The sequence below is a fragment of the Rhizobium sp. N324 genome (assembly GCF_001664485.1).
Lineage (GTDB): Bacteria > Pseudomonadota > Alphaproteobacteria > Rhizobiales > Rhizobiaceae > Rhizobium.
Genome location: NZ_CP013635.1, coordinates 514,979 through 572,649 on the forward strand (window position 1 = coordinate 514,979; position 57,671 = coordinate 572,649).

Annotated in this window: 48 protein-coding genes (2 of these 48 running past the window's edge); 25 read left to right on the forward strand and 23 right to left on the reverse strand. The window is 61.5% G+C overall.

Annotation, left to right across the window (positions count from 1 at the left end; translation table 11 throughout):
- From AMK05_RS32295 to AMK05_RS32315, 5 genes are all read left to right on the forward strand, one after another.
- Positions 1-600, forward strand: the 3' portion of a protein-coding gene (locus tag AMK05_RS32295; protein WP_064844702.1) for a pyrroline-5-carboxylate reductase family protein. Its footprint begins 195 nt before the window's first position; the window shows 600 of its 795 coding nt (coding positions 196-795); its start codon lies off the left edge, out of view; its stop codon occupies positions 598-600.
- A 68-nt stretch (positions 601-668) separates the two neighbouring features.
- Positions 669-1,670, forward strand: coding sequence for an ABC transporter substrate-binding protein (locus AMK05_RS32300; protein WP_064844706.1), 1,002 nt, complete (start codon positions 669-671; stop codon positions 1,668-1,670).
- A 91-nt stretch (positions 1,671-1,761) separates the two neighbouring features.
- Positions 1,762-2,649: an ABC transporter permease gene (locus tag AMK05_RS32305; protein ID WP_064844707.1), complete on the forward strand. Its 888-nt coding sequence runs from the start codon at positions 1,762-1,764 to the stop codon at positions 2,647-2,649.
- The gene (locus tag AMK05_RS32310) at positions 2,642-3,721 is read left to right on the forward strand and encodes a quaternary amine ABC transporter ATP-binding protein (protein WP_064844708.1); all 1,080 of its coding nucleotides are present in this window, start codon (positions 2,642-2,644) and stop codon (positions 3,719-3,721) included. Before AMK05_RS32305 ends, AMK05_RS32310 begins: the two co-directional genes overlap by 8 nt.
- A 1,294-nt stretch (positions 3,722-5,015) precedes the next feature.
- Positions 5,016-6,014, forward strand: coding sequence for an AraC family transcriptional regulator (locus AMK05_RS32315; RefSeq protein ID WP_064844709.1), 999 nt, complete (start codon positions 5,016-5,018; stop codon positions 6,012-6,014).
- A gap of 5 nt (positions 6,015-6,019) precedes the next feature.
- On the opposite strand, the gene AMK05_RS32320 is transcribed toward AMK05_RS32315, so the two are convergent.
- From AMK05_RS32320 to AMK05_RS32350, 7 genes are all read right to left on the reverse strand, one after another.
- Positions 6,020-6,304, reverse strand: a complete 285-nt coding sequence (locus AMK05_RS32320) for a hypothetical protein (RefSeq protein ID WP_064844711.1) — start codon at positions 6,302-6,304, stop codon at positions 6,020-6,022.
- On the reverse strand, positions 6,301-8,598 hold the full coding sequence (locus tag AMK05_RS32325) for an FdhF/YdeP family oxidoreductase (RefSeq protein WP_064844713.1): 2,298 nt from the start codon (positions 8,596-8,598) through the stop codon (positions 6,301-6,303). The genes AMK05_RS32320 and AMK05_RS32325 overlap by 4 nt, the downstream gene beginning before the upstream one ends.
- 86 nt (positions 8,599-8,684) lie before the next feature.
- Positions 8,685-10,616 carry a diguanylate cyclase gene (locus AMK05_RS32330; protein WP_064844715.1) on the reverse strand — a complete coding sequence of 644 codons (1,932 nt, stop codon included), beginning with the start codon at positions 10,614-10,616 and terminating at the stop codon, positions 8,685-8,687.
- A 306-nt stretch (positions 10,617-10,922) separates the two neighbouring features.
- Positions 10,923-12,362, reverse strand: coding sequence for a coniferyl aldehyde dehydrogenase (locus AMK05_RS32335; protein ID WP_064844717.1), 1,440 nt, complete (start codon positions 12,360-12,362; stop codon positions 10,923-10,925).
- A gap of 21 nt (positions 12,363-12,383) precedes the next feature.
- A complete protein-coding gene (locus AMK05_RS32340) occupies positions 12,384-13,490 on the reverse strand; it encodes an NAD(P)-dependent alcohol dehydrogenase (RefSeq protein ID WP_064844719.1) in 1,107 nt (368 codons plus the stop codon).
- 54 nt (positions 13,491-13,544) lie between these two features.
- The gene (locus tag AMK05_RS32345; RefSeq protein WP_064844721.1) at positions 13,545-14,369 is read right to left on the reverse strand and encodes a p-hydroxycinnamoyl CoA hydratase/lyase; all 825 of its coding nucleotides are present in this window, start codon (positions 14,367-14,369) and stop codon (positions 13,545-13,547) included.
- 45 nt (positions 14,370-14,414) lie between these two features.
- Complete coding sequence (locus AMK05_RS32350; protein ID WP_064844723.1) at positions 14,415-15,998, reverse strand: AMP-binding protein; 1,584 nt, start codon at positions 15,996-15,998, stop codon at positions 14,415-14,417.
- A gap of 216 nt (positions 15,999-16,214) precedes the next feature.
- Between AMK05_RS32350 and AMK05_RS32355 the strand changes: the two genes are divergently transcribed.
- From AMK05_RS32355 to AMK05_RS32380, 6 genes are all read left to right on the forward strand, one after another.
- Complete coding sequence (locus tag AMK05_RS32355; protein WP_064844725.1) at positions 16,215-16,700, forward strand: MarR family winged helix-turn-helix transcriptional regulator; 486 nt, start codon at positions 16,215-16,217, stop codon at positions 16,698-16,700.
- A gap of 122 nt (positions 16,701-16,822) precedes the next feature.
- Positions 16,823-18,229 carry an adenylate/guanylate cyclase domain-containing protein gene (locus AMK05_RS32360; protein WP_064844727.1) on the forward strand — a complete coding sequence of 469 codons (1,407 nt, stop codon included), beginning with the start codon at positions 16,823-16,825 and terminating at the stop codon, positions 18,227-18,229.
- A gap of 285 nt (positions 18,230-18,514) precedes the next feature.
- Positions 18,515-19,687, forward strand: coding sequence for an ABC-three component system protein (locus AMK05_RS32365; protein ID WP_143535786.1), 1,173 nt, complete (start codon positions 18,515-18,517; stop codon positions 19,685-19,687).
- A 1-nt stretch (position 19,688) separates the two neighbouring features.
- Positions 19,689-20,180 (forward strand): three component ABC system middle component, encoded by a 492-nt coding sequence (locus AMK05_RS36305; protein ID WP_064844731.1) that lies wholly within the window; start codon positions 19,689-19,691, stop codon positions 20,178-20,180.
- Positions 20,180-22,159, forward strand: coding sequence for a DUF3732 domain-containing protein (locus AMK05_RS32375; RefSeq protein WP_064844733.1), 1,980 nt, complete (start codon positions 20,180-20,182; stop codon positions 22,157-22,159). The genes AMK05_RS36305 and AMK05_RS32375 overlap by 1 nt, the downstream gene beginning before the upstream one ends.
- A 54-nt stretch (positions 22,160-22,213) precedes the next feature.
- Entirely contained in the window at positions 22,214-22,489 is a 276-nt protein-coding gene (locus AMK05_RS32380; RefSeq protein WP_171899885.1) for a hypothetical protein, read from the forward strand.
- Positions 22,490-22,895: 406 nt separating this feature from the next.
- Here AMK05_RS32380 and AMK05_RS32385 read toward each other — a convergent pair whose 3' ends face one another.
- Entirely contained in the window at positions 22,896-23,795 is a 900-nt protein-coding gene (locus AMK05_RS32385) for a helix-turn-helix transcriptional regulator (RefSeq protein ID WP_064844737.1), read from the reverse strand.
- A 222-nt stretch (positions 23,796-24,017) separates the two neighbouring features.
- Between AMK05_RS32385 and AMK05_RS32390 the strand changes: the two genes are divergently transcribed.
- From AMK05_RS32390 to AMK05_RS32425, 8 genes are all read left to right on the forward strand, one after another.
- On the forward strand, positions 24,018-25,481 hold the full coding sequence (locus tag AMK05_RS32390; RefSeq protein WP_064844739.1) for an aldehyde dehydrogenase: 1,464 nt from the start codon (positions 24,018-24,020) through the stop codon (positions 25,479-25,481).
- Between the two features lie 67 nt (positions 25,482-25,548).
- Positions 25,549-26,850, forward strand: coding sequence for an ABC transporter substrate-binding protein (locus AMK05_RS32395; protein WP_064844741.1), 1,302 nt, complete (start codon positions 25,549-25,551; stop codon positions 26,848-26,850).
- A gap of 6 nt (positions 26,851-26,856) precedes the next feature.
- Complete coding sequence (locus tag AMK05_RS32400) at positions 26,857-27,609, forward strand: ABC transporter ATP-binding protein (protein ID WP_012555840.1); 753 nt, start codon at positions 26,857-26,859, stop codon at positions 27,607-27,609.
- Positions 27,606-28,334, forward strand: a complete 729-nt coding sequence (locus tag AMK05_RS32405; RefSeq protein WP_064844743.1) for an ABC transporter ATP-binding protein — start codon at positions 27,606-27,608, stop codon at positions 28,332-28,334. Before AMK05_RS32400 ends, AMK05_RS32405 begins: the two co-directional genes overlap by 4 nt.
- Positions 28,331-29,245 carry a branched-chain amino acid ABC transporter permease gene (locus AMK05_RS32410; protein ID WP_064844745.1) on the forward strand — a complete coding sequence of 305 codons (915 nt, stop codon included), beginning with the start codon at positions 28,331-28,333 and terminating at the stop codon, positions 29,243-29,245. The genes AMK05_RS32405 and AMK05_RS32410 overlap by 4 nt, the downstream gene beginning before the upstream one ends.
- On the forward strand, positions 29,242-30,267 hold the full coding sequence (locus AMK05_RS32415) for a branched-chain amino acid ABC transporter permease (protein ID WP_064844747.1): 1,026 nt from the start codon (positions 29,242-29,244) through the stop codon (positions 30,265-30,267). Before AMK05_RS32410 ends, AMK05_RS32415 begins: the two co-directional genes overlap by 4 nt.
- 36 nt (positions 30,268-30,303) lie before the next feature.
- Positions 30,304-31,089 (forward strand): coniferyl-alcohol dehydrogenase, encoded by a 786-nt coding sequence (locus AMK05_RS32420; RefSeq protein WP_064844750.1) that lies wholly within the window; start codon positions 30,304-30,306, stop codon positions 31,087-31,089.
- Positions 31,090-31,111: 22 nt separating this feature from the next.
- Entirely contained in the window at positions 31,112-32,557 is a 1,446-nt protein-coding gene (locus tag AMK05_RS32425) for an aldehyde dehydrogenase (RefSeq protein WP_064844752.1), read from the forward strand.
- Here the strand turns inward: AMK05_RS32425 and AMK05_RS32430 are convergent.
- Together AMK05_RS32430 and AMK05_RS32435 are read right to left on the reverse strand one after the other, a co-directional pair.
- Entirely contained in the window at positions 32,520-33,215 is a 696-nt protein-coding gene (locus tag AMK05_RS32430; protein ID WP_064844754.1) for a hypothetical protein, read from the reverse strand. The two genes, AMK05_RS32425 and AMK05_RS32430, sit on opposite strands and share 38 nt — an antisense overlap.
- Before the next feature lie 329 nt (positions 33,216-33,544).
- Positions 33,545-34,384, reverse strand: coding sequence for a hypothetical protein (locus AMK05_RS32435; RefSeq protein WP_064844756.1), 840 nt, complete (start codon positions 34,382-34,384; stop codon positions 33,545-33,547).
- A gap of 353 nt (positions 34,385-34,737) precedes the next feature.
- Here AMK05_RS32435 and AMK05_RS32445 point away from each other — a divergent pair, with 353 nt between their 5' ends.
- From AMK05_RS32445 to AMK05_RS32455, 3 genes are read left to right on the forward strand one after another with little or no spacing between them, the layout of a single operon-like run.
- Positions 34,738-35,259 carry a DUF4142 domain-containing protein gene (locus AMK05_RS32445; protein ID WP_064844759.1) on the forward strand — a complete coding sequence of 174 codons (522 nt, stop codon included), beginning with the start codon at positions 34,738-34,740 and terminating at the stop codon, positions 35,257-35,259.
- A 5-nt stretch (positions 35,260-35,264) separates the two neighbouring features.
- Positions 35,265-35,576, forward strand: coding sequence for a cupredoxin domain-containing protein (locus AMK05_RS32450; RefSeq protein WP_064844761.1), 312 nt, complete (start codon positions 35,265-35,267; stop codon positions 35,574-35,576).
- A 38-nt stretch (positions 35,577-35,614) separates the two neighbouring features.
- Entirely contained in the window at positions 35,615-36,325 is a 711-nt protein-coding gene (locus AMK05_RS32455) for an RNA polymerase sigma factor (protein ID WP_064844763.1), read from the forward strand.
- Positions 36,326-36,370: 45 nt separating this feature from the next.
- Here the strand turns inward: AMK05_RS32455 and AMK05_RS32460 are convergent, their stop codons facing one another.
- The 13 genes from AMK05_RS32460 to AMK05_RS32520 all read right to left on the reverse strand — a co-directional run bounded on the left by AMK05_RS32460 (position 36,371) and on the right by AMK05_RS32520 (position 51,950).
- Entirely contained in the window at positions 36,371-37,072 is a 702-nt protein-coding gene (locus AMK05_RS32460) for an HpcH/HpaI aldolase family protein (RefSeq protein ID WP_064844764.1), read from the reverse strand.
- A 10-nt stretch (positions 37,073-37,082) separates the two neighbouring features.
- On the reverse strand, positions 37,083-37,892 hold the full coding sequence (locus AMK05_RS32465; protein WP_064844766.1) for an SDR family oxidoreductase: 810 nt from the start codon (positions 37,890-37,892) through the stop codon (positions 37,083-37,085).
- Between the two features lie 11 nt (positions 37,893-37,903).
- Complete coding sequence (locus tag AMK05_RS32470; RefSeq protein WP_004672027.1) at positions 37,904-39,580, reverse strand: hydantoinase B/oxoprolinase family protein; 1,677 nt, start codon at positions 39,578-39,580, stop codon at positions 37,904-37,906.
- An 11-nt stretch (positions 39,581-39,591) separates the two neighbouring features.
- Entirely contained in the window at positions 39,592-41,655 is a 2,064-nt protein-coding gene (locus AMK05_RS32475) for a hydantoinase/oxoprolinase family protein (protein WP_064844768.1), read from the reverse strand.
- Positions 41,656-41,809: 154 nt separating this feature from the next.
- Entirely contained in the window at positions 41,810-42,748 is a 939-nt protein-coding gene (nac, locus tag AMK05_RS32480; RefSeq protein WP_064844770.1) for a nitrogen assimilation transcriptional regulator NAC, read from the reverse strand.
- Between the two features lie 75 nt (positions 42,749-42,823).
- Positions 42,824-44,032 (reverse strand): aspartate transaminase, encoded by a 1,209-nt coding sequence (locus AMK05_RS32485; RefSeq protein WP_064844772.1) that lies wholly within the window; start codon positions 44,030-44,032, stop codon positions 42,824-42,826.
- A 27-nt stretch (positions 44,033-44,059) separates the two neighbouring features.
- Positions 44,060-44,800 (reverse strand): branched-chain amino acid ABC transporter ATP-binding protein, encoded by a 741-nt coding sequence (locus AMK05_RS32490; protein WP_064844773.1) that lies wholly within the window; start codon positions 44,798-44,800, stop codon positions 44,060-44,062.
- Positions 44,793-45,563: an ABC transporter ATP-binding protein gene (locus tag AMK05_RS32495; RefSeq protein ID WP_012490107.1), complete on the reverse strand. Its 771-nt coding sequence runs from the start codon at positions 45,561-45,563 to the stop codon at positions 44,793-44,795. Before AMK05_RS32495 ends, AMK05_RS32490 begins: the two co-directional genes overlap by 8 nt.
- Entirely contained in the window at positions 45,560-46,546 is a 987-nt protein-coding gene (locus tag AMK05_RS32500; protein ID WP_064844775.1) for a branched-chain amino acid ABC transporter permease, read from the reverse strand. Before AMK05_RS32500 ends, AMK05_RS32495 begins: the two co-directional genes overlap by 4 nt.
- 39 nt (positions 46,547-46,585) lie before the next feature.
- The gene (locus AMK05_RS32505) at positions 46,586-47,458 is read right to left on the reverse strand and encodes a branched-chain amino acid ABC transporter permease (protein ID WP_049732089.1); all 873 of its coding nucleotides are present in this window, start codon (positions 47,456-47,458) and stop codon (positions 46,586-46,588) included.
- Positions 47,459-47,479: 21 nt separating this feature from the next.
- Entirely contained in the window at positions 47,480-48,673 is a 1,194-nt protein-coding gene (locus tag AMK05_RS32510) for an ABC transporter substrate-binding protein (RefSeq protein ID WP_064844777.1), read from the reverse strand.
- Between the two features lie 491 nt (positions 48,674-49,164).
- On the reverse strand, positions 49,165-49,371 hold the full coding sequence (locus AMK05_RS32515) for a hypothetical protein (protein ID WP_237352281.1): 207 nt from the start codon (positions 49,369-49,371) through the stop codon (positions 49,165-49,167).
- Between the two features lie 401 nt (positions 49,372-49,772).
- Positions 49,773-51,950 carry a putative bifunctional diguanylate cyclase/phosphodiesterase gene (locus tag AMK05_RS32520; protein WP_064844781.1) on the reverse strand — a complete coding sequence of 726 codons (2,178 nt, stop codon included), beginning with the start codon at positions 51,948-51,950 and terminating at the stop codon, positions 49,773-49,775.
- Between the two features lie 911 nt (positions 51,951-52,861).
- Between AMK05_RS32520 and AMK05_RS32525 the strand changes: the two genes are divergently transcribed.
- The 3 genes from AMK05_RS32525 to AMK05_RS32535 form a co-directional block, all read left to right on the forward strand.
- The gene (locus AMK05_RS32525; RefSeq protein ID WP_064844783.1) at positions 52,862-54,973 is read left to right on the forward strand and encodes a putative bifunctional diguanylate cyclase/phosphodiesterase; all 2,112 of its coding nucleotides are present in this window, start codon (positions 52,862-52,864) and stop codon (positions 54,971-54,973) included.
- A 53-nt stretch (positions 54,974-55,026) separates the two neighbouring features.
- Positions 55,027-56,292, forward strand: a complete 1,266-nt coding sequence (locus tag AMK05_RS32530; protein ID WP_064844785.1) for an ABC transporter substrate-binding protein — start codon at positions 55,027-55,029, stop codon at positions 56,290-56,292.
- A gap of 199 nt (positions 56,293-56,491) precedes the next feature.
- Positions 56,492-57,671, forward strand: the 5' portion of a protein-coding gene (locus AMK05_RS32535) for a TadE/TadG family type IV pilus assembly protein (RefSeq protein WP_082935810.1). The gene runs 197 nt beyond the window's last position; only the first 1,180 of its 1,377 coding nucleotides appear in the window; the start codon lies at positions 56,492-56,494; its stop codon lies beyond the right edge, outside the window.

The window sequence follows — 57,671 nt, forward strand, 5'->3', positions numbered from 1 at the left end:
ATTCTTCTCTCCGTCCGGCCCGATGACTGGCCCACCCTTGATGTCGATGCCGGCGGCAAGCTCGTCATTTCGGTCATGGCGGGCATCGGTCTTGCCGCCCTTTCGCGACGCCACAAGACCGGCCGTGTCGTCCGCGCCCTGCCGAATGCCGGCGCCGAAGTGGCCAGGTCCTATACGCCCTGGATTGCTGCGGGCGACTTCACGGAAGGCGACCGCGCCGTCGTCCGCGCCATTTTCGAGGCATGCGGATCGCAGGACGAGGTCGCAACAGAAAGCGACATCGATTACCTCACCGGCCTTTCCGGTTCCGGACCGGCGTTCCCGGCGCTGCTTGCGGCCGCCATGATGCGCGACGCGGTCGCCCGCGGCCTGCCGGCCGCGATTGCGCGACGCGCCGTCAATACGGTGATATCGGGCGCCGGCCGCCTTTTGGAGCGTCGCGACGAGAGCCCTGAGGAGGTCGTGCAAACCTTTCTCGACTATCGCGGCACCACTGCGGCGGCCATCGACAGCATGCGGGCGGCGGGGTTCGACGCTTCGGTCGCCAAGGGATTATCGGCAGCATTTCAGAAATCGGTGAGTATGGGAAAGGTTTCCTGACGACCGTTGGGGCGGGTACTGCGGCACCCCGCTCGGCAAGACAAGCCGCTAAACAGAGGGAACGAGAAATGAAAAAATTACTTGCAACGACGTGTTTGACGTTCGGCCTGATCGGCGGCGCGTCATTCGCCAGCGCTGCCGAATGCGGCAGCGTGACCATCGCCAGCATGAACTGGCAGAGCGCCGAAGTTCTCTCCAACCTGGACAAGTTCATCCTGAACGAAGGCTATGGCTGCAGCGCTGACATCACCGTCGGCGACACCGTCCCGACGATCACCTCCATGGCCGAAAAGGGCCAGCCGGATATCGCGCCGGAAGCCTGGATCGACCTTCTGCCCGACGTCGTCAAGAAGGGCACGGAAGAAGGCCGCATCGTTCAGGTCGGCTCGCCGCTGCCGGACGGCGGCGTGCAGGGCTGGTGGATTCCGAAATATCTCGCCGATGCTCATCCCGATATCAAGACGATCGGCGACGTGCTGAAGCATCCGGAACTCTTCCCCGATCCCGAGGATCCGAAGAAGGGCGCCATCGTCAACGGCCCGCAGGGCTGGGGCGGCACGGTCGTCACTTCGCAGCTTTACAAGGCGTTTGAAGCCGAGAAGGCGGGCTTCACCCTCGTCGATACCGGCTCCGCCGCCGGCCTCGACGGTTCGATCGCCAAGGCCTACGAACGCAAGGAAGGCTGGGCCGGCTACTACTGGGCGCCGACCGCGCTGCTCGGCAAGTATCAGATGGTCAAGCTCGAAGCCGGCGTGCCGGAGGATGCCGCCGAATGGAAGCGCTGCATCACCGTTGCCGACTGCCCCGATCCGAAGCCCGCTTCGTGGCCGGTCGATCACGTCGTCACCCTGGTTGCCAAGCCCTTCTCGGAAAAGGTCGGGCCTGAGGTCATGGACTACCTGGCGAAGCGCTCCTGGAGCAACGACACGGTCAACAAGCTGATGTCGTGGATGACCGACAACCAGGCGACCGGCGAAGACGGCGCCAAGCACTTCCTGAAAGAAAACAAGGACATCTGGTCCAAGTGGGTTTCGCCTGAGGCAGCCACGAAGATCGAAGCTGCCCTTTAACACTGACTATCGCGGTGCGCCAAAAGCGCACCGCCTCGCAGCCGACAAAAACAAAAAGACTGCCGCGGCTCATTGAAAAAAGGGGATCCGAATGGAATGGTTTTATAAGTTTCCGCATATGGATGACGACGCGCTTCGCAATCTGAAGAAGGCGATCGACGACGGCTTTCGCGGATTTACCCGCGCTTATGGCGACGGCATCGAAACCCTCTTCGTGCCGCTGCAGCATTTCCTCATCGCCGCCGAGCGTTTCATGACCCAGACGCCATGGCCGATCATCACCCTGATCGTCCTTGCCATCGCCTGGTTTGCTAGCCGCAGCCTGAAGATCGTCATCGGCTGTCTGGTGACGCTGATGCTGATCGGCTATTTCGACATGTGGGACGATACGATGCGGACGGTCTCGATGATCTTCGTCTGCACGATCCTGTCCATCGCCATCGGCATTCCGATGGGAATCCTGATGGCCCGCTCCGACCGGCTGCAGCGCGTCGTCAATCCGATCCTCGACGTCATGCAGACGATGCCGAGCTTCGTCTACCTCATTCCCGTCGTCATGCTGCTCGGCATCGGCAAGGTGCCCGGCCTGATCGCCGTCGTCATCTACGCCATCCCGCCGATGATCCGCCTGACCGATCTCGGCATCCGGCTCGTCGACAAGGACGTGCTCGAAGCCGCCGACGCCTTCGGGACGTCGCGATCGCAGAAGCTGTTCAAGGTGCAACTGCCGCTGGCGTTGCCGACCATCATGGCCGGCATCAACCAGACGATCATGATGGCGCTGGCCATGGTGGTCATCGCCTCGATGATCGGCGTCCAGGGCCTCGGCCAGCCGGTGCTCAAAGCAATCGCCAACCAGTATTTCACGCTGGGTATCTTCAATGGTCTTGCCATCGTCGGCATCGCCATCATCTTCGACCGAGTCAGCCAGGCTTATGGCAAAAGGCTCCAGAAGCATCGGGAGACCGTCCATGGCTGAGCAGCATTTCGGCGGCATCAAGATCCGCCACCTCTACAAGATCTTCGGCCCCAACCCCGCCGCCCATGTCGAGGCGGTTCAGAAAGGACTGTCGAAGACCGAGCTCAACGAAAAGCACGGTCATGTGCTTGGTCTCAGGGACATCAATGTCGAGATTCCCTCCGGCCGCATCCAGGTCGTGATGGGCCTGTCGGGTTCGGGCAAATCGACGCTGATCCGCCACATCAACCGGCTGATCGATCCGACCGCCGGCGAAGTGCTGGTCGACGGCGTCGATGTGGTGAAGATGAACGAGACCGAGTTGCGGGCGTTTCGCCGGCACCAGACGGCGATGGTGTTTCAGAAGTTCGCGCTGCTGCCGCATCGCAACGTGCTCGACAACACCATCTTCGGTCTCGAAGTGCAGGGCATGGAGCGGGCGAAAGCCGTCGACGTCGCCATGCGCTGGCTGGAGCGGGTCGGGCTGAAGGGCTTCGAGCAGCGCTATCCCAACCAGCTTTCCGGCGGCATGCAGCAGCGCGTCGGCCTGGCCAGGGCTCTCTCCAACGATGCGCCGGTCCTTTTGATGGACGAGGCCTATTCGGCGCTCGATCCTCTGATCCGCACGGACATGCAGACGGTGCTTCTCGACATCCAGAAAGAGATCAAGAAAACCATCGTCTTCATCACCCACGATCTCGACGAAGCACTGCGGCTCGGCTACCAGATCGCCATCCTGCGCGACGGCGAAGTCATCCAGCAGGGCACCAGCCAGGACATCGTCCTGCGTCCGGCCGACGAGTACATCGCCAACTTCGTCAAAGAAGTCAATCGCGGCCGGGTCATCCATGTCGAAGCCGTCATGACGCCGCTGCACTCCGGTGCGGCGCCGGTCGGACTGGCGATTGTGGCGGGAACGACCGTCGAAGAGGCCGTCCGCATGCTGTCATCGGCGCCGGACGGCGATGCCAGGGTGGTTTCGCCTGCCGGGGAAACCTTGGGTCTCGTCACCTTCCGCCAGCTCGCAAGTGCGATGGTGAACTCGCAGGAGACGGCTCCCCAGCGCGACAGCGCCCTGTCGGTCGCTCTCTGAAGCTCCTAGAGCATGATGTCGAAAAGTGTGAGCGGTTTTCTCATGACATCATGCTCTAACCCTTTAACTTGAAACAGGATTCAGATTTTAGGCCGACCGGGCCTAAAATCATCCTGTTCTAATGCGGCCGTCTTTCCATTCCGCTGGCGGCACCGAGCACCCCGGCTGCCGCCGAACCGCGAAGACGCTTGATTTCAGATGGCTTCGTGAGGCCTGCCCGGTCACAACATTGGCTGGGCAGGAATTGCGCTCGCAGCGTATCGATGCCATAGAGGTCGGAGACCGCGCCGCCCCCATGCCGAGCGCCCATACCTTCCATGAGGGAGACGGGCCGCATTGGCATTGCGTCCCGAGCAAGCTCTTCCTGCTTGCCAAAAGAGACATTCAAGATCTCTATCCACTTTGCGCAAGCTGCGGCGCGACCATGCCTCCAGCCAGCGCCTCCCTATACATTTTGCGCAAACCCAGTCCAGACTGCGTCGCGAAAAGCTCCTGGGCCGACTTTATCGGGGGCCGGCAATTGCTCGATGGCTACAGAGCAATAAGATGATTCTCGACCAAGGCCATGATGGTTTGCGGTCCTCAAGCCAAGCCCGTTCATCCATCACCCCCAAAAGGATGGAAGGGACCGTACATACGCACCCCATCCCGTGCGTGTGCCTGCATGCCTGTCTGCCTGCCGAAGGCTATAAGCGGTCCACTATAAACCTTCGGCAGGCGACTGCGCTGATGCTGGATCCGGATATTCTCCACAGCTTCAGATGATGACGCGTATCTCGGCAGGATCGCCGCGTGAGCCTTTCGTGGCATCACGGATACACCCCATAATTTTGCCCCTCTGCGTAATCGTTTTATCACCGATAGCCGGTGGCGCGAACGCTTGCCTATTGTTGCGAGTTCTGCCAGTTCCTGCCCTCAGGTTGCGAAAACCGATGGGATGGGGACTGTCGATAATGCATTCAATGGGTCGGTTTTTTTGACGCCTGCAACGCCCGAATTCGGCGGCCTTTATCGGCTTGCGCAAAGTGCTGATCCCACTGCCGATACCGCGCGGAGATCGACCTTCTCCGCCGCTGCCTGCTGCGCTCCAGGCCTCGATCGGCTAGCATATAGCCAAGTTTCGCCCATTAATCCTGCCCGCAAGCACTGACTGGCGGGGAGATGATGATCATGACTATCGGCAGGGCCGAAAGAGTTACGCACATCAATCTGGCAGCCCGGAGCGCGCGTCGCGACGGGAGCGAACAATTGAGAAGGGCAGGTCATCGCCGCCGCACTGAACAGGGGGAACAGCATGTCCGAAAATAGTCCTCAGCCATTCTCGTTCCGGTTTCGCGGTTCGTCCTTCGACAACATGGTCGAAACGCTCGGGGGCGCCTTCGGCGCATTCGATGCCGAGCCTGTCGGCCGCTCTCAGGACTTCCACTGGGGGCTGGATTTCTCCGCAAGTGACAGCGCTGTCCTGCTCACCGGTTATCACGAAGCGGAGTTTCAATTCAACATCGAGCCGACCACCGATACGGCGGAGTATCTGTCGATTGTCGTGCCGCGCAGCGGCGGCATGGGGGTGACCTATGGATCCCGCATCGCCGAGGCGGGGCAAGGGAAATTGCTTCTCTATAACAATTTCGAGCCAGACAGCGTCATCATGCACGGCCAGTCGAATGTCATCGACGAATTGCTGATCAACTGGTCGGTGATCCTCCAGACGATCGGCCAGACGTTCGAAATACCGTTCAGCGGGTCTCTCGATCTGCTGCCGGAACTGGATCTGTCGACGCCGGTCGGCCGGACGATCGGCAACCTGACGGAGACGATCGCCATCGGCATGCGCGACAACGGCCCCTTGCTGCAGTCGCCGATCGCCATGGCACATATGACCCAGGCGCTGGCCGATCTTGTCGTGCGCATGGTGCCGAACCGGCTGTCGCACTTCCTCGACAAGGGGCCTGCCCTCATCGCTCCCCGGCATGTCCGCAAGGCGATCGATTTCATGCAGGCCAATATCGATCAGCCGATCACCATGCCGAAAGTGGCCGAAGCGGCCGGCGTCTCCAGCCGGGCGCTCGAAACCGGTTTTCGCGCCTTCAGGGGCACTTCACCCGCCGCCTATCTGCTGACGCTCCGCTTGCGCTCGGCGCGGCAGGACCTTCTCGATCCCGAGAGCAAGGAGACCATGAAAGGCATCTGTCTCAAATGGGGCTTCTTTCATTTCGGACGATTCTCAGCGGTCTACAAATCGACCTATGGAGAATATCCTTCCGACACCAGGAAGCGCGTCTGCCGTATATAGCCGGGTTACCGCGAAGAACACGGCGGCAATGTGTAGTGCACTCTCATCGTCCTCGGATCCCGCCTGACGATCTCAAGCACGCCTCCGCGCTCCGCCAGCGCGTTGAGCTCCCGCAGCACAAGAGAATGCGCGATCCCGAGCGTGCGGCCAAAGGAGCGGCTGTCACGCGCAATGTCGAGTTTAGCGGCAACGAGGAGAGCGGCCTGCATGGCTGTCAGGCTGGCGTCCCCCTCTTGCGCTGCAGCGACAAGGGCGAGAAACCGATCGACCTCGGACGGCTCTTCGCTCACGCGGCGTTTCGCCCGCGCAACGACACCATGATCGATTTCGAGGTGGGCGTATCGCTTTCCTTGCCGGCGCTGCCGAGCGGCACCAGCACGTTCAGCTCCGGATAATAACCGGCGATGCTGCCCCTCGGAATGTCATAGGGCACCAGACGGAAATTCTCAGCGATGCGGTCGATGCCGTCGTCATGCTCGCCGACCACGTCGATGCGGTCACCGGCCGCGGCATTCATCGCCTTCAGATCGTCTGGATGAATGAAAATGACCTGCCGCTCTCCGTAGACACCGCGATATCGGTCATCGAGACCATAGACCGTCGTATTGTATTGATCGTGCGACCGGAATGTCTGCAGGGCGAAACGACGTCCCCCGCCCTTTCGCGCCCGCTGATGGACCGTCTCCTCGGGAAGCGCCTCGGACGAAAATGACGCTTTGCCTGCCGGTGTGTCCCACTCCCGATGGCTTGCTGCGTTGCGCAGGTGGAAACCGCGCGGCTTTCGCAGGCGCGCATTGTAGTTGTCGAAACCCGGAATGGTCGCCGCGATATGATCGCGGATAAGGTCGTAGTCGTCGGCGAGCGCCGCCCAACCGACCAGGGCGGAACCGACCGTCGCTTCCGCAATGCCGGCAATGATGGCGACTTCAGAAAGAAGATGCGGCGAGGCCGGGCGATTGATACCGGCGGAGCCATGCACCATGCTCATCGAATCCTCGACGCTGACAAGCTGGGAATTTCCCGCTTGGTTGAGGTCCATTTCGGTGCGTCCGAGGCAGGGCAGGATGAAGGCCGCCTCGCCGGGCATGAGATGCGAATGATTGGGTTTGGTCGCGATGTTGACTGTCAGCTTCAGCTGCCGAAGCGCCTTTTCGACGAGGGCACTATCGGGCGTGGCGCGGGCGAAATTGCCGCCGAGCCCGATGAAAGCCTCGGCCGAGCCGTCGAGCATCGCGCCGATCGCGGCCAGAACGTTGTGGCCATGGTCGCGGGGAACGGTGAAGCGGAAGTGTTTCTCCAGCGCATCGAGGAAATCGTCCTCCGGCTTTTCGTTGATGCCGACGGTACGGTCGCCCTGCACGTTGGAATGGCCGCGCACCGGGCAAAGGCCGGCGCCCGGTTTGCCGATATTGCCGCGCAGGAACATGAAGTTGGCGATCTCGCGGATCGTCGCGACCGAATGCAGATGCTGGGTGACGCCCATCGCCCAGGTGCAGATGACGCGCTCGGCGTTGATGTAGACATCGGCCGCCCGTTCGATCTCCTGCCGGCTCAGTCCCGACTGGTCCTCGATCTCAGCCCAGCCTGTGGCCTCGACCGCAGCCCGATACGCCTGAAAATCCGCGCAATGTTCGGTGAGAAATGCGTTGTCGAGAACGGCGGGCAGACCGGCGGCGACCGCTCTGTCTTCCCTAGCCAGCACGGCCTTGGCCATGCCCCGCACCGCGGCCATGTCGCCGCCGAGCTGCGGCTGCAGATAAAGGCTGGCGATATCGGTCGAGCCGCCGCGCAGCATCTCGATCTTGTCCTGCGGATCGGAGAAGCGCTCCAGGCCGCGCTCGCGGATCGGATTGAACACGACGACGCGCGCGCCGCGGATCGCCGCCCGGCGCAGGTCGCCGAGCATTCGCGGATGGTTGGTGCCCGGGTTCTGCCCGATCACGAAGATCGCGTCGGCCTCCTCGAAATCCTCCAGAAGCACGGTGCCCTTGCCGACGCCGATGGCCTGGCGCATGGCGATACCGCTTGCTTCATGGCACATGTTGGAGCAATCGGGGAAATTATTAGTGCCGTAGACGCGCACGAACAGCTGGTAGAGATAGGCGGCTTCGTTGCTGGCCCGGCCCGAGGTGTAGAATTCCGCCCGGTTGGGGGTGTCGAGGCCCTTCAGAATGCCGCCGATTTCGGCAAAGGCATTCTCCCACGAAACCGGCAGATAGCGATCGCTCGCCGCATCGTAACGCATCGGATGTGTCAGGCGGCCGTTGAGTTCGAGTTCATAATCCGTCAGCCGGCGAAGCTCAGACACCGTATTCTCGGCAAAGAAGGCGGGCGTTGCCCGCTTCTCCGTCGCTTCCCAGGCGACCGCCTTCACGCCGTTCTCGCAGAACTCGAACGACGATCCATGTTCCGGGTCACCCCAGGCGCAGCCCGGGCAATCGAAACCATCAGGCTGGTTCGCCTTCAGCATGGTGCGCGCGCCCGAGACGGGCATACCGCTTTGCAGCAATTGCTTGCCGCAGCTCTTCAAAGCGCCCCAGCCGCCGGCAGCCGCCGATTTCTTGCCAATGAATTTTGTGTCCATGCGCCCTTATTGTCGAAGCGCGGAAAACATCAAGGCCACAGGCGCGATGGTTTGATAGAAAAAACCTATCAAAGAAGGATCTCGATTTAACCGGCTTCCTTGATGGTGTGTCGGTCCCCGTTTGGCGAATGAGCCAGAATGCGATTGCGGCCCTGTGTCTTGGCGTCATAGAGCGCCGCGTCGGCCTCGGTCAGGAGGCGGTTCGGGTTGGTCCGCAGGACGGCGCCGGTGGCACAGGATACGCCGATGCTCGCCGTCACCCGGGCAAATTCGCTACCGGAATGCGTGATATTCTCCTGAGCCAGGCGCCGGGCGAATTGCTCGGCGACAATCATCGCCCCTTTGGCGCTGGTGTCGGGGAGGAACACCACGAATTCCTCGCCGCCGTAGCGCGCGACGATATCCGCCGGCCGGCTGACGGATTGGCGCAGACATGTGCTGACGACCCGCAGGCATTGGTCTCCGGCGGGATGACCATAGGTATCGTTATAGGCCTTGAAGCGATCGATATCGACCATCAGCAGGCTGAACGGCGTGTTTTTCCGGGCGCTGCCCGCGGTCTCGCGGGCGAAGGCTTCGTCGAAAGCGCGGCGGTTGACCATGCCGGTGAGCCCATCCGTCTCAGCAAGGCTTTTCAGCTGCTCCGCCGACAGTCTGAGCGCGATTTCGGCCTGTTTCGTCGCCGTGATGTCGGAGACGACGGCCATTGCCGTGCCGTCCTCCGCAAGCCTTGTCCGGATGCTGCGCCAGTCGCCGTTATGGAGCTGAACCTCTTCGTCCTTGTTGCTGTGCAGGGAAGCCGCGGCGGCCTTGATCCAACCTTCAATATCCCCTTCGGGGATACCGGGCCGCTCGCCGGTTTCGACGACGCGGCGCAGGATATCGCTGATATGGGCGCCGACCACGCGGGCATCGCCGGAGAGCGGGAACGCATCGCGATACTGATCGTTGCAAAAGAGGATAAAGCCCTTGCTGTCATACATGGCGATCCCATCGGACATACCGGCCATCGCATGCGAGAGCAGGTTCTTGCTTTCGCGCAATTCACGCTCCAGGGCAGTACGCTCCGTAACATCGCGCGTTACACCGGCAAGGCCGATCACTCGCCCCTGCTTGTCCCGCAGCGGAACCTTGGAGGCGAGCAGGAATCTTCCTTCGATATATTCGGTGGAATCGATCAGCGGTACGCCGGTGTCTATGACCTGCTGCTCGAGATAATATAATTCCTCGGCGAGCGGCCGCGACATCAGATTGAAATCCGACAATCCGGTCATCTCCGCCGTCGTCCTGAAACGGAAGAGGCGGGTCATGTTTTCATTGACGGTGATGAACCGGCTGTTTCGGTCCTTCACATAGAGATAATCGGGCGACTGCGAAAACGCGGTCACCAATATGCTTCGCTCCAGCTCCCATTGCTGGGTCTTCAGGAGAACGCAACCGCCGAGAACGGTCGCCAGGCAATTCAATGCGATCAAGGGAAAACCAACGCCGCTGAGTACATGGGCATTCACCAAGGTCGGCAGCACAGCCATCGACACGACCAATGCAACGCCAAGGGCGAGGCTCAGCAGCGCAACGTCCATGAACCCCGGCGATCTCTTGCGGGTCCAGATATGACCGGCCAAACCGATGCCTGTGGCGAGGGCCATGGTGATGATCCCGTCGACCATCGCCGTGCCGCCGACGGCGAAACGAAAGGCCATCGCCAGAACTGCGGCAAAGGCCGCGGCGATCGGCCCTCCGAACATGCCGGCCAATGCAAGCGGCGAAAAGCGCAGGTCGATATAGATGCCGGGATGAAATTCAACGGCCAGCAATATCGAGCCGATGGAGGCGCCGCCGGCTATGATCCCGAAGGCGATTTTTTCCTGCCGGAAGGACCGGCGTTGAAATTGGATCGAAAAAAGCGCCCAGAGCGAGATTGCCAGGCACACAAAGGAAAGGTTGCCACCGAATTGCGTCCAATTGCCATTCACCGCGCTGGATCCACCTTCCAATACATGTAACGAACTCATCATAGGCGAAACTGGTTTGGGCTTGGTTAAACCGAACTCATGGGGCGGCATGGAGTATCGACCAAGCCAGGCTGACATGCCTGTTATAAGGCATGCTTAACAACCGCCCTCCTCTTTGTCTGGACGCGTTTTGCGGCGGCGCAATAATGCGTTATTCGGATATGCCTGCGCAATCAGACTATTATTGCGCGATCAAAAGGCTCGCAGCTGCCGATAGTTGCAGTGCGTTCCGCTGCCGGTCCGCCGAAATTCGCGGACGCTTCGCGTTCGAACAAGGGGCCCGGCGTCGCCCGCCGGGCAGGTTCTCCGTTACTTGCAAATCGCCGCGGCCAGGAAGCCGCGCATCGCCTCGCCGAAGGGCGGCCGCATCATATATTCCGCTTCCACCATCCTGCTCTGGTGATAGACGGCGCGTGGATGCGAGAAGGTGAGGAAGCCGAACTTGCCGTGATAGGCGCCCATGCCGGAATGGCCGACGCCGCCGAACGGCAGGCCTTCGGCGGTGACATGGCTCATGCAGTCGTTGACCGTCACCCCGCCGGAGGTCGTATTGTCGAGCACGCGGCGTTCCTCTTCGCCATCCTGGCCGAAGTAATAGAGAGCGAGCGGGCGCGGCTTGGCGTTGATCCGATCGATGACGTCGGCGATATCGCGATAGGCAATGACCGGCAGCACCGGCCCGAAGATTTCCTCCCGCAACACGCGCATGTCTTCGGTGGGATCGAGGATCAGGGTTGGCGGCATGCGATGGGCCGATTGCTGGGAGAAATTCTCCGCCGCCGGGTTGATCTCGACGACGCGGGCGCCCTTGGCCCTGGCGTCGTCGATCAGGCCCTGGACGCGGGCATGATGGCGGGCATTGACGATCGAGGTGTAATCAGGATTTTCCTTCAGCTCCGGATACATCGAGCCGACCGCGGCGACCGCGTGTTCGGCAAAGGACTCGACACTTTCCTCGGGCACATAGACATAGTCCGGCGCTAGGCAGATCTGGCCCGCATTCAGCGTCTTGACGGTCATGACGCGGCGCGCGGCGTCCGCAAGGTCGGCCGAGCGGCCGATGACGACGGGCGATTTGCCGCCGAGCTCGAGTGTCAACGGCGTCAGGTTTTCCGCCGCCGCGCGCATGACGTGATGGGCGATCGCGGTGCCGCCGGTAAAGATCAGGTGGTCGAAGGCAAGCGATGTAAAGGCCGTCCCCGTGGCCGGCCCGCCCTGGACGACGGCGATTTCCGTCTCGTCGAAGGCGCCAGCGATCAGTCCCGCCATCAGTGCTGACGAAGCCGGCGTCACCTCCGACGGCTTGATCATGGCGCGGTTGCCGGCAGCCAGAATGCCGGCAAGCGGCGCCAAGGCGAGCTGATAGGGAAAATTCCAGGGGCTGAGAATGCCGACAACGCCCTTCGGCTGATAGACCACCTTGGCGACCGCATCCGGGAATAGCGCCTCGTGCTCTTCGGGCTTCAGCCATTCGGCGAGATGGGCCTTGGCGTATTTGAGCGAACCGACGCAGGTGAAGACGTCGAGCAGCAGGCTTGCCTCGACACTGCGGCTGCCGAAATCTTCCGACAATGCGTCGGCGATCGCGTCCTTGTGGTCGACGAGAAGGGCGATGACGCGGTCGATGCGATCGATGCGGGTGTCGATATCAGGCGGCCCCTCCTTCAGGAAGGACGCCCTTTGCCGATCGAGCAGCGCCTTCATGGCATCGGGGCTGATATCGGTGGCGATTGGGGTGACGGTGTTCATTCTTTCCTCCCTTGAACGATGTCAGACGGCCGGCTGGCGCACGACCGGCTTCAGCACGATGCCCCTTTCCGCATCCTCCACGGCCTGGTTGATGTCGGCGAAATCATAGAAGCTGACGAGCCTGTCGAAGGGGAAGCGGCCCTGCCGGTGAAGGTCGATCAGCAGAGGGATCAGCACATCGGGATTGGAATCGCCCTCGACGATGCCGCGCACCCGGCGTCCGCCGGAGAGGATATGGGTGAGATCGAGCGTCAGCGTCGCGCCATGCGGCGAGGCGCCGACGATGCCGCAGGTGCCGCGCGGCGCGAGCACCCGCACGCATTGATCGATGACGGCAGGCACGCCGGAAGCATCGATCGCATAATCGACGCCGGCGCCGGTGAGCGCCATGATCGTGGCAACGGCATCGTTCGCCTTGCCGTTGACAATATCGGTCGCGCCGAGTTCGGCGGCAAGCGACAGCCGCGCCTCGTTGACGTCGACGGCGATGATCCTGGAAGCGCCGACGATCCGCGCCGCCATCACGGCGGCAAGACCGACCGAACCCATGCCGAAAACCGCAAGCACTTTTCCGGGTTCGACCTTCAGCGCATTCATCACCGCGCCGGCGCCGGTCTGGATGCCGCAGGCGAGCGGCCCGAGCAGCGCCAGATCGGCATCTTCAGGCACTTTGACGATATTGCGCTCATGGCAGAGCGCGTGGCTGGCGAAAGAGGATTGCCCGAAAATATTGCCGTTCACCCGCTCCCCTCTATAGGAGAGCCCGCTCGAACCATCGGCGCGCGAACCGAAGAAATTGCGCGGGAAGAATTCGTGGCAATAGGTCTCTTCGTGCTCGTTGCAGCTCGGGCAATGACCGCAGGAATTGAAGGTCATCACCACGTGATCGCCGGGCGCCACCTTCGCAACGCCCGGCCCGACACGCTCGACGATGCCTGCACCTTCATGACCGAGCACGACCGGCTGCGGCACCGGCAGGTGCTGGTCGCGCATGACGATATCGGTGTGGCAAACCCCGGTCGCGACGACGCGAACCAGGATTTCCCCCTCGCGCGGCTCCTCCAGATCGAGGCTTTCCAGCGAAAACGGCATATGCGGCGCACGCGCCACTGCGGCATGAATCTTCATGGTTTCCTCCTCCCGATGATTGCCCACGAAACGGCCCGGTACGCCTGGCCTCCGTCAGCGGCCGCGCTTATAGGCGCCGAGCCCCGGCTGATAGGTCTTGTCGTCAAGGAACTGCTTCAGCCCCTCGTCGCGCCCCTTGGTTTTGTCGAGAAACAGCATCTGCTCCAGCTTGGCGTAGATGTAGTCGTCGGCGAGATCCCAGGGCAGGTTGCGCACGCGCTTATAAGTGTCCTTGGCCGCCTTCAGCGTCACCGGGTTCTTTTCGAGCAGGCTGGCGCAGATCTTGCGGACCCGGGTTTCAAGCTCGGCGAGCGGCACCGCTTCGTTGACGAGGCCCATTTCGGCGGCCTTGCGCCCACCGAACAATTCCCCGGTCATGATGTAATAGAGCGCGTCGCGATGGCGCATCACCTCGGCAACCGCGCGGGTGACGTTGCCGCCCGGCAGGATGCCCCAATTGATTTCGGAAAGGCCGAAATTCGCCTCCTCGGCGGCAATGGCGAGATCGCAGGAAACCAGCGGTGTAAAGGCGCCGCCGAAGCACCAGCCGTTGACCATGGCGATCGTCGGCTTTTCGAAATACATCAGCCGGCCCCACCAGCCGCCGGATTGGCGCCGCGCCTTCAGCGTCGCATCCCGCGGTTTGTCGTCATTGTCGCGGAAATATTCCTTCAGATCCATGCCGGCCGACCAGGACTCGCCGGCGCCGCGCAGGACGAGGACGCCGCAGCGCTCGTCGCCCTCGAGTTCATCGAGCACGTCCATCATCCGGGCGTTCAAAGCCGGGTTCATCGCATTGCGCTTTTCAGGACGGTTGAGGGTCACGAAAGCAATGCCATTGTCGAATTCGACCAGAACCGGCGATTTCATATCAGTCATGGGGCTACTCCATTGGTTTCGGCATTGAATGCCGGGGCCGCGTCATCAGGCCTGTCGTTGAAGGGTTTCGTCGGAATGCAGCTGGCGCAGAACATGCTTCTGCACCTTACCGGAGGCGGTGCGGGGAATGGTTTCGACGAAGAGGATACGCGCCGGGCGCTTGAAGGCGGCGAGCCTTGCGGCGCAATGGCCGGCGATCGCCTCACCCGTTACCGCAGCCCCGGGCCGCAGCACGATATAGGCAATGCCGCATTCGCCCCATTTGATGTCGGGAATGCCGACGACCGCCACGTCGAGAATATCGGGATGGCCTGCGAGCGCGGCTTCGACCTCGGCCGGGTAAACATTCTCGCCACCGCTGATATACATGTCCTTTAGCCGGTCGACGATGCGATAGAAGCCGTTTACCTCGCGCCGGCCGAGATCGCCGGTGCGGTACCAGCCGTCGGCGAAGGCGGCAGCGGTTTCCTCGGGCTTGTTCCAGTAACCGGCCGTCACCGCGGGGCCACGCAGCCAGAGTTCGCCGATCTCACCTTCCCCGACATCGCGACCATCTTCGCCGACGATGCGGATGTCGAGCAAGGGCGCCGGCAGACCGACGCTGCCGGGATTGTCCTGCACCGCGCGGCGGTCGATCGGCACATGCAGCACCGTTCCCGCCTCGCTCATGCCGTAGCCGTTGACCAGCGCCACGCCGTCGGCGAGATAGCTCTCGATCAAGGCCTGCGTCAGCGGCGCGCCGCCGACGAAGAGAGCATGCAGGCCGGAAAGAGCCGTGGCGCTATAGGAGGAGTCGCCACGCAAGGCGAGCGCGATCTGCGGCACGGCGAAATAATGGGTGATGGCGCGTTTGCGGTCGGCAAGGGCTGCGAGCGTTCGCGCCGGCGTGAACCGGTCCGAGATGACGAGCGTACCGCCCAGCATCAATGTGGTGCGCGCCACGGCGATCAGGCCGATCGTGTGGAAGAACGGTAGATCGCAGAGCGCGACCGAAGCCGGCCCGATCTCGCCGACGAAGGAAAAATTGACCGCGGCAAAGAAGGCGTTGCGGCGGGTGATGACGACGCCCTTCGGCTGTCCCGTCGTGCCCGACGTATAGAGAAGGACGCAAGGCTGATCCGCATCGACGGGCACGGGCTTCACCGCGTGGCTCGCCTCGATCCGGGCGGCAAGCCCGCCCGGGTCACCTGCCGTCGAGATCACCATCATCTCGGGATCGACGTCGGCAAGGCTCGTCACTGCCGCCGAAAACTCTTCGTCGTGGACCAGGAGCGCCGGCGCGCAATCGGCAAGAATCGGCCGAAGCTCGGCGGCGTTGAGGCGCCAGTTGAGCGGGACATAGATGGCGCCGGCGCGCTGGCAGGCAAAGGCAAGCACGATCGCGTCGATCGAGTTGCGCGCCAGCATGGCGACACGCGCTCCATCCCGCCCTACCCCGAGCATCGCGCTCAAAAGGCCGACGCAACGGGCGATCCGCGCATCGAGTTCGACATAGGTCAACTGCCGGCCGGTGGCGATCTCGAACAGAGCCTGACGGTCCGGCGCGACGCGGGCGCGGTAGAGGATCGGATCATCCGTCACCAGCCCGCAATCCGCCGACGATGCCATCCCGGCAAAGGAATGCGCCATTTTCTCCTCCCATGCCCGCCGCTCCTCCGCTGCAGGCATCAAATTTGTATGCAACACATACTAATATCTTTTTTCGACGAGATGCAAGAGGCTGTTTTCGACAAATCCGGGTCCTCGAAGGCGGCGCGGGAAATTTCCCGGCTGCCGGAAACACGAAGATATTGACTAACCCGCTGATTTTGATGGTTATGGCGCGTGAACGAAGCGAGACGAATGATGGCCGCAAAACCACCGCAGGACGAAATTGAGGCAGAGGCGGCTTCCGCAACGCCGCCGCTCGACGTCGGCCGGCTCGGCGATCTCCTAGGTTTTCACCTGCGCATGGCACATGTGGCGATCTATCGCGACTTCGCCGAAACCATGGAGGAGCTTGGGCTGACGCAGAAGCAGCTTGCGGTGATGGAACTTATCGCCGGCAATCCGGGCGCATCGCAGATCGATCTTGCCAATACGCTCGGCACCGACCGCGCAACGATGATGGCCCTCGTCAACCGGCTGGCGGCCCGCGATTTCATCGAGCGCCGCCCTTCCGCGGCCGACCGCCGGCGCCAGGAACTGCATCTGACGAAGACCGGACGTGCGATGCTGGCGCGGGCGCGCAAGCTGATCGACACGCATGAACAGCGTTTCATCGACCTGTTTTCGGCTGATGAAATGGATGGGCTGCTGGTGGCGCTGAAGCGGATTTACAAGGGCGGCTGAACCCACTTTCGCTTCGGAAAAAAACAGCGTCCAAGCCTGTAGATTTCTATTGGGAAACTCCCGTGTTATGATCCCGGTCCAGGCGTCGTCCGCCGTGGGTTCTGCACACGGAGACTTGTCTCATGAGCGAAATGGACGTGCTTTTTGCCACCCTGCGACAGGCGGCTGACCCGCAGACGGTCGAGTGTATCGAAAACGTGGTCATGCATGGCGCCGATCGCGATCTCAATCGCATCAATGCGCTCGCCTTCGCCGGCAAACATCATCTCGATGAAGAGAAAACCATCGCAGCGTTTCTGCATGCAGCCCGCATCGGCGCCTTCGAGATGACCTGGAACGTGCTATGCCCGGGATGCGGCGGCGTCCTCGATAGCGGTGCAACCCTCAAAGGCGTCGTCCAGGACACCTATCATTGCGCGCTCTGCGCGGCCGGATACGAGCCGACCCTCGACGAGATGGTCGAGGTCACCTTCACGGTCAGCCCGCGCGTGCGCAGGATTGCCGCCCACGACCCGGATCGCTTGCCGCCGCTCGAATATTACCGCCAGATCTTCTTCAGCTCCGGTGTCGATCTGCCGGAGGACCTGGAAGCAAAATTCGATCGCATCCTGCTGGAGATGATCGAGCTGGCTCCGGGCGAGAAGGCTTTCGTCTCCTTAAAACTGCCGGCGCAATTCGTCATCATCTTCGATGCGGTCACACACTCGGCGCAATTCATCGACGTGCAGGGTGGACCCACAGACGAACGCCAGAACCTGTCGATGGTCATCAGCCGGGGGCATGCGCTGAATGAAACCGTGACGCTGCGCCCCGGCCTGCTGCGGCTCACCCTCGAGAACCACACGGATCGCCGGGTGGTGCCGAATGTCTGCATAGCCGGCGATGAGCTGCACGATCTGCTGGGCCGCCGGCGAGCCTTTCTGACGGCCAAGCGCCTGCTGACCAACCAGAGCTTCCGCGACATCTATCGGACCGACACGCTCGACGTCGACCAGCGCCTGAAGATCACCAGCCTGACCTTCCTGTTCACTGACCTCAGGGGCTCGACCGCGCTTTACGAGCGCGTCGGAGATCTTGCCGCTTTCGATCTGGTGCGGGCCCATTTCAGGGTTCTGCACGAGATCGTCGCCACGGAGGCAGGCGCCGTCGTCAAGACCATCGGCGATGCCGTGATGGCGACCTTTCCGAGCCCGGACCGCGCGGTGGCGGCAGCCCTCAGGATGCGCGAGGCGATGCTTCGGCTCAATACCGAACACGGCAGCGATGACCTTCTGCTGAAGATCGGCATTCATGAGGGACCATGCTTGGCGGTCAACCTGAACGACCGGCAGGATTATTTCGGCCAGACCGTCAACATCGCCTCCCGCGTCCAGGGCCTCGCCGATCCCAATGTGATCATGACGACGGAGGCAATCGTCGGGGATGCCCATGTCTCGGAGATCCTGCGCGACAGCGGCATCAGCTCCGCCTCGCGGATGGCGGAACTTCAGGGTATCGGGAGGGAAGTCAGAATCTTCGCCCTGTCGTGAGGTTGTTCTGCTCTCGAGGTCAAGTGAACTTCAGCAGTTTCCGCTAACGGCCGGAAGCGATCATCAAATATCAGGTAGTTCAACGGCTGTTTCGCGCCCAGAAAACCGTGCGAAACTACCGAGTTACGATCGCTCTGGCCGCAACAATCCTATGGCTCAGGTAGGTGTCCACAGCTCCTAGAGTAAAACCACCAATATTTGTGGACCGGTGGACGGCACACTACAACTTTCTCGGAAAGTATAGATAATCGACACACGTGTTCGGAACGGGAGATATCGATCATCGTGGCAAAGCAATCCGCTCATTCTGCAGAACCGATGATCCAGGGCGTGTTCCTGCAATTGGAACGCGCCCTCGTCCATTTGAGCCATTGCGGTCATGGAGAGGCCGTGGCCGTGGAACTGGTAGATGACGTTTCGCGACACAAAAATGGCAAGGCCACTACGCGTGAGCAAGACAAGAACACGCTCGATGACGAGAAAGGGATGTTCGCCGATCGTAGCCTCGACCTATGGCGGACGCTTCAGATTTGGACGAACGATTTCCGGGCTTCAGGTGTCTTTTGTTCCCACTATCTGCTCGTGACGAACACCCAAGCAACCGGCACGATCGCGGACGCGCTGCGTGCAGCTGTTGGCTTACCCGATCGTGCAACTGCGATCGTAACCGCGATGAACGATGCTGCGCAGGCTGGGCGTGAGAGTCGCAAGCCAAAGGAGCTATCCAAGATTCAGGCAATCATCGACGATGTGATGGCGTTGCCGAGCCATAACTTGCACGATCTCGCGTCTAGGATCGAGATGGTAGAAGACTTCGACTACAATGGTATGCGGCAAGAACTTGCCACACGCCTAGGAATTAGCCCGGATGTCGAGCGTGATGCCGTTCTGACCGAACTCATGGGCTGGGTGGTCGAAACGCTCAAAACCGCCTGGGGTGCTGGCGCCCCAGGGATAATCACAAAGGAAGCGTGCCTTCGCCAAATCGACGCAGTCGAGAGGAGATTGGTTCGCCGCAGATTCTTGCCTAGGCCCTCATCTGAGGTCTTGGTCGGTGACGCGCAGGTCGTACATGCCAGGGGGAGGCAATTCGTCGACCATCTAGGCCGTATCGAAGTTGACGACGATGAGGTGCTACAAGCAATCGAGCATTTCGTTCAGTTCAACGCAGAGCGGCATCGCCTGGCCAATGAAGGCGAAATTCCCCTTCAAGAATGGACGGATCGGGGCAACCGACTCAAACAGCGTTGGCAGAATGTCACCCGACAGGTTCGTCTCAATCATTCGGACAAGAGCCGCACCCAGCGCGGCAAACATGTATTTGCAGAAACCACGTACTACCACCGAGAAGCACTTGCTGGTCAGCCTTGTGACGAACTCTACATGACGTCCGGTCATTACCACAGACTGGCTGACGACAACCTAGTCTGGTGGGACCCGGAATTTCGGGGAGACTGAAATGCGCGAAGATCATGAAGAGTCGATTCTGCGAAACCCTGCCTACCTAGCGTGCTTGTTGTGGAACTTGGCGCGGTCCTTCTCCGATAATGGTAGTGGTCGATCGCCTAACCTCACACACATGGTGATTGGCACCAGCATGCTTTTTCATGCCGCGAGCGTGGAAAAAATCCGCGCAATGAAGTTTGATAGCGGGTTGCTGAAAGCTCTTTCCGATGTCCCCGAGCTTGTTGCCGGGGGCCAAACTAGACTTGAGGCAGCGCTACCTACATGCCTTCAGGCACTGCAATTAGGGGTGGCCGCTGGAATCATTCGCAGGGAGAGTGGGGACGGGTTACCCACCTTTCTTGCTTTAGGAACGAACCTGCCGAAGGCGCTTCGTGACGCTGAGGCCGCCACTGGTCCGGGCATCTCGGCCGCTAGGCGCCTAGGCGCCTGGTTCGCCCGAGAGGATTTAGCAATCGTTCGGGGCCGTATGGGAGTGCGCTTTTAGTGAAACTTCACATTAAAGAAATCATCATTTGGCCGGAAGATCCGAATGTCGAGCCACGAACCATTCCTTTCGACCCCAAGAAACTGAGCGTGATCTCGGGATGGAGTTCGACTGGCAAGTCCTCGGTCATTTCGATCATCGACTATGTGCTCGGTGCCGGGACCAGCGCAATTCCAGTAGGTGTAATCAGGGACAAGGCATCGTGGTACGGACTCACTCTCGACACCGACGTAGGCCTGATGCGGCTTGGCCGTGAGAAGCCCCAGCTCCGACAAGTATCAGACCAGTATTGGCTATTGCAAGGCGAGGAAGTCTCGCAATCGCTCCCACGCAGACCGCGTCCTAACGCTCGCACTGAACGCATCAAGCAGTTGTTCGACGATCTGTCGCAACTGTCAAATCTTGATACCGACCCCAGCGGGCGTGGCTTTGGCGGACGCGCGAGCTTCAGGGATATGGCGGCCTTCAACTTTCTCCCGCAGCACGTCGTGGCCAACCCGTATACGCTGTTTTTCAAGGCCGACACTTCTCAGCACCGAGAAAAGCTTCGAAACGTCATGCCGCTGGCATTGGGGATTCTCGCGAACGAGGATCTGGTTAAACTGCACACGCGTCGACTTCTACGAGACGAGCTCAGGCGGGTGGAGGCGGACCTGAATCTTCGGCGGGAAGCCCTCGAACGATGGCGGGGAAACGCAACTGCTGCGTTCTATCACGCACAGGAACTCAGTCTGCTTCCGAGCGGGCCACTGCCTGAGTCCCTCGACGAAGTCATCGACATCCTCAAGAAGGTTGTTGCGGAAGGAGGTGAGACGGTAACCACGTCAGGGCGCGTTTCGGTAGCAGTCGATCGGTTGCAAGAACTCCGAGAAAGGGAGCGCGCGTCCGACCGGAGCATTTCCGACGGCAAGAGACGCTTACGGCGTCTGCGCAGTCTCCGGGGGTCCGTCGCTGATTATGGCGACATTCTCGCCGACCAGAAGCAGCGCATTCGTGGCGTCGGCTGGTTCAAAGAAGCCATCGTCGCGCATGAATGCATCCTATGCGGATCTGGCACCGGTGCGGCGCGGCGCGCGCTCGAGGAGTTGGAAGGACCGATCTCCGAGCTGGAAGATTTGATTGCAGGCACAATGGCGACTCCCCCGGTCGTCGACCGGGAAATTTTGGATGTCGAGGCGCAACTCATAAAAGATGAGCAGTCATTGTTGACCTTGCGCCGCACTCGTATCGCTGCGGAGGCAACAGTCGACGCCGAGCAAGGTCGGTCGCAAAGTCTTGAAAATGTGTATCGTTTCCTCGGCGGCACCGAGCAAGCACTCAGAATGGTCGGAGAGGTTGAAAGCGAAGGTGGCCTTAGGCAGCAGGTGGAAGACCTGCGCCATCGCATTTCGGAGCTCGATCGCGCGCTCGACCAAAATCGGCAGCGAGAGCGCGAGATCCAAATTCACACGAGCATCTCTAAAGGCATATCGCGCTTCATAGAGCTGCTCGAAATCGATGGTGCCGACGGCACGCCAAGCCTTGATCAGCGCGAGCTCAACATCAAGTTCCAGCGTTCGGAAGGTGAGAAACCCGATTTCCTTTGGGAGATCGGTAGCGGCGAAAACTGGATGGCATACCACCTTGCTGCCATGTTCTCCTTGCACACCCTTTTCCTGCGACGAGGCTCGCAGAGCCCGGTGCCGAGCTTCTTGGTTATCGACCAACCAAGCCAGGTCTATTTCCCCAGCGATACCTATAAGCAGTTCGTTGAGAAGGATGGGGATCAAGATTCATCTCTCCGCAGCTTGGATCTGCAGCGCACTAGACAGATCTTCAAGGCAATCGCTCACGTCCAGAAGGTGCTTGGCGGACTTCAGGTGATTATTCTTGACCACGCTGATCGCAATACCTGGGGCGACATCGAGAACATCAAGGAGGTAGGGAATTGGCGCGACGACGACGCACTGATCCCACCTAGTTGGTTGCGTGGAGACTAAGAGGCACAGGCGGTACTGGAGTATGCCGCGGCGGTGGCAACGGACTATGCGTACATGGCAAAGGACGGGTTGCTGCTGGACGACGCCGAACCCTTCGAGGCACTGCATCGATCGATGCACAGGCATCATTGGGAGCGCGAACCGAGCGCCGAGGTGCCGTGGATCGAATGGCCGTTCTCTGTGAACGAAGTACCAGATACGCCGGTGATCCTCGATCTACTCGAGTTTTGCGCTGGCGCCATCGGTGAACCGATTCAAGGCGCGTATCACTCCTACTTCGGTCACCATCACTACGGCGAGCGCTCCTGTTCCGATTTTGGAATGCCTTGATGGACGTCTACGGTCGTCCGCCCGCGCGATCCATGGCAGAGTTCGAACAAGCAGCTTCGGTAGCGCCGCTCTCGAAATAGGTCGCGGAATGATGAGCAAAGAGTCAAACTGAATGCTCGATCCGCGCCAGGTCGCGCGGATCTCGATTCTCACAAAAGGAGTGCCTTAGAGGGGATGGCTTAGACGTAGTCCTCATCTTCACTCGGCGCAGCACGCCAAAGGGCTGTTTATCAAGATCGGGAATCGACAAGCCGCCTGTCCGCTATCGGCCCCGAAGCGGTCGTTCACCCGATCCGTTGTGACGGTTACTATTGGCGCATCGCAGTCCTACGTCTGTTGGGGCCTCCATATCAATGTGATTTGCGATCCAACACCGGCAAATTCCATCTTCCAATGGCCTCTGAGCCTAAGGCCAGTCGGCGTAGCCCGAGGACAGCATGCTGTTTTCCGAGCCTGCCGACGCGCGGGCGATGTCGCGGTAGCCGGCAGGCGAAAGGCCGGTCTTGCGTTTGAAGAAATGACTGAAATAGGTCGGGTCGCGAAAGCCGAGGCTGTCGGAGATTTCCTGGATATTGCGGGCCGAGCGCTCCAATCTGAGTTTTGCCTCCTGTACCACCCGCTCATGCAAAAGCTGGATCGGCGAGCGGCCGAGTGCCCTCTGGCAGATTGCATGAAGCCGGTCGGCGGTGACGCCCAGCTCTGCGGCATAATCGCTGATCGGGCGATGCCGGCGGAAACCGGCCTCGACCAGTTGCCGATATCGCTGCAGGATCGATCCGGTTTCGCCCTGCCCGCGCGGCTCGCTTCTCTCGCCGCCGGAACCGCGCCATAGCGTCATCAGGATCAGGCGCATATAGGCCGAAGCCACCATCCAGGAAGAGCGGGAGGGATCGGCGAGTTCCCGCACGAAGCCCGAAATCAATGGACTGATTTCGGCCACCAGCAAGGGGTCCGTCGCCTCGACCAGCTTGCGCTGTTCGGTGAAGATGCGCAGCGAATAGGATTCCACCTTGTCGCCGATCGCATCGACCATGACCTGCGCCGCGGCTCCGACGAGATGGGCAGCAGTTCCGGCAGAAATCGACAGGTCGCAGCCGGCCTGCGGCGGCAAGAAGGCAAGCAGCGGCCCCTGCAATATCCGATCTTCGCCACTGTCGAAATGAAGCTCGGCTCGCCCCTCACCAAGCAGCAGGAAATGATAGAAGTCGGCATAGAGTCCCTTTTGAAGACGGATGCGTCGATGCGACAGCGACGGCGCATGCCACTCACCCCTGGCATAATGATGAATACCGCCGTCCGTCAGCAACGCCTCCCTCCGCTTGCCACTAAACATTGCGGCAATCGCCGGATAATTACAATATTAACCCAATAAATCGCATTCCATCCCCAATCGATCGGCGTAACCTGATCGTCATCAGCCTTTGGGAGGAGGCATTCCGACAGACGCGGCAACGCTGAGACAGCCTTGGGCTGCTGTGTCCGTGCGTCTTCTCCCCCTGGCAACAATGCAAGCGCTGCTTCGCGGAGGATGGGGATAACGGTGTTTTCGGCAAAGCTGATGATCAATAACGAGGCGATGGAGGCTTCCCAAGGGGCGACCTTCGAACGCATTGATCCGCTGACCGGCGATGTCGCCACGGTCGCCTCGGCGGGATCCGTCGCCGACATGACGCGGGCCGCCAATGCCGCCGCTGCCGCCTTTCCCGATTGGTCGCAGACAGGCCCCGTCGAACGGCGCCGGCTGCTGAATGGCGCGGCAGATCTCCTGGAGGCCCGCACGCCGGTGCTTACTGCCGCCATGACCGGGGAAACCGGCGCAACCGCGCAATGGGCGGCGATCAATTGCGGGCTCGGCGCCGAAATTCTTCGCGAGGCGGCGGCGATGACCACGCAAATATCAGGCGAACTCATTCCGTCGGGCATTCCCGGCAGCCTCGCCATGGCCGTGCGCCAGCCGGCCGGCGTCTGCGTCGGCATCGCCCCCTGGAATGCGCCGATCATTCTCGGCGCCCGCGCTATCGCCATGCCGCTGGCCTGCGGCAACACGGTCGTGCTCAAGGCCTCCGAACTCTGCCCGAAGACCCATGGCCTGATCGGCGACATCATGCGCGACGCCGGCTTCCCGCGCGGCGTCGTCAATGTCGTCTCCAATGCGCCGGGCGATGCCGCCGCCGTCGTCGATGCCTTGATCGCCCATCCGGCCGTGCGCCGCGTCAATTTCACCGGCTCCACTCGTGTCGGCAGGATCATTGCCGAATCCTCGGCAAGGCATCTGAAGCGCTGCCTGCTCGAACTCGGCGGCAAGGCGCCGTTCATCGTGCTTGCAGACGCCGATATCGACGAGGCGGTCAGTGCCGCCGCCTTCGGCGCCTTCATGAACCAGGGTCAGATCTGCATGTCGACCGAACGGATCATCCTGATGGACGAGATCGCCGACCATTTCGTCGGCAAGTTCAGGACGAAGGCGGCCGCCCTCGTCGCAGGCCATCCCGGGGAAGGCAATACGCCGCTCGGCACGCTGATCAATGCAGAGGCCGTGCGCCGCGTCAGGTCGCTGATCGACGATGCCCTGCAGAAGGGCGCGGTCCTGGTCTGCGGCGGCGAGGCCCACGGCACGCTGATGGATGCGACCGTCATCGATCACGTGACGCCGGCCATGCGTATCTACCGGGAGGAGAGCTTCGGGCCGGTCGCGGCGATCATCCGGGTCGGCAGCATCGACGAGGCCGTAACGGTCGCCAACGACAATGAATACGGGCTTTCGGCCGCGGTCTTCAGCGCCGATGTCAATGCGGCACTTGCCGTCGCCATGCGGCTGGAATCCGGCATCTGCCACATCAACGAAGCCACGGTTTCCGACGAGCCGCAAATGCCGTTCGGCGGCGTCAAATCGAGCGGCTACGGCCGCTTCGGCGGCAAGGCGGCGATCGACGAATTCACCGAGCTCAGATGGGTCACCATGGCATCGGGAAAACGGCAATACCCGATCTGAACCACAGGTCGGCCGGAATGAACGCGAAACGGGCGGGAGGCCCGCATCGAGAGGGAGGAATGATTTCATGAACGGAAAACTCAACGCGGCGACATTGACCCGCCGCTCTTTCATCGCATCGGCCGCGGCAGGCAGCGCGGCACTGGCGCTGTCCGGCCGCACGGCTTTCGCTGACGGCGATACGCTGAAGGTCGGTTTCATCAGCCCGCGCACCGGCCCGCTCGGCGGCTTCGGCGAGACGGATGGCTATGTGCTGGACCTCGCACGCAAGGCGTTGGCGAACGGCCTGCAAGCCGGCGGCAAGACCTGGAAGGTGGAGATTCTCGACCAGGACACCCAGTCCGATCCGTCGCGCGCCGGCCAGCTCGCGAAGGAGCTGATCAACAACCAGGCGATCGACCTGATGCTCGCGGTGTCGACACCGGAAACCATCAACCCGGTGGCCGACGCCTGCGAGGCGGCCGGCGTTCCCTGCCTGTCCACCGTCATGCCCTGGGAGGCCTGGTATTTCGGCCGTGGCGCCAAGCCGGGCGCGCCCTCCCCCTTCAAATGGACCTATCATTTCGGCTTTGGCGTCGAAGAATTCCACAAGGCCTATGTTTCGCAGTGGAACCTGATCGAGACCAACAAGAAGGTCGGCGTGATGTATCCGAACGACGCCGATGGCAACGCGATCCGCGCCCATCTGGCGCCGGCCCTTGCCAAGGCCGGCTTCACCATCGTCGATCCCGGCGCCTATGAAACCGGCACCACCGATTTTACCGCGCAGATCGCTCTCTTCCGGCAGGAGGGCGTGGAGATCTTCAACTCCTTCCCGATCCCGCCCGATTTCGCTGCCTTCTGGCGCCAGGCCGCACAGCAGGGACTCACCCAGCAGATCAAGATCTGCCAGGTCGCCAAGACGGGCCTGTTTCCCTCCGACATCGAGGCGCTCGGCGATCTCGGCATGAACATCGGCAGCGCCGCCTATTGGCACAAGGCCTTCCCTTACAAATCCACGCTGACGGGCGTGTCGGGAACCGAACTCGCAGACGGCTACGAAACGGCGAGCGGCAAGCAGTGGACGCAGCAACTGGGCGCCAGCCTGGCGCTTCTCGATGCCGGCTTCGATGCGCTGAAAGCGAGCAGCGACGTCAAGAGCAAGGAAGCCGTCGCCAAGGCGATTTCCAAGCTGAAAACCACCACGATCGCCGGCAAGGTCGATTTCACCAGCGGTCCCGTCGCCAATGTCTCGCCCGGACCGATCATCGGCACGCAATGGGTCAAGGCGGCCGAAGGCTCGAAATTCGCGCTCGACTACGTCGTCACCGAAAACGCCACCGATCCCAACGTCCCGGTCGGCGCCAAGCTTATCGCTTACAACGGATAACGCACGGTGCAGCAGCTAGCTCAAAATCGGCCGGGAGGAGCCTTTCTCTCGGCCAAAGGGATACACAAGCAGTTCGGCGCCCTCGTCGTCCTGGAGAACCTGGACTTTTCCATGGGCGATGGCGATGCGGTCGGCATCGTCGGGCCGAACGGCGCGGGCAAGACCACGCTGCTCTCCGTGCTCGCCGGCGCCTTCCCGCCAAGTGCTGGAACCATCACCTTCGACGGCGCCGACGTCACGGGCCGGACGGCGGCGGAGCGCTGCCGGTCCGGGCTGGTGCGGACCCATCAGGTGCCCAAACCCTTCAGCGGCATGACGACCTTCGAAAATGTCTTCGTCGCCGCATCGCACGGCCATGCCGCAAGCCGCGACGAAGCCTATGAGCGTGTGGTGGATTCGCTTTCGCTCTGCGGCATGCTTGGCGTCGCCAACCGCCCGGCCGACACGCTCGGCCTTCTCGATCGCAAACGCCTGGAGCTTGCCCGTGCGCTTGCCACGCAGCCGCGGCTGCTGCTGCTCGACGAGATCGGCGGCGGCCTGACCGATGGCGAGGCGAGCGAGCTCGTGGAAACCATCCTCGAATTGCGCCGCCGCGGTATCGGCATCGTCTGGATCGAGCATATCGTTCATATCCTCCTGCAGGTGGCGGAACGGCTGATCTGCATGGATGCCGGCCGGATCATCGCCGATGGCGAGCCGAAAGCGGTCATGAGCAACGCCGAAGTGGTCAAGGCCTATCTCGGAGGAACGCCGGCATGAGCCTTCTCTCCATTCGCAACCTCGACGTCCGCCACGGCCTTTTGCAGGCCGTGCGCGGCGTGAGCTTCGATATCGTCAAGGGCGAGGTGCTGGCGCTGGTCGGCGCCAACGGCGCGGGCAAGACGACGCTGCTGCGCTCGATCGCCGGTGCTCACCTTCCGTCTGCCGGGCAGGTCCTTCTCAACGATGAAGACCTGGCCTCCGTGCCTTCCCACAAACGGATCGCCAAGGGAATCGCTTTGGTGCCGGAAGGCCGGCGGCTGTTTTCACAGATGACGGTCGAAGAGAACCTGCTTCTCGGAAAGAGCTGCGGCCGCAAGGGCGAGTGGAGCATCGATCGCGTCCTCGACGCCTTCCCGAACCTCAAACCCCGCCGCCATGCCAAGACAGGGCACCTCTCGGGCGGCGAACAGCAAGCGACCGCCATCGGCCGTGCGCTGATGAGCAACCCGGATATTCTGCTGCTGGACGAAGTCTCGCTCGGGCTTTCGCCGCTCGTCGTCGACCGCGTCTATGCCCAGTTGCAGGCATTGCTGACCTCGGGAACGACCATCGTGCTCGTCGAGCAGGACCTTGCCCGCGCCATGAGCGTCGCAAGCCGCGTTATCTGCATGCTGGAAGGACGCATCGTGCTCGACCGGCCGGCTGGCGCCGTCACCCGCGAACACGTCACCCAGGCCTATTTCGGGCTGCACCGGGCAGCCGGCGAAAGGAGCCCATCATGATCAACTCCCTCATCCAGGGTATCCTGCTCGGCGGCTATTACGCCGTCATCGCCTGCGGCCTGTCCTTCATGTTTTCGGTCATGCGGATCATCAATCTCGCCCACGGCAGCCTGGCGGTCGCCGCCGCCTACGGGCTATGGCTGCTCGCCGCCAAGGCCGGCATCCCGCCTTTCGCCGGCCTGCTGATCGTGCTGCCCGTCATGGCGGCGATCGGCTGGCTGCTGCAGCGCTTCATCCTCGAACGCAGCGCCCGCGGCGGCACGCTGCTGCCGATCCTCACCACCTTCGGCTTGTCGATCGTCATCGACAATCTGCTGTTCGAGCAGTTCGGCGCCGATACACGGTCGCTCGCACCCTTCATCGGCAACCTGTCCTATGCGTCCTGGCAGCTGCCGGGCCACATCTTCGTCGGCAAGCTTGCCGTGATGATGATGTTGACGGCGGTCCTCCTTCTCGGCGCGCTGCAATTCTTTCTTAGCCGCTTTGCGCTCGGCCGCGCCATCCGCGCTACGGCCGAAGATCCCGATACGGCGGGGCTGGCCGGCATCGATGCGCGCCGAGTGAACGCCGTCGCCACCGCGATCACCATGGTGACGATCGGGATCGCCGGCGCCTTTCTCGGAATGCGGGCGACCTTCAGCCCCTATGCCGGCGGCCCGCAGCTGCTCTTCGCCTTCGAGGCGGCCGTGATTGGCGGAGCGGGATCTCTCTGGGGCACGCTTGCCGGCGGCATCATTCTCGGCCTCGCCCAATCGCTCGGCGCGCAGCTGCACCCGCAAGGCTTTCTAATCGGCGGCCATGCCGTGTTTCTGCTGGTCCTTTTCGTCAGGCTGTCCCGCTTCGGCATGCCTCAACTCGACAAGCTCGGCGCGTTCTTGAATTTTCGCGCCCGTCTTCGGAGCCCGACATGACATTCGTCTCCAACGGAATATCGATAGAGCGCTGGACGAGAGCTTCGCGGCTGGCGCTTGGCTCGATGGCCGCAGTGCTTGCCCTGCTGGCGCTCGCCCCCGCCGTGCTTGGCGCCGGCGCGATCGACAGGCTGACGGCCCTCTTCATCTACGTGATCCTTGCCGCGATGTGGAATGCGCTCGCCGGTTTCGGCGGGCTGGTCTCGGTCGGCCAGCAGGTGTTCTTCGGCCTCGGCGCCTATTTCACCATTCGGCTCGCCGATGCCGGGCTCGACCCCTTCGTCTCGGTCTTTGCCGCCGCGATCGTGACCGGCGCGCTGTCGATCCCGCTTTCGCTCTTCATGCTGCGGCTGAAGGGCGGCGAATTCGCGATCGGCATGTGGGTCGTGGCCGAGCTCGCCCACCTGCTCGTCAATCTCGACCGGTTGATCCAAGGGGAAACCGGAACCTCGCTGATCTCGCTCAACCTCTATGACAGCGGCATGCGGCGGGCAACGATCTACTGGCTTTCGCTGGCGTCGATGGCGGCCCTGCTCGGCGCCCTCTTCATGCTGATGCGCAGCCGCGCCGGTGCCGCCATGCAGGCGATCCGCGACAATGAAGAGGCGGCGACTTCGGTCGGCGTGCGGGTGACCGGAACCAAGCGTCTGCTCTTCGTGCTCGCCGCCTTCGGCATTGCGATCGCCGGCGGCCTGTGGCTGGCGACCGCCACCACCTTCCAGCCGAAGACCTATTTCAGTGTCCAGTGGACGGCCTACATGATCTTCATGGTGCTGGTCGGCGGGATCGGCAAGTTCGAAGGCGCAATCCTCGGCGCCATCCTGTTCTTCCTCATCGAGACCTTCTTCGGCGGAGCCGGCGTCTGGTATCTGATCGGCCTCGGCGCCACCGCCCTGATCTTCTCCCTCTACCTGCCACGCGGCCTTTGGGGCGAAATCGAACGCCGCTTCGATTTCCAGCTCCTGCCCGTCGGCTACCGGCTGAAACTTCCTGGTCCGAACAAGATCAAATGGGAAGAATGAGCCCGCCTCCAGTTTCTCTTGCGAAAGGTGACATCCATGCTTTTTGGTAAAACGATCCTGGTGACCGGCGTCGCCTCCGGCATCGGCGCGCGCACGGCTGAACTGGCCGGCCAGATGGGGGCCGAGGTGATCGGCGTCGATGTCCGCGAACCGGCGAATGGAAGTGCCGCCTTCATCAAGGGCGATCTGTCCACGCCATCGGGCGTAGCCGAGATCGCTGCACGGCTCCCGGCGCGGCTCGATGCGCTCGCCAATGTCGCCGGCCTTTCCGGCAATACCGGCGTCGTCTCGACGCTCGCCGTCAATTTCTACGGCCTTCGCGCCCTGTCGGAAGCCGTGGCGCCGCGCCTGCGCGAAGGCGGCGCCATCGTCAACGTCGCCTCGATTGCCGGCTACGGCTGGCGCGCCAATCTCGATCGGGCAAAGATCCTGACCGGCATTGAAGGCTTTCCCGATGTCTCGGCGGTCGCCGCCGAACACGGCCTCAGGGACGAGGAAGGTTATCCGCTTTCCAAGGAGCTGCTGCTGCTCTGGACCATGCGCGCGGCGCACCAGCCCTTGTTCAAGGACCGCGGTATCCGCGTCAATGCGGTAAGCCCGGGGCCGGTGGAAACGCCGATCCTTAAACAGTTCCGCGCCGTGCTCGGCGATGCCAGGGTCGACAGCGACATCACCCGCGTCGGCCGCGCCGGCACTGCCGCCGATATCGCACCCGCCGTGCTTTTCCTCTGCTCGGATGGCGGGCGCTGGATCAACGGTGCCAATCTTGCCGCCGACGGCGGCCTCGAAGCATCCATCAATGCCGACGTCCTCGGCTTCTAGTCATTATCAAAGGAGACCCATGATGAATATTTCCCTCCTGATCAACGGCGCGGACCGCCCGGCCTCCGACGGCCGGACCTATGACCGCATCGATCCCTTCACCGAAAAACTCGCCAGCCGCGCCGCCGCGGCGAGCCTGGAGGATGCCGCCGCCGCCGTCGACGCCGCGTCCGCCGCCTTCGGCGCTTGGTCGAAGACCGGCCCCGGTCAGCGCCGCGCGATCCTGATGAAGGCCGCCGACATCATGGATTCCAAGGTGGACGAATTTACCCGGCTGATGATCGAGGAAACCGGTGCCACCGCGCCTTGGGCCGGCTTCAACGTCATGTTCGCCGCCAACATCCTGCGCGAGGCCGGCGCCATGACGACGCAGATTTCAGGCGAAATCATTCCCTCCAACAAACCCGGCACGCTCGCCATGGGCGTTCGTCAGGCTGCCGGCGTCTGCCTGGCGATCGCGCCCTGGAACGCGCCTGTCATCCTGGCGACCCGCGCCATCGCCATGCCGATTGCCTGCGGCAACACCGCTATCCTCAAAGCCTCCGAGCAATGCCCCGGCACGCACCGGCTGATCGCAACGGTGCTGACGGAAGCCGGCCTGCCGGCCGGCGTCCTCAACGTCATCACCAATGCGCCGGAAGATGCACCTCAGATCGTCGCTGCGCTGATCGCCCATCCGGCCGTCAAGCGCGTCAACTTCACCGGATCGACCAAAGTCGGCAAGATCATCGCCGAGACCTGCGGCAAGCACCTCAAGCCTGCCCTTCTCGAGCTCGGCGGCAAGGCCCCGCTGGTTATTCTCGACGACGCCGATATCGACGGCGCGGTCAATGCCGCCACTTTCGGCGCCTTCATGCATCAGGGGCAGATCTGCATGTCGACGGAGCGGATCATCGTCGATAGCTCGATCGCCGATCAGTTCGTCGCCAAACTCGCCGCCCGCGCCAGCCAGCTCCCGGCCGGCGACCCGCGCGGCCATGTCGTGCTCGGCTCGCTGATCAGCCTCGATGCCGCCAAGAAAATGGAAGAACTGATCGCCGATGCGACGGCCAAGGGCGCAAAACTTGTGGCCGGCGGCAAGCGCTCCGGCACAGTGGTCGAGGCGACGCTGCTCGATCACGTCACGCCTGATATGCGCGTCTATGCGGAAGAATCCTTCGGCCCGGTCAAGCCGATCATTCGCGTCTCGGGCGAGGAAGAAGCGATCCGCATCGCCAACGACACCGAATACGGCCTGTCATCCGCCGTCTTCAGCCGCAACATCCAGCGGGCAATGGCGGTTGCGGCGCGGATCGAATCCGGCATCTGCCACATCAATGGCCCGACCGTGCACGACGAAGCGCAAATGCCCTTCGGCGGCGTCAAAGGCAGCGGCTACGGCCGCTTCGGCGGCAAGGCGGCCATCGCCGAATTCACCGATCTGCGCTGGATCACGGTCGAGGATTCCGCCCAGCATTATCCCTTCTGAGGGGCAGCAAGGTTTCCGCTGCGGACGGCAATCGTCCCGAAGGTTGAGCGCGCCACGGCCATCCCGGTTGTGGCGCGATCAGAATTTGGGCCGGTGACATTCGCCGCTGCCCGCCGCGACCCTTCAGACCGAGGAACCGCGCAGAGCCTCGGCAAGCTTCAGCCAGAGATCGTGGGGCGGCGAGGGAACCGACCGCGAATCTTCGTCGGAGGCCCGAATATCGGCGACAACCTCTCACCGCCGCCATCATCCGCCGAAATTTTGTGGCCTTGTCCGTGAACCGCTCCGAGCCGCGCTCGCCCAGCACCGTGCGGATCGTTGCGACGGCCAGATTGAAATTTTTCTGCAACGGCCTGAACGCCCCACGGTGTTTGTCCCGCATGCCGACGCGGAGATCCCCGTGGGCGAAGGCCGCCATCGCGTCGTTGAAGTCGGAGAGATTGTCGTCGATCGATGAAATCAGTTCATTGAGTAGCGCCGCCGAGCGGCGAAGATCCGGATCGGTGTAGTCGGCATTCATTCGCCGCGTCAGATTTCCATCCATGGCGGCATTGGCGAATGCTGCGATTTCAGCGCAGAATTTGGCTTTTTGATCTACCGGATCGAGATCGCCGATCTCCCGGCCCTGATAGGTCGTATTCGGTCCGGAGCCGTTCATTGTTTCGACCACAGACGCCGAGCCTCTGCGCATGCATCGCCGCCGGACTTGCGGTGGATCATAAGGGCATAGATGCCTTGCACCATATCGTATTTCCTGCTGACCGATTGCATCGCTGCTATGTGTGAGCGAAACCGGCCCCCTGCCAAAACAGGACCATCCAAGGCAGCAACGCTTTAAAAAAGTCCTTCCTTGCCTCTAAAGTCGGATATTTGCCGCGCAGAACGGACAGCGTCAGCGTGTTTTGACCATGATCCAGCAGCCTGTAGGCTCCGATCGCCGCAGCCGGTTCGATGCGCAGCCTCGACCACCATTCCGATCAACTCCTCCTATTCGACCCGCTTCAAGTCGTTCGGAACGCCATATCCCGATCCGTCGTATTGCAGCCGGTGTTTGTCGATCGTCGTCTTGTCTTCGCTGTTGCAACTATTATCCGTTCCGACCGTATCGACGGATGTCGTCGTCTTCTCGGTGACGACGATGTCGGCAACCGCAGCTTTCGCTGACGGAACCATCGAAAGCGTGCGCGTCGTTTCACTAAACTCACCGGCACACACGGTATCCCATTCTCCATGAATCTCGCCGACGACAATGTTGTCGAGAACCGGCTTCAGCTGATCACCTTCGATCGAGAAGAGCCATAAGGTGGTTTCACCAAATGGATTGGCGCGCGAGCTGCCTTCCAGCGAAACACGCAGACCGAAAGCCGTTTTCCCCGGAGCGAGCTGATAGCGTGCGGTATCGAAGGCGACGCTTCGTACTCGAACGGCGTCGTCGGACATAAGTCCGTCAAGACGCAGCCGCTGCATTATTTTCAGGTTGGTGCTATCGGCGACCAGCAGTTCGATATCCCCTTCGTTTTCCGAATCCGACTGCTCTGTCATCAATGGGACCGCAATCAGCATCAGCTGGGGCTGAGCCGGCCAAACCCGGCAGATCACAGCATGCGGATCGCCATCAACACTATCGTCCTTGGGTAGCGTGATGGTTGCCCCCTCGAACAGAAGAGTACCATCGTCGGCATTTGTCGCGCTCGGATAGGCACGCCGAATGATGTCTGCCGCACGGCCGGCGCATTCATTCTGCCCCGCCGATGCCGCTGGAGCGCCGAGCCCTATCAGGACGATCGGTGCGAAGAACAGGGTTCGGAGGCTCGAAAACCGCTTCATTCATCCTCCGCAAACCAAGCATCGTGCAGCATCATTAAGCCGCGGCGAATCATCCGGACGCGACCATTAGGGCCCCCCGAAAAGCCTTGCGGATGTCCTCTGACTTCGAGCGCAAATGAGCAGTAGCCTCTTCAGTCACCTTCGCACAGACCAAGCATGACCTCATCGGTTCATCGGCATTCGTTTTTCTTATCATATCCGCGTGATCGACACGCACTTCGGGCAGGTTCCACTTGATCCTGGCGTCACGACAAATTTCCGGGAACCTTTTCGCCGCATCTGCATCCAATGTCTGCTTCCAAAGACGCGCCGGCGCTGCGGAAGGCATTCACACGACACAAGGGAGACAGATCATGTTGAAACAGATTTTCGGTGCAGCCCTGATAGCGGCCTCGCTCGGCACGGTTTCACTCGCCGCCGATGCCAAGCCGACCGACCCTCAGATCGCCCATATCGCCTATACCGCGGGGCAGATCGATGTCACCGCCGCTGAACAGGCATTGAAGAAAAGCAAGAATGCCGAAGTCATCGAATTCGCCAAGACCATGGAACGTGACCACAAGGCCGTCAACGACCAGGCGCTCGCCCTCGTCAAGCAGTTGAAGGTGACGCCCGAGGACAACAAGATCAGCCAGTCGCTCTCGGCTCAAGCAAGCAAGGAGTTGAAGACGCTTGAGGCTCTCGACGGCGCGGCCTTCGACAAGGCCTATGTCGAAAACGAAGTCGCCTATCACAAGTCGGTCAACTCAGCGCTGTCCACGGTGCTGATCCCCTCGGCTCAGAACAAGGAGTTGAAGTCGCTCCTGGAAACGGGCCTGACCCTGTTCAAGCAGCACCAGATGCATGCCGAGCATCTTGCCTCGATGATGAAGTAGTTGCGATGAACCTGCTGATGAAATCGCTGCCGCTGCTGTTCGTATTTTGGGCCGGGGCAGCATCGGCGGCAGAATATCAGGTCACCATCACGGGCATGAAATTCAGCGCGCCGCCTGCCGAACTGCATGTCGGCGATGTGATCATCTGGCGAAATGATGATATATTCCGGCATACGGCAACGGCGCGTGACAAGAGCTTCGATATCGACCTGCCGCCGAAATCGGAAGGCCGCGTGACGATCAGCCGAGCGGGAGCGGTCGACTTCTACTGCCGCTTTCATCCCGCCATGACGGGCACACTGGAGATCCGGCCATAGGCCGGGCTCCTGGAAAGACGGGGTAGCGGAGATTTTCCATGACAGCCATTCCGGTTCCGGTCACACGACATCGACCGCTCCCATCGGCACTTGCCGACGCCGACCTCGTGCCGCTGGCAAAAATCGGCGACGAGGTCGCCATCCGCGCCATCATCCAGCTTCACAATCAGCGGCTGTTCCGCACCGCGCGCGCCGTCATCCGCGATGATGCGGAGGCGGAAGATGTCGTCCAGGCGTCTTACATCAAGGCCTTCGCCAGCCTGTCGGCATTCCGGGGTGAGGCCGAGCTTTCGACATGGCTGACCCGAATTACACTCAACGAGGCGCTGGGCCGGGTCCGCGCGCAAAAGAACACCACCGGACTGGAGGAAATCGACATGCAGGCGACATCGGCGGGTGGCCAGGTCGTGCAGTTTCCATCCTCGTTATCGGCGACAGATCCGGAAACCGAGCTGTCGCGGAGCCAGGCGCGGCAATTGCTGGAACAGGCGGTCGACGAACTGCCGGATGACTTTCGCGCCATCTTCGTGCTGCGGGATGTCGAGGGCATGAGCACCGACGAGGCCGCATCCTATCTCGGCATAAGACCCGAAACCGCGAAGACGCGGCTGCACCGGGCGCGGAAGATGATGCGCCAGTCGATTGAAAAACGGCTGTCCGGCGCCTTCTCGGCGCTGTATCCCTTCGATGGCGCCCGCTGCGCTTTCATGGCCGACCGCGTCGTCGCGGCGCTTCGCCAGACCTCCTGATACGGAACAATGCCGCCATAGTGGCGGCGCGCCCATGCACCTGCACTATGAGGCGAGCGCCTGCCTGACGCCGGCGAGGCCGCGGCGCAGGAACGGGTCCGAGTGAATATAGAAGAACTGCACGCCCTTTTCCCGCCAGTGCGGCAGTTCCTCGGCGGTCACGAGCGTACCGGCAATCTTGCCCGCGGCGCGAATCTTGCCGACGGCGCGGGCGACCTCGTCCGTCACAGCTGCCGGGCGCGGCTCGCCGAACGGCGGAGCCGGCGGATAACCCATATCCTGGGAGAGATCGCCGGGACCGATGAAGAACACGTCGATGCCATCGACACGAAGCATCTCGTCCAGATTGGCGATCGCATCCTGCGTCTCGACCATGGCGATCACCAGCCGCTTTTCGTAATCGGATGGCAGGGCATAACGGACGGCATCGACAATCGCGCGCGCCTGTTCCGAAGTCTCGACCATCGGCACCATGATCCCATCGGCGCCGGCATTCAAATAGCGGATGATGACGGGACGTTCGTGCGAATGCGGGCGGACGATTGCAGCGCCGCCGACCGAGCGGACGATTTGGGAAGTCATCCTGACATCCTCGAAGCTCCAAGTGCCATGCTCGCAGTCGACGAAGACCGAATCCGCGCCCAGCTCCACCAGCCGGGCGGCCAGGCCCGAAGAGGAGTGGTGCGGCGTAAACATCGAGATGGCTTCGCCGGCCTGCAGCCGGGCGCGCAGCTTTGCGCCGTTCATGGTTGTCCTCCTATTTCCTTGATTTCGGCATGTCGGGCGTATCGGCTGGCGCGCCGACCCAGCGCGCGGTCTCGATATCGGCCGATGTGTCCCGCATGAAGGTCGGGCAGATGTGAAGCTCGGGGATGACGGCGCCCTTCTGCAGGCTTGCGCAGAGCGCGATTGCCCTCGCCACGTCATGCGGATCGAGCATCACGGCCCGCTCGCTTTCGAGCGGCGGCCGTGCGCGGTTGTCCATGATCGGCGTGTTGGTTTCGCCGGGAAGGATCGTCGTCGCCCGGATGCCCTGGTTTCGATAGGTGTTGTGGACGAAGGTCATGAAGTTCTTCACCCCGGCCTTGGCAGCGCCATAAGCCGCCCCGCCCAGGAGGTTCGGATTGAGAGCCGCAAGCGACGAGACGGTGATCACCGTGCCGCCGCCATTGGCGATCATGTCGGGCAGGGCCGCCTGGGTAAGGTTGAAGACGGCGGTCAGGTTGACGTTGACCGTGGAGTTCCACTCTTCTTCGCTGAGGAAACGTGCGTTCAGCACCTTGCTCGCGCTGCCGGCATTGTTGACGAGAATATCGACCGGACCGATGCCGTCCCTGATCCACTTCACGCTTTCGAAGATTTCCTGCCGCGATTCGATATTCAGAGGCCGGGTAAAGGCCTTGCCCCGCCGCTTCTCGATCAGCCCGGCGACCTCCCGCAGCGGCGCCATCCGGCGGCCTGTGAGAACGACGGTGGCGCCTTCCTCGGCAAGAAGGATCGCGGCCTCGCGACCGATGCCCGTTCCCGCTCCGGTGACGAGCGCGATCTTTCCGTTCAACAGGCCCATAATGGCTCCTCCTATTCCGCGGCCACCGCGGCCGCGCCCTTGTAGCCATATATAAGCTTTGCGGCCTTTGGGGTGATCAGGCCTTCGGCAAGATCCTGCTCGATCAGCACGGCCGGTCGCTCGCTCACCCTGCCCCATCCGCCGCCGCCCGGCGTTTCGACTTCCAGCCGCTCGCCGGTCTTCAGCACGACCTTGCCCTTTGGAAATTGCGGCTGGCCTTCCTTGCTGACCTTGCCCGGCGTGCCGTCCTGTCCGTCGACGACACCGAAGCAGGGATGCCGGACACGCTCGGATGCGAGATAGATATTCATCGCCGAGCGTCCGAGATTGCGCAGGATTGCCCGCTGCCCCAGGCCGCCCCGATATTTGCCGGCTCCGCCGGAATCGGCGATGAGTTCCTTGCGCTCCATCAGCACGGGCACGGCGATTTCGAACATTTCGACGGCGGTCACTTTGCAGTTCGATGGAAAGCTCAGCGTATCCAGCCCGTCGAATTCCGCACGAGCCCCCTGGCCGCCATGGAAATTCTGCACGGATCCGTATTGCGAACCGTCATCCCGGCGGCCGACGCAGTTGGCCGCCCATATGGGGGCGCCGCCGCTGTCGCCCATGACCTTGTCGGGCACCACGCCTTCGAGCGCCCGGAAGATCAGCGAGGGGATCGCATGGCCGATCAAGTTGCGGGAATTGCCCGCCGTCCACTGCTCCGGATTGAGAACGGAGCCAAGCGGAGCGTCGTCGGTGATCGGCGTGATGCAGCCCTCGTTGTTCGGCGTATCGGGATCGAGCAGGCATTTCAGCGCATAGACCGAATGGGCGTAGCGGTAGTTGGTGCGGCAGTTGATCGAGTGGAGAACCTGATCTGATGTGCCGGCGTAATCCACATGGATGGAATCGTCGCCGACGATGACCGTCGCCTTCAAGATGATGTCGGTCTCATAGCCGTCCAGCGTCATCTGCGCCGAATAGCGGCCATTCGGCCACGCCTTGATCGCCTTGCGGGTCTGCGCCTCCGAGCGGGAATGGATGGCCTCGGCGAGGCCATCGACATCGTCGAGGCCATATTCATCGAGGAATTTCACCAGTTCGCGGCCCATGACATTGTTGGCGGCGATCATCGATTCCAGATCGCCCTGGACTTCGGTCGGCAGCCGCACCGATGCGGCGATGATGTCGAGAACGTCCTGATTGGGAACGCCGGCTTTGTGCAGTTTGACGATCGGGAAACGAATGCCTTCCTCGAAAATGTCGCTCGCCTCCGAATGAAGCGGTGCTCCGCCGATGTCAGGCAGGTGAGCGATCGAGCCGGCATAGGCCACCACCTTGCCGTTCTTGAAGATCGGCGTGATCATCGTCACATCGGGCAGATGGCCGGTGCCGATCTCCGGATCGTTGGTCGCGAGAACATCGCCTTCGACAAGTGTTTCCGCCGGAAACTTCGGCAGGAAATATTTCTGGGCCGCCGCCGGCAGCGAGGTGATGAAGACCGGGATGGACCAGGTGCATTGGGCAAGCGCCCGCCCCTTGCTGTCGAGCAGCACGGTGACATAATCGTGGTTCTCACGGACGATCGGCGAGAAGGCCGTCTTGCCGAGCACGTTGTCAGCCTGATCGGCGATGAAGATCAAGCGGTTCCACATGACCTGAAGATTGATCGGATCGTTGAAATCGGTAGCGGTCTTCGACATCGGAATTCGCCTTACTGAATGTTGATCACGAGGTTGCCGTTGGCATCGACGTGGAAGACGCCGCTTGGCCCGACGACGGCCGTGGATTCGCGCTGCTCGACGATCGCCGGCCCTGCGAATTCGCGCCCCACCGGAAGCCGGTAGTGGTCGTAGACAGGCGTCTCAGCATAGGCGCCGAGCTCCGGGAAATAGACCTGGCGCTGCCCCTTCAACGCATCGGCGGCATTGACTTCATGAGGCCGGGTCACCCGATCCTTTTCGCCGCTGGCGCGAAGCCGCCAGGTGATGACCTCGACGGACGCGTTGACCGTCCGGCCGAACAGCTCGCGATAGAGCTTGTAGAAATTGGCGAGCAGCTGCTTGAGGAATTCCTGCTTCGGCAGGCCGCGATCGGGCAGAGCCACGGTGATCTCGTGCCCTTGGCCGACATGGCGCATGTCGACCGTGTAGCGGTTGGTGATCGTCTCCTTGGCGACCCCGGCGGCGGAGACCACCTCGGCACCCTGCGCAGCCAGATCGTCCAGCAGACGGTCGACCGCCGCGACGTCCCAATTGTCGACCGGCATCGGATGACTTGCGGAGAGGTCGACGGCGACGGGCGCGATCAGCAGGCCGATGGCCGAGGTGACGCCTGCCCCCGTCGGGCAGATGATGCGCTTGATGCCGAGCTTGCGGGCGATGCCGTAGGCATGCACCGGGCCCGCGCCGCCGAATGCCACCATGGGCAGCGACCGCGGATCGACACCGAGATCGGTGGCATGCATGGCCGCCGCCTTGCTCATGGATTCATTGACGAGATCGTGAATGCCCCAGGCGCAGCGGTCGACGCTGACATCGAGCAATTTGGCAAGTGCGGCCATCGCTTCGCGTGCGGCGTCCTTCGACACCTTGAAGGAGCCGCCGACGAAGGACTCCGTCCCCATATAACCAAGCAGGATATCCGCATCGGTCACCGTCGGCTGCGTGCCGCCGCGCTGATAGGCCGCCGGACCCGGCATCGCGCCCGCCGAATGCGGGCCGACATCGAGAAGACCCAGCGGGTTCTTTGCCGCGATCGACCCGCCGCCGGCGCCGATTTCGATCATCTGGATCGACTGGATCTTCAGCGGGAAGCCCGAGCCCTTGCGGAAACGCTGATAGTGAGCAACCTCGAGGTCCGTTCCGACCGTCGGCTCGCCGTTCGGGATCAGGCAAAGCTTCGCTGTGGTGCCGCCCATGTCGAAGGAAAGCACGCTTCCCTCGCCGGCGATGCGCCCGAACTCGGCGGCGGCGACGGCGCCGGCCGCCGGCCCGGATTCGATCAGGCGGACGGGAAGTTCGGCGGCGCGCCGGCTCGGCACCAGGCCGCCCGACGAGGTCATCCAGAGAACCTGGCGATCGATGCCTTTCGTGGCGAATTCGCGCTGAAGATGAGCGACGTGACCGGCCATTTGCGGACGGGTATAGGCATTGACGACCGTCGTCGAAGCGCGGTCGAATTCCCGCATCTCAGGGCAGACCTCCGACGACAGCGATACGAAAATATCGGGGTCTTCCTCACGCAGGAGGGCTGCCACACGCTGTTCGTGCTGCGGATATTTATAGGCGTGCAGCAGGCACACGGCGACGGAACGGATGCCCTTCTTCTTCAGATGCGACGCAATTTCGCGGACGGTCTCTTCCTTGAGTTCCGTCATCACCTCGCCATCGGCCGCGATGCGCTCGACGGCGCCATAGCTGTTCGACCGCGTGACCAGCGGATCCGGATATTTGATGTTGAGATCGTAGAGGTCGTAGCGGCCTTCGTTGCGGATGCGCAGCATATCCTGAAAGCCATCGGTGGTGATGAAGCTGGTCTCGACGCCCTTGCGCTCCAGCACGGCATTCGTCACCACCGTCGTCGCACCCAAGACCTGCAGACGTTCGATCGAGATGGCGGAGGAGAATTGTTCCAGGAGTTCCGACACGCCCTGTACGACCGCTTCCGCCGGGTTCTTCGGCGTGCTCAGCACCTTGTGCAAATGGAGATCGCCATTGTCATCAAGCAATGCGAAGTCGGTGAAGGTGCCGCCAGTGTCGAAAGCCAGTTTTGCCATGTTTCCCTCGAAGCAACCGTTGGTCTCATGCGTTTCGGAGACCCTTATGTCTTCTGAGGAGGTTAGGTGATCGGCGACCGGCTTGGCTAACACAGTTGCTGTCTGCCGCCATAGGGTTTGCTTATGGCAGGCGCGGTTGAAAAACGGGTCGGCTCTAAACCGTCTTGATACCCTGATGCTGGCTGCTCATCAGCTTTGCAACGATCTCCAGCAGGACAGCCCGCGCCGCGAGCGCCGGCTCCGACAGAGGCAGATGGTCGGAGACGCAGAGGGAGACGGTCGCTTCGATGACGGGCTTGGTCAGCGCCCGCACCTGCGTGCCGGCGAAATAGGAGGTTTCGGTGACCACCGATGCCGGAAGAATGGTGGACCCCAGCCCTTCCCGTACCGCGGCGTCGAGCGCCGGCACCGACTCGATCTCCGACAGCACTTGCGGATGGGCGCGGGCGCGGGCGAACGCTTCGTCGATGAGCCGGCGAAGCAGATGGCCTTTGCTGGGCAGCAGCAGCGGCAGGGCATCGACCGATGCGAGCGGCAGAGGCTCGGACGGGTCGCCGGGCAATTCCGCGCCCGGCGGCGATACCAGGAACATCTGCTCCCGAAACAGCGGCTGGAGCGTCACCCCTTTGATGGGGTCTGCGGCATAGATCAGCGCCATGTCCATCTTGCCGGTCATGATGAGTTCGCTGAGGATGTGGCCGAAGCTGTCGTTTATGTGGACGACGACGTCGGGGTGACGGGCTTTCATTTCCTTCAGGATCGGCAGCGACAAGGCGCTCGACGTCGAATAGGTCGCAAGCCCGATCGATACCCTTCCGGCCACCGACTTTGCGGACTGGTTCATATCGGTCTGCGCCTGATCGATCTGCTTCAGCATCAGCTGGGCATGCCGATAGAGGATAAGGCCGGCCTCGGTCGGGGTGATGCCGACATTGCTTCGAATCAGAAGCTTGTGCTTGAAATGGGCCTCCAGTGCGGCGATCTGCTGGGAGAGCGCAGGCTGAGCGGTGCGAAGCAGGGCGGCTGCACGCGAAACGCTGCCGGTATCGACAATCTTGACGAAACTTCGCAGTTTTCTAAAATCTACGCTCATGGCCTCAAGCTTCGGTTTACGGAACCTAAGACCTCGGGCGGGAGACGCGCAAGCCCCTCCCGCGTGCGGCAGAATTCAACGCAATTCGCCGACCGCCCGCTCGATGCGATCACAGGCCTCGGTGATGGCGTCCATCGAGGTGGCGATCGACAGGCGGAAATACGGCGACAGGCCGTAGGCCGCGCCCTGCAGGGCCGCCACGCCGACGCCGTCGAGGAGATAGAGGACGAAGTCGAGGTCCGTCTCGATCACCTTGCCCTCAGGCGTCCTCCGGCCGATCACGCCGGCGCAGTTGGGAAAGAGGTAGAAGGCCCCGTCCGGCACCAGGCACGACAGGCCCGGCACAGCGTTCAGACGCCGGCAGGCATAGTCGCGGCGTTCCTTATAGACCTTGACGCTGTCGGTGACGAAGCCCTGGTCGGAGGCGAGCGCATGCGCGGCCGCCGCCTGGCTGACCGAGGACGGGCAGGACGACATCTGCGACTGCAGCTTGTTGATCGCCGCGATCAGCGGCGCCGGCCCCGCTCCGTAACCGATGCGCCAGCCGGTCATGGCGTAGGATTTCGATACGCCGTTGGTGAGGAGCACCCGCTCCTTCAGTTCCGGCACGGCTGCGACCAGCGTCGTCATCGGCTCGTCCTTGAACCAGACCTGATCGTAGATGTCGTCGGAGAGGATCATGATCTCCGGGTGCCGCAGCAGTACCTTTCCGATCTCCCGCAGTTCGTCGCGGCTATAGGCAGCGCCGGTCGGGTTCGACGGCGCATTCAGGATCAGCCACATGGTCTTCGGCGTGATCGCCGCTTCGAGAGCTTCCGGCGTCAGCTTGAAGCCCTGCTCCTGCGGGCATTGCAAGATGACCGGCTTGCCCTCGTTGGCGATCACCATATCGGGATAGGAGACCCAATAGGGTGCCGGAATGATGACCTCGGCATCGTTCTCGACGCTGGCCATCAAGGCGAGGAACAGGATCTGCTTGGCGCCGCCGCCGACGCAGATCTCGTTATCGCCATATCGCAATCCGAGACGCCGCTCGAAATCGCCGATGATCGCCTTGCGCAGGGAAGGCGTGCCGTTGACGGCGGTGTATTTGGTTTCGCCCCGATCGATGGCGGCATGGGCCGCGGCCTTGACGTGATCCGGCGTATCGAAGTCGGGTTCGCCGACCGTCATGTCGACGATGTCGCGGCCGGCCGCCTTCAGCTCGCGGGCGCGCGCCGCCGCCGCCGTGCTCGGCGAAACCTTGATCCTGGAGACGCGTGAGGCTGGCACGAAAGTGCTCATGGATTTGTCCTTGGTTCTTCTTGGGTTTCAGTGAACGGCTTCGGTCTCGCCGCGCATCTTGCCCGTCAGGAAAAGCTCGCCGAGTTCGTCGTGGCTGATCTCCCCCGGTAGACCGTCCCAGATGACCTTGCCGAGCCTAAGGATCACCGCGCGTTCGGCGACTTCCATGGCCTTCTTCGTGTTCTGCTCGACAAGCAGAATGGTCTGCCCGGCGGCATGCAGGCGCAGCAGCTCGTTGAAGACGATGCCGATCGCAGCCGGCGAAAGGCCGACCGACGGCTCGTCGACCAGCAGCACTTTCGGGCGCTGCAGGACGGCCATCGCCACTTCGAGCAGTTGCTGCTCGCCGCCCGACATATTGCCGGCCAGCGTCGAGCGCCGCGTCTTCAGGATCGGGAACAGATCGTAGACATAGTCCCGATCCGCCTTCACTTTGTCGTCGCGCAGCGTATAGGCCGCCATCTGCAGGTTTTCGTCCACCGTCATGACCGGAAAATTGCAGCGGCCCTGCGGCACGAAGGATATGCCTTCACCGAGAATGGCGCGCGACTTGTAGCCGGCAATGTTCTTGCCGCGCCAGTCGATGCTGCCGTCCTTGATCGTCGTCATGCCGTAGAGCGTCTTCAGAAGTGTCGATTTTCCCGCTCCGTTCGGTCCCATCAGCGCCACGAACTGGCCCGCCGGCACGTCGAGATCGACGCCGTTCAGGATATCGAGAGATCCATAGCCGGCACGCAGGCTCTTGATCGAGAGGTTTGAATCAGCCACCGAGATAGGCCTCCCTGACCCGCTGGTCGTTGATGATTTCCTGCGGCAGGCCCTCGGCGAGCTTGCGCCCCTGGTCGAGCACGATCACCCGCCGGCAGATGCTGGTCACCACGTCGATATTGTGTTCGATGATCAGGAAGCTGACGCCGAGCGATTTGTTGGCGTAGAGAATGGTCTCGACCACCCGTTCGATGATCTTCGGGTTGATGCCCGCCATCGGCTCGTCGAGCAGGATCAGCTTCGGCTCCGGCATCAGCATGGAGGCGAACTGGATGAGCTTCTGCTGCCCGCCGGAAAGATTGCCGGCCGGCTGTTTGCGCACATCCCACAACCCGGCCATCCGGATCAGTTCCTGCGCCCGTTCGCGCAATCCCGACACCCGGCTGCGCGACAGCTTGCCGATCCCGAAGGTGGAAAACAGCGACGGGAAGCTGAACATCTGCCCCGCGATGATCAGGTTTTCCTCGACGTCGAGCGATTTGAAGACGACCGTCTTCTGGAAGGAGCGCAGCATGCGCCCCTCGCGGGCGATCCGGTTCAGCGTCCATCCGGTGATATCCTGGCCGTCGAGCCTCACCTTGCCGCTATCGGGTTTGCCGAGGCCGGTGCTGCAATCGAAGAAGGTCGATTTGCCCGAGCCGTTCGGCCCGATCAAGCCGGCGATCTCGCCGCGCTCGACATGAATGCTGACATCGTCGACCGCCTTCACCGCGCCGTAGGATTTCGTGAGATTGCTGATTTCGAGAATGGGAAGACCGGTCATTTCGCGCTCCCGATCGAATCCCAGAGGCGGTTGATGACGGGCGCAAAACCCTTCCGGAACCAGAAGACCAGAACGAGCAGGCAGAGCCCGTAGGCGATCATCCGAAGTTCCGGCGTCACACGCAGGGCCTCGGTCAGGCCGACGAACAGCAGGCTGCCGAAGACGACGCCCGAAATCGTCCCGGCGCCGCCGCCAAGCACAATGATCAGCATCGTCGTCGAATAATACATCTGGAAGGTCAGCGGGCTGACCACCGTCAGATAATGCGCGTAGAGACTACCGCCGACGCCGGCGAAGACCGCGCTCAGCATGAAGACGATCAGCTTGTAACGCCAGGTGGGGATGCCGACGGATTCGGCCAGCGTCTCGTTCTCCCGGATGGCGATCATGTTGCGACCGGCAGGCGAGCGGACGATCATCCAGACGGCGAGCGTTGCCAGAATTCCGACGGTCAGCGCCAGATAATAGAAGGCCGTTGTGCCCGATACGGTGAAGGACAGCGGCCCAAGCGCAAAATGCGGCTTCGGTATGCTGGAGAGGCCCATATCGCCGCGGGTGAGCGAAATCCAGTTCTTGGCGATCGCCTGGCCGATGATCACGAAGCCGAGCGTACACATCACGAAGGATGTCGAGCGCAGCCGCAGGGCCGGGATGCCGAGAGGCAGGGCGATGGCGCCCGCCGCCAGCCCGGCGGCGGCGACATTGACGTAGAACGGCGTGCCGTAAGTGACGGCCAGCAGGCCCGAGGCATAGGCGCCGATGCCGAAAAATGCGGCCTGGGCGAGCGAGAGCAGGCCGGTATAACCGACCAGAAGATTGAGGCCATGCGCCGGCAGCATGAAGATCAGCGCGATGATCAGCGCATGGACGACATAGGTGCTGGCGACGAAGGGGGCGCAGAGCGCGGCCAACAGCAGCAGCAAACCGAGCGGCAGGCGAAGATCGCGGCGCTGCTGTGATTGCGAGACTTCCGTGAGAGACATAGCAAGTCCTCAAATTCGAGAAAGGTTCGGCGGAGCGGCTCAGAAGCGCGCCTGTGTCGAGAACAGTCCATGCGGGCGCCACATCAGCATCAGGATCAGCGTGGCGAAGCCGACGGTGTCGCGGAATTGCAGCCCGACATAAGTGGCAACCAGGCTCTCGGCGATCCCGAGGATCATCGCCGCGAAGAAGGTGCCGCGCACATTGCCGAGGCCGCCCATGATGATGATCGGCAGGGTCTTGAAGGTGATCAACTCACCCATGCCGCCATAGACGCTGACATTGACCGGCGCTGTCAGCACTCCGGAGAGGGCGGCAAGTGCGGCGCCGAGAATGAAGGTCCTGAGCACGACCTGCGGCACATCGATGCCGACCACCTCGCAGCATTCGACATTCTGCGACACCGCCCGCATGGATTTGCCCATCCTGGTATAGGTCACCATCAGTTCGAGGCCGATGAACACGATCAGGCAGACGATGAGGATGATGACGCGCTGCTCGGCCAGGCTGAAGCCGAGGATCGACACGGGTTCGATATAGCCGCCCGAGAAGAACTTGTAGCCGCCGCCGAAGACCAGGATGACGGTATTCTGCAGGACGAGCGCGATGCCGAGGGTGGCGAGCACCCCGGATTCGGCCGGAGCGCCGACCATGCGCTGCATCACGAATTTGCCGACCACATAGGCGATGACGATCGTCGACAGCACGCCGACGACGATCGAGGCTTCATAGGACAGTCCGAGATAGTCGATGGCGAACCATGCTCCGAACGTTCCCAGCATGTAATATTCGCCGTGGGCGAAATTGATGGCCCGAAGCACCCCGAATATCATCGTCATGCCGACCGCGACGATGGCGTAGACGGAGCCCGTCACGATGCCGTTGATGATCTGCTCAAGGATTGTTGAGAACATGGTCCTATCCCCGACGGTGGATCAGTTCGCAGGATACTGGATATCCGCCGCGTAGGCACCTTTGATGCTCGGCTTGCCATCCTCGATCTGCAGCAGGATCATCGGCAGGCGGGCCTGGTTGTGATCGTCGAAGGTCACCTCTCCGACGGCGCTCTTATATTTGATCTTGGAGAGCGCATCGCGCACCTTGGCCTGGTCCGGGCTGCCGGCTTCCTTGATCGCCTGGGCGAGAAGGTGAACCGTGTCCCAATGGACATAGGCGTGGTTGTTCGGCGCCTCATTGTAGGCGGCCGTGAACTTCTCCACGAAAGCCTTGCTCTCGGGGGAATCGAAAGCCGGCAGCCATGCCGCGGCTTCGACCGCGCCTTCAAGGACCTTCGGCGCTGATTTGATAGTTTTTTCGGTGTTGAACTCGCCATTGCCGATCAGGGTCACCTTGCCGGCCAGCCCAAGTTCGAGCATCTGACGGGCGATGATCGGCGTGGTATCGGCAAGACCGTACATGATGATCGCCTGGGCGCCATTGTCGCGGATCTTGGCGAGCACGCTGCGGAAGTCGACCTCGCCTTCCTTATAATAGTCCTCGCTGACGATCTCGCCCTTGAAGTCGGGCAGATATTTCTTGGTGAAGGTGATCGCCGAACGGCCATAATCGCTGTCGACCGAGAGAACGGCGAATTTGGTGAAGCCGCGCTGCTCGGCGGCATATTTCGCCACGATCAGCGCCCGGTTCTCGTCTGTGGGATAGTTGCGGAAGGTCCACTTGTAACCGCCGACACCGGCGCCATAGGTGATCTTCGGGTTGGACGATGCGGCGTTCAGCAGAAGCACGCCCGCATCTTCGGCGACCGGCTGCATTGCCAGAGTGACCGAACTCGAAACGTCGCCGATGATGTAGTTGACCTTGTCCTGGTCGATCAGGCGCCGCGTCGCCGAAACGCCCTCGACCGGCGTTCCCTGGCTGTCGGCGGAAAAGATTTCGATCTTGCGGCCGTCGATACCGCCGGCATCGTTGATTTCTTTGACGGCCAGTTCGGCGCCGTGCAGCGAAAACGCGCCGTAACGGGCATTCGGTCCGCTCATAGGCGATACCAGGCCGAGCCTGATCGTTTCATCCGCGGCGAGAGCGTGTTGCGAGACGCCGGTCATGAGTGCGGTGAAGGAAAGGATTGCCGTGGAAATGCAAAATGCCCGGCGCGTCAAAGTCTTGTTCATGGTTCCCACTCCGTTTGTTGGACACGTCTGATCGGCCCCTGCCGTCATGTGCTCAAATGGCGCTTCGCCGCGGTTCTTGTTGCGCCAGTCTTCTGCTGACACTGTCACAGTAGGTTCATCCATTGGCGCATGGCCAACACAACTCGCTTCTGCCGCCATAGCGAATCTTTATAGCGAAGAGGGTTTCCAAAGCTAGGCGGTGACCGGCTGACAACCAGATCCCCGACATCGCCGAGCGCCGTGCACAGGAAAACGATCCGGTGTCGGACCGGCTTCATCCTCCCCTGCGATATGGGTCTGCACGCGCGCGGCTCAACAGCGGCGATACGATGCTGTCGAAGCTGAGGGTGTCTATGACGCAAGTTCAAGAGCGAGCCCATGCAAGGCTTGCTGCAAGATCGTTCCGGACCTAAAGCCAGAAATCGTCGGACTGAGAAGCGGCGCCCGAGGGGCGCCGCTTAACCTCGTAGCCTATTCCGGCATCCTCTCGCTTATCCCGCGATCCCATCGACAAAAAGCTGGTTCTGCAGCTCGCCGCTCAACCTATCGAGTTCGTCCAAAACATTTCGGATCCGGGCACGCGCCTGGAGCATCTGTTCCAACTCCGGATTGTGGGACTGTTCGGGTGCGACCTGCAGATCGTGAATGTCTATCGAAGTGTTGGAGACCGGGTTCGGAAAGAGGAGGATGTCAGCCATTTGCATTCTTTGTTTCGTTGTTCTGGCGGACAGGAAACGCTCATGTTTCCAGCTCCGATGACTTGGGGGATGCGGCGTATTTCATTGCCGATCGGCCGGAACATCCTTGCTCTTCATGTCGGTGAGCTGCGTGTGTTCGGCAGGTCATAAACGCCGTGTCAGCCTTAACAAATCCCTACTTTCGCCTTCGCGGCAGTCCCACTTTGGGGCTTTGCTGCGCCAAGTGGACAAGCCTGCGACAATCGGATACCACAACCATGAATTGTCGATATCCCGGTCGGTCTGCCGGCCGCGAGATGGCTGACCTCCGCACTTCGGGTCAGGCTTTCAGGCCCCGACACCGACGCAGAAGATCAGAAGGGCGCATGTTAAACGAGCGGCACCCGGTTCGATGCCTGTTCTTAAGATGGAGTTGACCCGCAAACCCGCGCGCTTGGATTTGGGCCACCGGCCGGAGAACGCAGCCACAGGGCGATGATATCAGCCTTGGGCACGGCTTTGCTGTACAGGAAACCCTGCGCCGAGCCACATCCGTTTGCCGCCAGGAAAGCGGCCTGCTCAGCGGTTTCGACGCCTTCCGCCACCACACTCTGTCCGAGGCAGCGCGCGATGGAGAGGATCGCCTTCACCAGTTCCTCGTTCCGCCTGTCAGTGCTGTTGATGAACGACCGGTCGATCTTCAGCGTGTCGATCGGAAAGCGCGCCAGATAGTTCAGCGCCGAATAGCCCGTGCCGAAATCGTCGATGGCGATAGAAAATCCCATGCTTCGGAGTTCGGAGAGCGCCTCCAGCGTTTCATCCTTCTGATCGAGCAGAAGGCTTTCGGTTATTTCAATTTCGACCCATTCCGCGCTGCAACCGGTCTCGCCGAGAATTTCGACGATCGACCTCACCAGTCCGGCGGATTGGAATTGTTTGACCGACAGATTGACCGCCACCTTGTGCGGTGTCTGGCTATCGGCATTCAATTCGGCCGCCGTCTGGCACGCCTCGCGCAGCACCCATCGCCCGAGTTCCACAATCAGCCCGGTGTCTTCCGCAACCGGAATGAAACGGGTGGGAGGAATCATGCCCATTTCTGGGTGGCGCCATCTCAGCAAGGCTTCGCAGCCGACCATTGCGCCGCTGTCCAGAAGCACCTTCGGCTGGTAATGCAGTTCCAGTTCGCCGCGCTCGATCGCACGGCGCAACTCCGATTCCAGCCGCATCCGCTCTTCGGCGTTTGCCGTCAGGTCCTTCGAATAGAAACGAAAACTGTTTCGCCCGGAGCGTTTGGCGAGATACATCGCCGAGTCGGCGTATTTCACAAGGTCGTTGGCATCGGCGCTGTCATTGGGATAGAGCGCGATGCCGACGCTGCAAGAAATGAAGACCTCCTGGCCATCCAGCAGGAAGCGCTCCCTGAACTTATCGAGGATATTGTTGGCAATCCGGCCGAGATCATCGCCCTGGCTGATATCCGGCAACAGGATCGCGAATTCGTCGCCACCGAGACGGGCGACGGTGTCATAGTCGCGAACGCTCGCATTGAGACGGGCCGCCGCCTGACAGAGCAAATCGTCGCCGACGGGGTGGCCCATCGTATCGTTGACCACCTTGAAGTGATCGATGTCGATCAACATCACCCCGGCCCGTTGGCCTCTCGATCCGGCCGAGGTGATCATCTGCCGCAGCCGATCGTTGAACAGCGACCGGTTCGGTAGCGACGTCAGGGAGTCATAGAAGGCCATCTGGTGGATCTTCTGCCGGGAAACATTCAACTCGGTAACGTCGCGTGCCACACCGAGAACGCCGACGACGTCTCCCGCTGCATCGATAATCGGCACCTTGCGTGTTTCAAGAAGAACAGATTGGCCCTTCTCCTTGGAAACGACCCATTCCTCGTCACTGACAATGCACTTTCCCGCCTTGACCGCCGCCTTGTCGGATTCCCGAAAGTACCGGGCCCTCTCAATATCGAACAACTCGAAATCCGTCTTTCCGACAACGTCCGCTTCGGCCAATCCTGTCAGCCGTTCGAAGGCGTGATTGCACATCACATGGACCCCGTACATGTCCTTGACCCAGACCATATCGGGCATGGTCTGAAGCACGCTCAACAGCTGCATTCGCACAAGGTTGATGGCATCTTCCGCCAGCTTTCGCTCGGTAATGTCCCGTGAGAATGTCAGGAGCGTGGTGGCCGCCGCCGGATCGGCGCTTGGCCGCTTGGCTATTGACAGCTCGAACCATCGCGTCTCACCGTTCGGCAAGGAGATGGAAATGCATCGTCCGTAGGCGACTCCCTCTTTTTCGGCCTCGCGCAGAGCCTCCATCGCGATGGCCGCCTGATCCGGCGCAAGAACGTCGTTGACCGTCCTGCCGAGCAGCATCTCCTTTTGCTGGGCCAGCAGCTCAGGATTTCTTGTCCAAACCTGAAGATAACGGCCGCCCTCGTCCACCTCGAAGAGAACATCCGGAATGGCGGCAATGATCCCCTCTGCGAATTCAAGCGCCTTCTTGAGCTCCCGCTCAGCCGGCTTGTGTTCGCTGATATCGACGACAAGGGCCGGCTGCGGCAGCGATTGGGACAACGTCATGACGGATCTCCTCACCATGGACATCAACCGAATGCATCATCCATCCAATCGAGAATTTTCTCGGAAAGGCCGCCCAAGTCATTTGAGGCGAAAACAGCGATCCGAAGATATCACCGCAATGGCATCGGTCCGCGCGGACCGGGCACTTCGGCTTCGACCTGAATATGCGGTGACAAAATTTAAGAGATTGCTGCCGTCTCCGGTGCCGCCGTCACTTTCGACGCGCGATACGGATCGGGCTGCGCAATATGGATATCCACAGTTCTCACACCCCGCTCCCGGCTGCCGTCGGCTCGCCAGCGTTGCGAAAATGAGCCAGCTGAGGAGGTCGCACGATCCGACCGGGCCACAAACGCGCATCCATTATCCGAAATCCGAACCCGCTGGCCAAATCACGACGCTTTCGTGCCGGCTTCCATGCAAGGACCTGGTTTCGTTGCGTTTTCATAAAAGTGTTTACGCTTCTGAAACCAGACCATCGACAATTTTGGGTCACCGAATGAGGTGCTGCTTGTACTTCTCCGCCATGATGACGGGTTCGGAGACGAGCCAGAAATCCACGCTTTCGTCAATCGAGATGGCGTGCGTTCAGAGGTGGAAATGTTCGATAATTCGCATGCGCGTGACAGCCGTTATCCCAAGTGCAGCGCCCAGAGCATTCCCGTCTGGAACTGTTGACGCGTCCGTATTCGTTCGCTGGATGCCTCCTGGCATTGTTGCCACACCGGCGCCGATTGCGGCGGCGGTCCGGAGAGCGCACATCAGCGATGTGAAGCCTATTCCGGTGCGCCCGCGCTCGATGCGCGGACCGCGGCCATGATGGCCAACCAATCTCTAGATAGTGATCGTGACGCAATCTCCGCCCGCCGGAGGCTGCTTGGCCGGCTTGTATTTTTCCTGATGGAGCGCGAATGGTGGTGGGATCGGATTTGGAAAACGCGGTGATGCCATCAGGCGAGTCCCATTCCTCCGTGGCGAAATATATCCGCTCCATCGGGCGGCATTACGTCATCGCCGTCGTCGTCATGACGGTTCTGATCGGGGCAACCTTTGTGACCGTGAAGGTAGCGCTCGATCGCCATTCCCTGCAGCAGAACATCAGCTATCTGATCGGACGCCAGTTCATTCGTTTCCAGCAGCTTGCCAATCAGACGCGAGCGATCATGCGCGCTTCGGCCGATCCGAATATGCCGGAATATATCGTCAGACCGATGGTCGAGGACGTTCAAAAAGCGATCGATGATATCCGCGCGATGAGCGCACAGTTGAACGCGTTGAATATCGCGGTGGACGCAAATCTTCTCGAGCGGCTGAACGGCCGGGATGCTGCATCTGAAAAATTGCGCGTGGAACTCGACGGACGGCTGGAGGATTTCCTTGGAAGGGCTGAACGCGTCGTGTCCGCGAAATTGCTGGATCGGCGGGAGCGATACAGCTTCTGGGGACCGATCGACTTCGCCGTTTCATCCGACAGCATGCTGATGCGTCAGTTCGGCGCCTTGATCGAGAGTGCGCATGACCGGAGCGATATGAGCATCGACCATACCCGCCTGATCAGCGCGGTGCTCCTCAGCCTGACCGCAGCCACACTCATCCTGGCCACTCTCATCCTTTTCATACCGCTCCTCGTCAAGCTGCGCACCGAGCACCGGCGAACCCTCGATTTCGAGATCAAGCTGACGCATCTGGCCCATACCGACACGCTGACAGGCCTCGGCAACCGATCATCGTTCAATGAGGCGCTGAACGGACTGTTTGCTTCCTTTGAGCGGACAGGCGCCGGCTTTTCGATGCTGCTGGTCGATCTCGACCACTTCAAGGCCACCAACGACAGCTTCGGCCATCCGGCAGGCGACGCGGTTCTCAGTCACGTCGCCAGTGCGTTGCAGAAGACTTTTCGCGCCGGCGACATGGTCGCGCGGCTTGGCGGCGACGAATTTGCTGCTCTGCTTCCCGGCATTTCGGATGCGGCAACGCTTGAGGGTATCGCCGAGCGCGCAGTCGCTGCCATTGCAACGGAATGTCATTTCGAGGGCCGGTTGCTGCCGGTCTCGGCCAGCCTCGGCGGGGCGCTCGTACCAGGCCATGCGTCGGACGAAGCCACACTCATGCGCATTGCAGATCTGGCGCTTTATGCCGCCAAAGCCAAACGCAACACCGCCGTCATCTTCGACGAAGCATCCTTCGCCCAGCGACTGGAGCAGAACCGGCTTGCCGCAGCGCTCGCCGTCGCCGCCGACCGTGACGAGTTCGTTGTCTATTACCAGCAGAAGGTCAATCTCCAGACCGGCGAGCATCTCGGCTTCGAGGCGCTGGTGCGCTGGCGCCATCCCCAACTCGGCATTCTGCCGCCCGGCCGCTTCCTGCCGCTCATGGAAGGCCATCTCATCCAAAGCATGACGCGCTGTATCGTCAATACAGTCGCTCGCGATCTCAACACGTGGAAGGCGGCGGGGCTCAGGGCCGGGTCGGTTGCCATCAATCTGCCGGAAGCCCTGCTGGTCGGCGACGATGGGTACACCCTCATCGCTGCAGCGGTGGAAGCGAACCGCCTCGACTGGCTCGATTTTGCCATCGAAGTCACGGAAGACGTCTTCCTCAATCGCGGCGCCAATCAGATCGCCGAGACCATTTCGCGTTTCCGCAAGCATGGAGTGTCGGTCTCGCTCGACGATTTCGGCACCGGCTTTGCGTCGCTCGTGCATCTGCGCGACTTTCCCTTCGACGAACTCAAGATCGACCGCAGCTTCGTCGCCGACATCGGCAAGGATGTTCGCTCGGAGCAGATCATCCGAGCGATCATCGACCTGGCCCGCAACCTCGGCAAAAGGTGCGTTGCCGAAGGCATCGAGGACGAGGTCCAGCGTCATTTCCTTTTGAATGCCGGTTGTGAGATCGGCCAAGGTTATCTGTTCGCCAAGCCGGAACCCGCTGCCACGGCGGTCGAACGGCTGGCGCGCTGGCCGGCGCCAAGCAGGTTATCACGGCGACCACGCACAATGCGGGCTGAAACTGTCTCCTGAGTGAGGCGCGCACCGGCGGTGCGGCAGGGTTCAATAAAAAGAGGGGTAAGCGGATGAAACGGGGAAACTTTCGAGCGTGGTTTGTTGCGGCTTTGGCGGCCGCAGCTCCCGCGGGACCGGCTGCGGCGGGGCAGGCTGCCGAGGGGCAGGATGTAGCGGTTGACGTCGTGCATTTCTGGGTATCGAAAAGCGAAGCCGCGGCGCTCGACGTTTTCCGCAGGGCCTGGGCAGCAGCCGGCAACCAGTGGGTCGATATGCCGGCAGAAAACAAGGTCGCCGTCCAGCGGGTCGTAAGCGACCGCATCGCCAACGGGTATGCACCGGCAGTGATGCAGTGGAATGCAAACGAGGGATCGCGCGAACTGCCGGAAATGGGGATCGTGCAGGATATAGATGAGGTCGCGCAGGCGGATCATTGGCAGGACGTCATTCCTGCGACGGTTCTTGACCGGATTTCCTACAAGGGAAAGGTCTATTTCGCGCCGACCAATATCCATGCCGAAAACTGGCTCTGGACAAGCAAGGCGGCACTGGCCGACGCCGGCGTGAAGACGCCGCAGTCCTGGGATGAGCTCTTCGACGCGGCTGAAAAAATCAAGGCGACGGGACGTCTGCCGATCGCGCTCGGCGGCACGCGGTGGGAAGTGTCGCTCATATTCAACGACATCATCTATCACAAATTCGGGCCAGAGGGTTACGCCCGTCTGATGAGCGGCGATGCCGCGCTGGTGCAGGACCCACGCATGATCGAAGCTCTGGAACTGTTGCTGCGCCTGTCCAACTATGTGGAGCCGATCGAACAGCGCAAGGACAAGACATGGGCCGATGCCACGGCGGCGGTGGGCCAGGGCAAGGCCGGCATGCAGTTCATGGGCGACTGGGCCAAGGGCGAACTTGTGGCGCGCGGCTACAGCGTCGACAAGGATTTCGATTGCAGCCTCGTTCCCGGCACGTCCATCGCCTATTTCATGGTGATCGATGCCTTTGCCTTTCCGCTGACCAATCGGGACGGCACGGCGGAAGCTCAGCAGGCTTTCGCGCGCATGGTGCTCGACCGCGACAATCAGGTCGCATTCAGCCGGATCAAGGGGTCCTTGCCGGTGCGCACAGATGTCGATCCGTCCGGACTCGATCGTTGCGGCAAGCTTGGGCTGGAGATGATCAAGGCAAAGAAGGGTGAAGTCAGCGCCCAATCCCAGGCCATGCCAACCCAGATGTCGGAGGGCTGGATCGCCGTGGTGGGCGACTTCTTCAATAACAGGAACATGTCTGCGCAAGAGGTTCAGAAACGTTTGCATGACCTGCTGATGCAGCGCTGAGGGCACGGACATCGTGCCCGCTCGAGACGTGATCGGCGCCGTGAAAGACGGTCAGGTGGCGTTGCGCGAATATCCATAATTCGCAGGCATATCCAATACACGCAGAAAACGACGCGCGGGAAACCCGTTTCCCGCCCGAACTTGCAAGTTTTAACAAAGGCTTAAGCTTGCTGGATACATCTCGCATTAGTATTTTTCGATGTGCTGCGGCGGTGGTTTTTTGAAGTCAGCTCTTTCATTTTCATTGGGTCGATGTTTCCACGCTCTTCGCGGCCTCGGAAGGGACAGAACCGGCAACGTCGCGATCGTCGTTGCCCTCACCCTGGTGCCGATGCTCGTCGCGGTCGGCGCAAGCTTTGACTATATTCGCAGCTACAATGTCCGACAGAAAATGCAGAGCGACCTTGATGCCGCCCTGATCGCCGCGGTCAAGCAGATCAACAACACCGCGGATACCGACGCCCTCAAGGCGAAGGTCTCCGACTGGTTCCATGCGCAAGTGGAAAACAGCTACACGCTTGGCGAAATCGACATCGATACCGCCAATCACAACATTACGGCGACGGCAAGCGGCACCGTGCCGACGACGTTCATGAAGATCGCCAATATCGATACCGTCCCCGTCAGTGTGGGAAGCGCCGTCAAGGGCCCGGCGACGTCCTATCTCAACGTCTATATCGTCATCGACACGTCTCCGTCGATGCTTCTGGCGGCAACGACGTCAGGTCAGTCGACCATGTATTCCGGCATTAAATGCCAGTTTGCCTGCCACACCGGCGATGCACACACTGTCAGCAACAAGACATACGCCAACAACTACGAATACAGCACGGCAAAGAACATAAAACTGCGCGCCGATGTAGCCGGTGACGCCGTCAGAGACGTGCTCTCCCTGATCGACACGTCAGACAGCAATCATGAACGGATCAAGGTCGGATTGTATAGCCTCGGCGATACGCTGACGGAGGTTCTTACCCCGACGCTGAGCACGGACACGGCGCGCGCGCGCCTCAAGGACGCGAGCTACGGCCTCACCAGCGCGACCTCGAAGGCGGCAACCTATTTCGATGTCTCACTGGCAACGCTCAAGCAGAAAGTCGGCGCCGGCGGGGACGGAACCACCTCGGGCACACCGCTCAAGCTGGTTCTGCTGCTGACCGATGGCGTCCAGTCGCAGCGCGAATGGGTGACCGACGGCGTAAACAAAAATAGGACGTCCGGGGCATACTGGAACAAAGTCGCGCCGCTCAATCCTGATTGGTGCGGCTATCTGAAGAATCAATCCAACACGATGGCCGTGCTTTACACCGAATACCTGCCGATCACGACGGACTGGGGTTACAACGCAACTGTCGGCTCGACCATGGCGAGCGCCAACT

Bases quoted from the DNA above. Each gene is read 5' to 3' on its own strand.
- AMK05_RS32315 (WP_064844709.1), top strand. From the start codon at position 5,016: ATGTCCGAAAATAGTCCTCAGCCATTCTCGTTCCGGTTTCGCGGTTCG.
- AMK05_RS32450 (WP_064844761.1), top strand. From the start codon at position 35,265: ATGAACCTGCTGATGAAATCGCTGCCGCTGCTGTTCGTATTTTGGGCC.
- AMK05_RS32360 (WP_064844727.1), top strand. From the start codon at position 16,823: ATGAGCGAAATGGACGTGCTTTTTGCCACCCTGCGACAGGCGGCTGAC.
- AMK05_RS32335 (WP_064844717.1), bottom strand. From the start codon at position 12,362: ATGAACACCGTCACCCCAATCGCCACCGATATCAGCCCCGATGCCATG.
- AMK05_RS32475 (WP_064844768.1), bottom strand. From the start codon at position 41,655: ATGGCAAAACTGGCTTTCGACACTGGCGGCACCTTCACCGACTTCGCA.
- AMK05_RS32465 (WP_064844766.1), bottom strand. From the start codon at position 37,892: ATGGGCCTGTTGAACGGAAAGATCGCGCTCGTCACCGGAGCGGGAACG.
- AMK05_RS32470 (WP_004672027.1), bottom strand. From the start codon at position 39,580: ATGTCGAAGACCGCTACCGATTTCAACGATCCGATCAATCTTCAGGTC.
- AMK05_RS32430 (WP_064844754.1), bottom strand. From the start codon at position 33,215: ATGAACGGCTCCGGACCGAATACGACCTATCAGGGCCGGGAGATCGGC.
- AMK05_RS32455 (WP_064844763.1), top strand. From the start codon at position 35,615: ATGACAGCCATTCCGGTTCCGGTCACACGACATCGACCGCTCCCATCG.
- AMK05_RS32310 (WP_064844708.1), top strand. From the start codon at position 2,642: ATGGCTGAGCAGCATTTCGGCGGCATCAAGATCCGCCACCTCTACAAG.
- AMK05_RS32420 (WP_064844750.1), top strand. From the start codon at position 30,304: ATGCTTTTTGGTAAAACGATCCTGGTGACCGGCGTCGCCTCCGGCATC.
- AMK05_RS32520 (WP_064844781.1), bottom strand. From the start codon at position 51,950: ATGACGTTGTCCCAATCGCTGCCGCAGCCGGCCCTTGTCGTCGATATC.
- AMK05_RS32500 (WP_064844775.1), bottom strand. From the start codon at position 46,546: ATGTCTCTCACGGAAGTCTCGCAATCACAGCAGCGCCGCGATCTTCGC.
- AMK05_RS32410 (WP_064844745.1), top strand. From the start codon at position 28,331: ATGATCAACTCCCTCATCCAGGGTATCCTGCTCGGCGGCTATTACGCC.
- AMK05_RS32305 (WP_064844707.1), top strand. From the start codon at position 1,762: ATGGAATGGTTTTATAAGTTTCCGCATATGGATGACGACGCGCTTCGC.
- AMK05_RS32355 (WP_064844725.1), top strand. From the start codon at position 16,215: ATGGCCGCAAAACCACCGCAGGACGAAATTGAGGCAGAGGCGGCTTCC.
- AMK05_RS32405 (WP_064844743.1), top strand. From the start codon at position 27,606: ATGAGCCTTCTCTCCATTCGCAACCTCGACGTCCGCCACGGCCTTTTG.
- AMK05_RS32380 (WP_171899885.1), top strand. From the start codon at position 22,214: ATGGCAAAGGACGGGTTGCTGCTGGACGACGCCGAACCCTTCGAGGCA.
- AMK05_RS32510 (WP_064844777.1), bottom strand. From the start codon at position 48,673: ATGAACAAGACTTTGACGCGCCGGGCATTTTGCATTTCCACGGCAATC.
- nac (WP_064844770.1), bottom strand. From the start codon at position 42,748: ATGAGCGTAGATTTTAGAAAACTGCGAAGTTTCGTCAAGATTGTCGAT.
- AMK05_RS36305 (WP_064844731.1), top strand. From the start codon at position 19,689: ATGCGCGAAGATCATGAAGAGTCGATTCTGCGAAACCCTGCCTACCTA.
- AMK05_RS32505 (WP_049732089.1), bottom strand. From the start codon at position 47,458: ATGTTCTCAACAATCCTTGAGCAGATCATCAACGGCATCGTGACGGGC.
- AMK05_RS32325 (WP_064844713.1), bottom strand. From the start codon at position 8,598: ATGGACACAAAATTCATTGGCAAGAAATCGGCGGCTGCCGGCGGCTGG.
- AMK05_RS32495 (WP_012490107.1), bottom strand. From the start codon at position 45,563: ATGACCGGTCTTCCCATTCTCGAAATCAGCAATCTCACGAAATCCTAC.
- AMK05_RS32340 (WP_064844719.1), bottom strand. From the start codon at position 13,490: ATGAAGATTCATGCCGCAGTGGCGCGTGCGCCGCATATGCCGTTTTCG.
- AMK05_RS32485 (WP_064844772.1), bottom strand. From the start codon at position 44,032: ATGAGCACTTTCGTGCCAGCCTCACGCGTCTCCAGGATCAAGGTTTCG.
- AMK05_RS32395 (WP_064844741.1), top strand. From the start codon at position 25,549: ATGAACGGAAAACTCAACGCGGCGACATTGACCCGCCGCTCTTTCATC.
- AMK05_RS32445 (WP_064844759.1), top strand. From the start codon at position 34,738: ATGTTGAAACAGATTTTCGGTGCAGCCCTGATAGCGGCCTCGCTCGGC.
- AMK05_RS32390 (WP_064844739.1), top strand. From the start codon at position 24,018: ATGGGGATAACGGTGTTTTCGGCAAAGCTGATGATCAATAACGAGGCG.
- AMK05_RS32300 (WP_064844706.1), top strand. From the start codon at position 669: ATGAAAAAATTACTTGCAACGACGTGTTTGACGTTCGGCCTGATCGGC.
- AMK05_RS32530 (WP_064844785.1), top strand. From the start codon at position 55,027: ATGAAACGGGGAAACTTTCGAGCGTGGTTTGTTGCGGCTTTGGCGGCC.
- AMK05_RS32435 (WP_064844756.1), bottom strand. From the start codon at position 34,384: ATGAAGCGGTTTTCGAGCCTCCGAACCCTGTTCTTCGCACCGATCGTC.
- AMK05_RS32345 (WP_064844721.1), bottom strand. From the start codon at position 14,369: ATGACTGATATGAAATCGCCGGTTCTGGTCGAATTCGACAATGGCATT.
- AMK05_RS32415 (WP_064844747.1), top strand. From the start codon at position 29,242: ATGACATTCGTCTCCAACGGAATATCGATAGAGCGCTGGACGAGAGCT.
- AMK05_RS32425 (WP_064844752.1), top strand. From the start codon at position 31,112: ATGAATATTTCCCTCCTGATCAACGGCGCGGACCGCCCGGCCTCCGAC.
- AMK05_RS32525 (WP_064844783.1), top strand. From the start codon at position 52,862: ATGGTGGTGGGATCGGATTTGGAAAACGCGGTGATGCCATCAGGCGAG.
- AMK05_RS32350 (WP_064844723.1), bottom strand. From the start codon at position 15,998: ATGGCGCATTCCTTTGCCGGGATGGCATCGTCGGCGGATTGCGGGCTG.
- AMK05_RS32330 (WP_064844715.1), bottom strand. From the start codon at position 10,616: ATGATGAGTTCGTTACATGTATTGGAAGGTGGATCCAGCGCGGTGAAT.
- AMK05_RS32515 (WP_237352281.1), bottom strand. From the start codon at position 49,371: ATGGCTGACATCCTCCTCTTTCCGAACCCGGTCTCCAACACTTCGATA.
- AMK05_RS32460 (WP_064844764.1), bottom strand. From the start codon at position 37,072: ATGAACGGCGCAAAGCTGCGCGCCCGGCTGCAGGCCGGCGAAGCCATC.